Here is a 56,257-nt window from a genome sequence, read left to right as displayed (position 1 = left end):
CTGCAAAACCAAACCTTGCGGTTTGCGGACCAACGGAACCAAAGATCACACACACTCAGCACTTCTGCGGGATGGCGGGGATCAACCCTGCCACTTGCCTCCTTCCACTATCACGTCGTTGGGATTTGTGTCGGCGCTCAACTTCTCACGCACATATTCGTCATACAGCTTGAGCAGGTATTTCTCTTCCCCCAGCTTGGCGAGGCGGTCGTTGACCCAGTCACGCAGCTCGATATTGCCCTTCTTCACCGCCGGCGCGATCGGGTCTTCCGAACCCAGCTTCTGGGGCAGCACGCGGTAGCCCGGATTCTCCTTGGCCCAGCTGAACAGCACCAGGTTGTCCTGGGCGTAGGCATCGCCACGGCCCTGGGCCAGTGCCTGCAGGGATTCTGAGTTCTTCTCGAACTTGAGCACCTTCCAGTCCGGGTGGTTGCGGGTCAGCCAGATGTCGGCCGTGGTGCCCGTGGTGACGATCAGGGTCTTGTCCGCCAGATCGTCCAGCCCCTTGGCGGCGCTCTTCTCCGGCACCAGCACCTGCACTGCCACCTTGAGGTTCGGGTTGGTGAAGTCCACCACCTCGCGCCGCTCCGGGGTCACCGTCATGTTGGCGAGGATGAGATCCACCTTGTCGCTCTGCAGGAAGGGGATACGACTGGCGGGCTCGACCGCCACGAATTCGATCTTGTTCTCGTCCCCCAGCAGATCCTTGGCGAAGCGGCGGCCGAGATCGGTGTCGAAGCCCACGTAGCGCCCCTTCTCATCCACAAATCCGAAGGGGGGCTTGTCGGTGAAGACCCCGACGATGAGCTTGTCGCGGGCCTTGATCTTGTCGAGGGAACCGTCCGCCGCCTGGGCGGCGCCGCTGGCGATGCCCAGGCCGATGAGGGCACTAAACAATACCGAGGTAATTTTCTTCATGCTGACTCCTTTCGTTTGATGACATTTGTATAAGAAAACTTGGCGAGGAACTGGCGCGCACGCTGGCTGCGTGGGTTATCGAAAAACTGGCGGGGGCTGGCCTGCTCCAGGATGTGGCCCTCCTCCATGAAGACGATGCGATCCGCCACCGCCTGGGCGAACGCCAGCTCGTGGGTGACGATGAGCAGCGTCATGCCGCTGCCCGCGAGATCCCGGATCACCTCCAGCACCTCCTGCACCATCTCGGGATCCAGGGCGGCGGTGACCTCGTCAAACAGCATCACCTGGGGGTTCATGCACAGGGCCCGCACTATGGCGATGCGCTGCTGCTGGCCGCCGGAGAGCTCGCGCGGATAGGCGTGGCGCTTCTCCCACAGGCCCACCCGGGTCAACAACTGCTCCGCCTGCAGCAGGGCCTCGGCCCGCTCCCGTTTTTGCACCTGAAGGGGCCCGAGCTGCACGTTCTCCAGCACGTTCAGGTTCGGGAACAGGTGATAACTCTGGAACACCATGCCGATACGCTGGCGCAGCCGCTGCCAGTCGGTGGCGGCATCCAGGAGTTGGCCATCGAAGCGGATCTCGCCGCCCTGAATGGGTTCAAGCCCGTTGAGGGTGCGCAGCAAGGTGCTCTTGCCGCAGCCGCTTGGCCCCAGGATGACGATCACCTCCCCGGGGGTTATGGCGAGGCTGACCCCGTCCAGTACCCGGTTTTGGCCGAATTGTTTGCTGACAGCATTGAGTTCAAGCAGAGGCGTCATACCGCATTACCCCATTTTTGCTCGAGCCGGCGCGAGGCGAGCGAGAGCGGATAGCAGACCAAAAAGAAGAACAGGAACAGCAGGCCGTAGATAAGCAGGGAGGCATAGGTGCGCTCTATGATCTGCTGGCCCACCTTGATCACCTCCACCACCCCGATCAGCACCGCTAGGGAGCTGGTCTTGATGATGCGGGTGTGAATGTTGATGGTCGGTGGCGTCAGCCGTTGCAGTGCCTGGGGCAGCAGCACGTGGCGATAAAGCTGCCAGCGGGAGAGGCCGAGGGCCAGCCCGGCCTCCTGCTGACCACGGGCGAGGGACCCCAGGCCACCGCGCACCACTTCCCCCACCTCGCTCGCCCCCCACAGGGAGAGCACCAGCACGGCGCACCAGAAGGCCGGAATATCGAGGCTGAAGACGATGGGCAGCCCGAAGAAGAACAGATAGAGCCACACCAGCACGGGCACCACCCGAAACAGCTCCAGATACAGCCGCAGCACGCCCTGGGTCAGGCGGCCGCCCTGCTGGGCCAGCACGCCGTAACCCAGGCCCCCTAAGGTGGCGAACAGGATGGCGAGCAACGAGATGGCGAGGGTCTGGCCCGCGCCGACCACCAGCAGGGGCAGGGCCTGGCCCAGTAACTCAGAAACCGGAGTGGTCATAATCATCCCTCCCTTCCAATGTGTGCAGGGCAGGTGACGGCAGCGGCAGAAAGATCCGTGCCCACATGGGAGTCCGCGACTGCATCAGCGACTCAATGACCGAACTGACCATATTGCAGCCTCCTTTCAACGACGCGCAGGGCGAGGGACAGCGGCAGGAAGATGAGTACGCACATCAATGTCAGCACCGCCAGCATCTCGTAGGTCTTGTAGTAGAGGGCGATGTAGTTCTTGGTGGTGTAGAGCAGTTCGGGTACCGCCACCGCCGAGGCGACCGTGGTCTCTTTGAGCAGGAAGATGAAGTTGGCAAAGAGCGCCGGCAGGCTGGCAAGCCAGGCCTGGGGCAGCTGTACGTGGCGCAGCAGTTGCCAGCGGGAGAGGCCGATGGCCTGGCCCGCCTCCAGCTGGCTGTGAGGTACCGCCGCCACCCCGGCCCGCAACGCCTCGGTGAGATAACCGCCGCCCAAGAAGGTCATGGCGATGACCGCAGTGGCAAAGCCCGACAGCGACAGCCCGAGCGCCGGCAGCCCGAAGTAGAGGAAGAACAGCTGGATCAAGAGCGGCGTGTTGCGGGCCAGCTCCACATAGCCGCGGATCACCGCGCTCAGCAGTGGCCTGTGCAGGCCGAGCAGCGCAACATTGAGCAGGGCCACCGCGAGGGAGGTCGTGATGACGATGGCGCCGAGCTGCAAGGTGACCCAGACCGATTTGCCGAAGGCGGGCAGGGTGGCGACGATAAAGGCCCAGTCGAAGGTCATGCGGGGATCCTCCCGTCACGGCGCAGGCGCTGGGGCACGACTGTGATGGCGTCCGGGTACTTGATGCCGGCGCCCGTGTTGAGCACCACCACCCGCTCCCCTCCTTTTATCCAGCCCGATTCCCGCAGCTGGCGGGCGGCGGCGAAGGCGGCGGCCCCCTCCGGGCAGACGAAGCTGCCTTCCTGGGAGGCGAGCTGGCGAATTTCGCTCTGGATGGCCCTGTCGTCCGCCGCGATGGCGCAGCCCTCGGTGCGATAGAGGGCGTCGAGCACCAGAAAGTCCCCCAGCGCCTTGGGTACATTGATGCCAAAGGCCAGGGTCTGGGAGTCGGGCCAGAAGGTCGATTCTGACGCTCCTTGCTGCCAGGCCTGCACTATGGGGGCGCAGCCGCTCGACTGCACCGCCACCAGCCGGGGCAGGTCACCCTTGACCCAGCCCAGCTCCTGCAACTCCCGCAGCGCCTTGTAGATGCCGATGAGGCCGACGCCGCCACCTGTGGGGTAGAGGATCACGTCCGGCAGGGTCCAGCCGAACTGCTCGGCGATCTCCAGCCCCATGGTCTTCTTGCCCTCGATGCGGTAGGGCTCCTTCAGGGTGGAGGCGTCGAACAGGGACTGCTCCGCCACCGCCTGTGCCACCTGGCGACCGGCGTCGCTGATGAGACCATCCACCAGATAGAGGCGGGCACCGGCGAGGGAAGTCTCCAGCCTGGTGATGGCGGGGGCCGCCTGTGGCATGACGATGGTGCTGCGCAGGCCGGCGCGGGCACCGTACAGGGCCCAGGCTGCGCCTGCATTGCCGTTGGTGGGCATGGCGAAATGGGCGATGCCGAGCTCGCGGGCACGGGAGAGGCCGACCGCGGCGCCACGGGCCTTGAAGGAGCCGGTGGGGATGATGCTTTCATCCTTCATCCAGAGATCCGGAATGCCTATCTGCTTGCCGAGCTTGGGCAGCGGCAACAGCGGGGTGAAGCCTTCCCCCAGGGTCACCACCTGGGCGGGATCGCGCACCGGCAGCAGCTCGTGGTAGCGCCACAGGCTGGCGGGACGACCCAGCAGGGCCGCAGGGTGCCAGTCCTTCTTCAGGGCCTCGAGATCATAGCTGGCCAGCAGTGGCGCCCCGACCCGGCTCAGTTGCTGGGGCTGGTCGGCATCATGGATTTCGCCTGTCTTGCTGCAGCGCAAATGGGAGAGATAGCTATAGGGCATGGATTATCCTGAGCGGGTCGTCTGGGCTGGTCGGTTATGCCATCCTGTGACCCAAGTGCCGGATAACAAACAAAATAAAGCGGCAAACTTAAGCGAAAAGATGGCTATGGCAAGGGGCCGCTCTGGCACAGGGACGTGCTCGCCTGAGTCAGGTCTCCCCTGGGGGGTTGGGGGCCATGCCACTCTTTGCTAACCTGCCTGCTTCATTCGAACCGCAGGGAGTTGCCTCGATGCGATCCATTGTCTGTCTGCTGGCCCTGACATTGCTCGGTGCCTGCAGTGGTCACTCAACTCAAGAGGATGCCATGTCAGGGAAAACGCGCCTTCATTACCCCATCACCCGCCAGGGCGAGCAGGTGGATCACTACTTCGGTCAGGCCGTGGCCGACCCCTATCGCTGGCTGGAAGACGACCGCAGCCCCGAGACCGAGGCCTGGGTCAAGGCACAGAACGCCGTGACCCAGGATTACCTGGCCAGGATCCCGTTTCGGGAGACGATAAAGAGCAAGCTCGCCGCCTCCTGGAACTATGCCAAGGAGGGGGCGCCGTTTCGCGAGGGGCGCTACCACTACTTCTTCAAGAACGACGGCCTGCAAAACCAGAACGTGCTGTGGCGCCAGGCCCCGGGCAAGCCCGCCGAGGTGTTCCTCGATCCCAATACCCTCAGCCCCGATGGCACCACGGCGCTGGATCAGCTGAGCTTCTCCCGGGACGGCAAGCGGCTGGCCTACTCCTTGTCGCTGGCCGGCAGCGACTGGCGCGAGATCCACCTGATGGATGTGGAGAGCAAACAGCCACTGGAGGCGCCCCTCAAGGACGTGAAGTTCAGCGGCATCAGCTGGCTCGGCAACGAGGGCTTCTTCTACTCGAGCTATGACAAGCCGGACGGCAGCGAGCTGTCGGCCAAGACGGATCAGCACAAGGTCTACTTCCATCGCCTCGGCACGGCGCAGGAAGATGATCGGTTGGTGTTTGGCGCCATCCCGGCCCAGAAACACCGCTACGTGGGGGCCAGCGTCACCGAGGATGATCGCTACCTGCTCATCTCGGCGGCGAACTCCACCTCGGGCAATCGCCTCTATGTGAAGGATCTGACCGAGGACAACGCGCCGCTGTTGACGGTGCAGGGGGATCTGGATGCGGATGTGAGCCTGGTGGACAACCGGGGCAGCACGCTTTACCTGCAGACCAATCGCGGTGCCCCCAATGGCCGGCTGGTGACGGTGGATGCGAGCAATCCGGGCCCTAAACACTGGCGTGACCTCATCCCGGAGCGGCCCCAGGTGCTGTCGGTGCACAGCGGCGCCGGCTATCTGTTCGCGGAATATATGGTGGACGCCACCGCCCGGGTCGAGCAGTTTGATTATGAGGGCAACAAGGTGCGGGACATTGCACTGCCTGGTCCCGGCAGCGTCAGCGGCTTCAATGGCAAGCACGACGACCCCGAGATCTACTTCGGCTTCGAGAACTATGCCCAGCCGCCGACCCTCTATAGGCTGGCCCCCAAGAGCGGCGAGATCAGCCTCTACCGCGCCTCGGCGGTGCCGTTCAATCCCGCAGATTATGTCTCGGAGCAGCGCTTCTACCAGAGCAAGGACGGCACCCGGGTGCCGCTCATCATCAGCTATCGCAAGGGGCTGAAACGCGATGGCAGCAATCCCACCATCCTCTATGGCTACGGCGGCTTCGACGTCAGTCTGACCCCGAGCTTCAGCGTGTCGGTGGCGAACTGGTTGGATCTGGGGGGTGTCTACGCGGTGGCGAACCTGCGTGGGGGCGGCGAGTATGGCCAGGCCTGGCACCTGGCGGGCACCCAGATGAACAAGCAGAACGTGTTCGACGACTTCATCGCAGCGGCCGAGTACCTGAAGGCCGAAGGCTACACCAGTACCGACAAGCTGGCGGTGCGCGGCGGTTCCAACGGTGGCCTGCTGGTGGGGGCCGTCATGACCCAGCGCCCGGATCTGATGCGGGTCGCCCTGCCGGCGGTGGGGGTGCTCGACATGCTGCGTTACCACACCTTTACCGCCGGGGCGGGCTGGGCCTATGACTACGGCACCAGCGCCGACAGCGAGGCCATGTTCGTGTATCTGAAGGGCTACTCGCCCCTGCACAACCTGCGTGAGGGGGTGAGCTATCCCTCGACCCTGATAACCACGGCGGATCACGACGATCGTGTGGTGCCGGCCCACTCCTTCAAGTTTGCAGCCACCCTGCAGGCGGACAACGAGGGCCCTCATCCCCAGCTGATCCGCATCGAGACCAATGCGGGGCACGGAGCAGGCACGCCGGTCACCAAGCTTATCGAGCAGAGCGCGGATCTCTATGCCTTCACCCTCTACGAGATGGGCTACCGGCAACTGCCGTTGCAGCCCTGACCAGGGTGAAAGGGCTAGTATCAGCCGCGCCGATCATGATCAAGGGCCCCACGGGGCCCTTTTCGTTGTCTGGGCCCCGTTCAGGGGCTGGGCACGACCATCCCTGTCTCGCCATTTGCCGGTTTTGGCTCCGCCTTGCCCTCTGCTATCCCCCCGGTGGTATAGTCAGCCGCAGGATCTGCATTGAGGAAGTCATCGTGAAGAAGATCGTCTACATACTGCTGGGGCTGGCGCTGGCCGCCCTGGTGGCCATCGTTGCCCTGGTCAGCCTGATCGACCCGAATCAGTTCAAGCCCCAGCTGGTGGAGCAGGTGAAGAAGAACACGGGCCGCGAGCTGGTGATGGAGGGGGATATCGGCTGGCGCTTCTGGCCGAGCCTGGGGCTCTCCCTCGAGAAGGTGGCCTTGCGCAACCCAGCCGGCTTTGCCGAGCCGGATCTTATCCGGGTCGAGAAGGGGGAGGCCTCGGTGGCACTCTTGCCCCTGCTCTCCCATCGGCTGGAGATAGGCGAGGTGACCCTGAGCGGTGCCCACCTCTTCATCCAGACCAAGTCTGACGGCAGCAGCAACCTGACGGATCTGGTCAAGGATGAGGGCAAGGAGGTCGGTGCGAGCGAAGCGGCCCCCGCCAGCCCTGCCGACGAGTCTCAGCCCTGGCAAGTCACCCTCAAGGGGGTCTCCCTCGAGCAGGCCAGCGCACTGGTGCAGGACGATCGCAGCGGCGTCAGCTCTCGTCTCGAGCGCCTGGATCTCAACCTGGGTCAGCTGACCCTGGGGGAGTGGGTGCCGGTGACCCTGGCCGCCAAAGGGGCACGGGGTGAGCTGGCCTTCGACATCAAGGGCCAGGCCGAGATCAAGCTGGCCCGGGATGAGAAGGAGAGCGAGCTCAAGGATCTGTCGCTCAGCGGCAGCCTGAGCGACCCCAAGCAGCGGCTGGATGACTTCTCCCTCAAGGCGGATCGCCTGGCGCTGGGGGAGTGGAGCAGCCTGACTCTGAGTCTGAACGGTGCCCAGGGGGAGGTGGCCAAGCCGACTCTGGCCGGTACGCTGGATGGCACCCTCAAGGCGAAGGTCGACGAGAGCCTGCAACTGGTAGAGGTCTCGGATGCTGTGCTGGCCGCCAAGCTGAGCGGGGAGGGTCTGCCACGCTCGCCCCTCTCCCTCAAGCTGGCGGGCTTCGCCCGCGCCGAGCTGGACAAGCAGACCGTCACCCTGACCAACCTGGTGATGGGGGCCGATGATGCCTTGTTGAGTGGCAATGGCGTGGTGACACTCGGTGCCGTGCCCAGGGTCGAGTTCGATCTCAAGGGAGACAAGCTGGATCTCGACGCCTGGCTCGGCAAGCAGGACGGGGCCAAGACTGCCGCATCTTCTGCCGCACCGGCCACAGTGTCGGCGGGTGAGCAGGGCGCAGCGGCCAAGTCAGCCCCCTCGGCTCAGTCCCTGTCCACGGCAGAGCCGGACTTGAGTGCCCTCAAGCTGGTCGATCTGGCGGGTCGACTGCAACTGGGCAGCCTGAAGGTGAAGGGGCTGGATTTGAGCGCCGTCGACCTGCAACTGGCCCTGGGCGGCGGTGAGCTCAATCTCAAGCAGTTCAGTGCCGGCGTGGCCGGTGGTCAGGTGAGTGCAAGCGGAGTGCTCGATGCCCGCCAGCAACCCGCCAGCTACCGGGTGCACAAGCAGATCCAGGGGGTGGAGATACGCCCGCTGCTGCAGACCCTGGGCCAGAACGACCGACTGGAGGGCAAGGGGGATCTGGACATCCAGGTGCAGGGGCGCGGTCTCTCCGAGCAGGCCCTGCGCAGTCAGATGCAGGGCACAATGAGCCTGAAGCTGAGCGACGGTGCCCTGCATGGCATCAACCTGGCCCAGATGATCCGCGAGGCGCGGGCCACCCTCACTGGCAAGGGCGCCGAGCAGGTGAACGAGGCGCGCAAGACCGACTTCAGCGATCTCAGCGCCCGCTTCCAGATAGCGAATGGCATCGCCCGCAGCGACGACATCCGGCTGGCGGCTCCGGCCCTGCGGGTACAGGGTCAGGGTCAGACCGCCCTGGTGCCCGAGACCCTCGACTTCCTGTTCCTCACCTCTGTGGTGGAGAGCAGCAAGGGCCAGGGGGGCAAGACGGTGGATGAGCTCAACGACATCACCATCCCGGTGCACATCGGCGGCCACTGGCAGGCGCCCAGCTACAAGCTGGATGTGAAGGCGCTGCTCAACAACAACAAGGTGCTGGAGGAGAAGGCCAAGAAGGAGGCCGAGCGCGGTCTCAAAAAGTTGTTGGGGGACAAGGCCAACGACGAGGGGATCAAGGGGGCGGCGGATCAGCTGCTCAAGGGGCTGTTCAAGTAGCCTGGCTTCGCATCACGCATTCATGACAACGGGCCCTTGGGCCCGTTTTTTGTGCCAAGGGTCAATCCTGCCGAAATCCGCCGATCAGCCCCTCGGCCAGCCAGAGCTGCAGGAAGCAGCCGGCCCGAAAGGCGGCCACCTCTTCCCCGAGTCGCTCTCCCAGGTGCAGGCAGAGGCTGGCGAAGGTCTCCCGCCGAAACAGATCCTGCACCGCCGTGGCCTCGTCGAGCTCCAGGCTGCGATAACGGCTCAGGCGCTCGCCGTCTCGCCAGATGAGGCAGAGGCTCGGATGCGCCTGATACTGGGGGGGAGGCGGCGCCTGCTCGTCCTTGAGCGCCTTCCAGACCGCCAGGGTATTGAAATGCTGGGGATGCAGGTCGGCCGACGGCACAGGGACGAAGCGCATGCCGGGCCAGGACTCGGCGGGTTGGCGCTGGATCTCGCTCAGGGTCAGAGGCTTTGCATCGGCGGCGTCGAAGGCGGCGCGAAGGCGCCACTCGAAGTCGGCGAGTTCCGCCACCTGGGGATGTTCGGCGAGGGCCTGTTCGAGGTAGTGGGGGAAGCTCGCCCCCAGTGCCCGCAGGGTCCAGCTACGGGGCGGGTGCTGCGCCAGATAGCCGAGGCAGCACTGCTCGAACAGCTCATCTCCCACATAGGCCCAGGTCTGCTCGAAATCCTCCTGCAGACACTCCAGCAGCCGGCTCTGGTAGGCGTTGGCATAGATCTGCCAGCGCAGTTCGGCGGACAGGTGGCCTGCGACAAGGGGAACGGGTGGAGAGTCGGGTTGTTGCAACAGGCCCTGCATGAAGGCCTGCTGCAGGGCTTGCAGTTCAGCGGGCACTGGCATGGGGCACTTCGCGATGGACCTTGCCGGTGGGCCAGTGGGGGGAGGCGATGCGCCTGGCCTGGTTCAGCTCCGCCACCAGCTCAGCGAAGGGGGGGATGTGATCGTCGCGCTCTATCATGGTGCTGACGGGGCCGAAGCGGCGCACCGCCCGCTCGAACAGGGACCAGACCGGATCGACTATGGGGTGGTCATGGGTATCGATGACGTAGTCGCCATAGTCGCTGTGGCCGGCGAGGTGGAACTGTACCACGGCCTGGGTATCTATCTCGTCCAGATAAGCGTTGGCATCGAAGCCGTGGTTGCGGCTGCTCACATAGATGTTGTTGATGTCGAGCAGCAGCTTGCATCCGCTCTGCCGACTGAGCTGGTTGAGAAAGCCCTGCTCCAGATACTCGTCCCCCGGGAAGGCGAGGTAGGTGGAGGCGTTCTCCAGCACCAGGGGACGACCGAGGTAGTTCTGCACCCCATCGATGCGATCGATCAGGTGGGTCAGCACTGCATCCGTCAGGGGGAGGGGGAGCAGATCATGGCTGCTCTGGCCGCCCGCACCGGTCCAGCAGAGGTGATCCGACAGCCAGACGGGCTCTATGCTGCGCATCAGCTCCCGCAGGCGGGCGAGGTAGTCCATGTCGAGGGGGTCGGTGGAGCCTATGTTCATGGAGACCCCGTGCATGACGATGGGGTAATCGGCGCGCACGCGATCGAGATAATGGCGCGGCTTGCCCCCCGCTACCATGAAGTTCTCCGACAGGATCTCGAACCAGTCGACGCCTTTTGCGCCATCCAGTACATCCTGAAAGTGGGGGGGCCTGAGCCCGAGACCGAAGCCAAGCCAGGGGAAGTGGTGCATCCAGACTCCTTGGTTGAGAGGCCTTAAAAAACAGGCCGGTAACCCCTCGCAGGGACCGGCCATGGCAAGAGCTAGTGGTCAGCTTAGCGAGTTTTCCCGCCCTTGGCGTTGCACTCTTCCCGGGTCATGCTGAGGAAGCCCTGGCCCTTGCAGGCGCCCTGTCCCTTGCAGCTGTTCTTGGCGGTCTTGCAGTCGTTGTGGCCCTTGCAGCTGTTCACTCCCCAGCACTGCACCTGATCTTCACCGTGTTGTCCGGTATTGGCGGCCATGGCGGCACCGGAGAGGGAGACGGCGGCCATGGCCAGAGCGGCACCGGCCAGACAGTTGAGGGTTTTGCGGGTTGCGTGCATCTTGTTCTCCTTGGTCATGTCGTCACTCTGCCCGTATTGGCCGAGTGTCCGTGTGACGTCATCGGGTGAGGCGCGGCCTCCGGTACTGCACTCAGGGAGGTGTGGCTCACTGACCCTATTACGATCCGGTTCGAACCCTTGGATCACTCTGGGCCCCGATGACGACGCTCATTGAACAAGACCGTGGCGAGCGCGATTTACATTCAAATTGCATGCATCTTTTTTGCGCGTCAGAGTGAGACGTCCGTTAGCCATGGGCTGGCACGGCGGTGCTCATGGTCTGATCGATCCCCATTTCACCCGTTGCGCACCAGATCTGCCGGGGTAGTATCTGGGCAGGCCATGAGAGCCATAAACAGGGAGGTGAGATGAGCAAGCGAGTATTGATCACCGGCGGCAGCCGGGGGATAGGGGCGGCGACAGCCCGTCATCTGGCGAGGCAGGGCTATGATCTCTGCCTCAACTATCGCCAGGGCCGTGAAACTGCCGAGGCGCTGATGGCGGAGATCCGCGAGCATCATGGGGTGGCCTGCATAGCATTGCAGGCGGACGTCAGCATCGAGGCCGAGGTGATGCGGCTGTTCGAGGAGATGGATGAGCGGCTCGGCCCCATCACCCATCTGGTGAACAACGCCGGCATCTTGCAGCCACAGATGCGGGTGCTGGAGATGAGCGCCGAGCGCATCAACAAGACCCTGACCACCAATGTCACCAGTTATTTCCTCTGCTGCCGGGAGGCGGTGCGCCGGATGACGGCCGGGGGCGCCATCGTCAACGTCTCCTCCGCTGCCGCGCGCCTCGGCTCCGCCGGTGAGTATGTGGATTATGCCGCCTCCAAGGGGGCCATCGACGTGCTGACCAAGGGCTTGTCTCTGGAGGTGGCAGCCCAGGGGATCCGGGTCAACGGGGTGAGGCCCGGGTTTATCTACACCGACATGCACGGCGATGGCGGTGAACCCGGCCGGGTGGATCGCATCAAGGGAAATATTCCACTGCTACGAGGTGGTCAGCCCGCGGAGGTCGCTGCCGCCATCGCCTGGCTGTTGTCGGATGAGGCCTCCTACGCCACCGGCACCTTTATCGATGTGGCGGGCGGGCGCTGAGAGGTGTGGGGAAGGCTGATCTTCCCCAAACACTGAGGGCTCATAGATGAGGGCCATCAGTCGTTGATCCGCAAAGATCACTATTTCACGACTGACGCTATGGGGTGTCTGGTCTCTTGTTTGTTCTCAACGGTTTGTTCGCCACAAGCAGCCCCATGTCTGCTCGGCATTGAGGTGTCGTCTGCACAGTGATTGAGTCAGACCCTCGTTCAGTTGAAATGAGTGCGAGTCAGGTTACTGCCTGACTCGCACCCTGGGACTGGCGGGCAATCAAACAAACTTGGCCAGGGGATCGGCGGCGGCAAAGGCCTCGTCGCGATTAGGCTTGGGCGGATAAATCAGCTCGTTGGTGATGGCGATCTTGAGTTTCTTCGCCTCTTCGCGAACCAGTTTCACCTGCTGATCCCAGCCTTCGGTATAGACGGCGCCCCAGGCCCCCAGATCAAGGCAGGTCACATAGTTGACCTGGCGATAAGGCAGCGCAGTGACGCCTAGCAGACTGGCAGCGACGTTGTGTCCGGCGAATTTCCCCAACTGGATGGCGTGCTGGCAGGTCACCAGCGCCGTGTTGCCGAGGTCATCCGTCTTGGCATGGGCCATGTCGCCCGTGGCGTAAATATTCGGATGACCCGGGATCTGCAGCTCCGGCGTGACGATGAAACGCCCCTGCGCATCGCGCTCGGCGGCGATGGATTCCCCCAGTGAACTGGCCTTGACCCCGGCGGTCCAGATCACGGTAGCCGCGTCAATCCGGCTGCCATCTTGCAGCGTCACCCCGGTTGCATCCACCACTTCCACGCCCGTATTCAGTCGCCACTCCACACCCAGCTCATCGCAGGCGTTGCGGATCACCTCGCGCAGCGCTTCACTGTACTGGCCACCGACGACAGTACCACGCTCTACTACGATCACTTTGGTATTCGTATTGACGCCTAATAGGGCCTTAAGTCGTGAAGGCAGTTCGGTGGCCAGCTCGATCCCGGTAAAGCCACCGCCACAGACCACGACAGTGTTGCGTGCCGGACTGTCTGGCTGGGTTGGCAGGGCGTTCAGATGCACTTCGAGGCGCTGCGCCGTCTCCAGCTGATCGATGTCGAATCCATATTCGGCGATGCCCTTGACGCCGAATCTGTGCAACTGGCTGCCGCCGGCGAGCACCAGACGATCGTAGGCAATGCAGGTCATCTCGGCTTGAGCATTGCGATACCAGACCCGGTTTTCCTGGCACTCCACCCGGTCAGCACTGCCGACAATGAAACGGATATCGAGGGCCTCGAACAGGGGCCTCAGATCGGCGGTCAGCGAGGCTACATTCGCCTCATAGAAACGTGGCCTGACCCGTAGTTCGGGCTGGGGGGAGAGCACGGCTATCTCCAGCTCATGGCTACCCTGAAGATGTGCCAGGCGGGCGGCACCGACGGCGGCCCACATGCCGGCAAAACCACTGCCGATGATAAGAATACGTTGCTTCATGTTTTTCCCTTCCAAAGGTACAGGCTGATTTGTCTCGATATCTACGACTATACTTATCCGAGTTAACTGCGACAAGATCTTTCTGAGTATCTGCTGTACCATCAGCAGGACGAACGAGATGGAGCAAGCAATGGCGTTTTACAGTTCTGGTGTGGAATACGGCATTCACAGCCTGATGAGCATGGTCGATGCGAAAGGCAACGAGCGTGAGCTGAGCGTGCGCGAAATGGCAGAATTGCAGAATGTGCCGTACGACTATCTGGCCAAGATCTTTACCCGCCTCTCCCGGGCGGGGTTGGTGGTGAGCTCGGAAGGCAAGGGGGGGGGATTTCGACTCGCCCGGGCCAGCGAGCTGATCACAGTGTTGGATGTGGTGCAGGCCATCGACGGGGACAAGTCGCTATTTGAATGTCGCGAGATCCGCCAGCGACTGGCCCTGTTTGACGAGACTCCCCCCGCCTGGGCCTGCGACGGCCCCTGCGGTGTTCGCGCCGTCATGGATGGCGCCCAACAGCGCATGGAGGAAGAGCTGGCGCGGTGCAGTATCCTCGACCTGGTGTGCAAGATGTACCGCAAAGCCCCCGATACCTTCACCATCGAGGTGAAACAGTGGATCAGCGATCGTCGCAGCAAGGCCGCCACCCCTGAACGGGAGTGACCTGTTTGAGGGCATCTCTCGCCAAGGCAGCCTTGAGGGGAACCGAGAGATCGCCTTGAGGTAAAGTTCTGTCAGTCTTGGGCTTTGGGGTCCAACGTTATAGCTCTGCCGCCACCAGGGATTGGAAGGCCACTTGAAACAGGACCCCACCATGAGGGCTCCATGGATCCCTAGGCCTTTCAACACCAGCTGCCTCTCTTCCCATGACTGACCTTGTACCAGCGCCCTGTTGCTCAACATGAGCTGGTCGTCCCCCATCCGATGGCTTCATTGATCACCCGGTTGCCGGCATGTCGTTGCTGCCAGCACCCGGCTATCCGCGTCGATGTGGCACAGTTTGACTCCCTTTGTCAGCCCCCCAGCCTGGGCTGTCATCGTCCTGTCCGTCGGGCGCGCTGTGTGGAGCACCCTCGCCAGCACAAAGCTCCGTCAGCCTCCCTCGAACCGGCGCAGTAGACAGCAGATCCTGCAGTTGCCCCCACCGGACGGGGGGGTGGCCACATCAGATGGGCAAATCCACGCGCATCCCCCCTTGGCTAGACTGGGCCAGTCGTCTTATGACACCCATTTGGCACATTTGCCCGCAACTCTATCTGGAAGGATCCGATATGAAACCCTTGTTGACCGCCCTATTGCTCCCCCTGCTCCCCTTCGCCGCGCAAGCCGCCGAACCCGTCTGGATCACGGTCGGTGCCGACAGCGGCGTCGAACTCAAGCAGGTCAAGGCCAAGCTGACCCCATTGTTCAGCGCCAGCGGCGCCCCGATCCAGCTGGCCCAGGTCGAGGCTAGCGAACTCGGCACCCTCTCCCACCTGATGCACGAAGGTCACCAGCGCTGCGGCGGCTACGTGGTGCACAGCACCCTGGCCGACGCCCTGCAGAGCATGGCCCAGCCCATCAGCCAGAACCTGTTCAACGCCCCGCCGCTGACCCAGGGAGCCAGCGTCAACCGGCTGTTGCCCTATCTGGATCAGGGCAACATAGTCGGCACCATCAGCCAGCTGGCCAGCTGGCGCAACCGCTACTACACCACCACCACAGGGGTACAGTCGGCCGACTGGGTGGCCGGCCAGTGGCAGAGTCTGAGCGCCGCCCTGCCCTGGGCCAGCGTCAGCAGGGTCAAGCACAGCGGCTATCCGCAGCAATCCGTGGTGCTGACCCTCAAGGGCAGCCGCTACCCGGACGAAGTGGTGGTGCTCGGCGGTCACCTCGACTCCACCGCGGGCTCCGCCCCCAACAGCCGCACCCTGGCGCCGGGCGCCGACGACGATGCCTCCGGCATCGCCACCCTGACCGAGGTGTTGCGGGTCATCGCCGAGCAGGGCCGCCAGCCGGAGCGCACCCTGCAGTTCATCGGCTATGCGGCGGAAGAAGTGGGGCTGCGCGGCTCCAAGGACATCGCCACCCGCTACAAGGCAGCCAACACCAAGGTGCTGGCGGCGCTGCAGCTGGATATGACCAACTACCAGGGATCGGCGGAAGACATCGTCTTCATGACCGACTACACCGACAAGGGGCTGACCGGCTATCTGGCCCAGCTGCTCGACGCCTATCTGCCCCAGATCCGCTATGGATACGACAGCTGTGGTTACGGCTGCTCGGATCACGCCTCCTGGCACAATCAGGGCTACCCGGCCGCCATGCCGTTCGAGTCGCGCTTCAACGACTACAACCCCAACATCCACACCGCCCAGGACACCTTGCAGAACTCGGATCCCTCGGCCGCCCATGCCCTCAAGTTCGCCCAGCTGGCCACCAGCTTTGCCATCGAGATGGGCAAGATAAACTGAGACGCCAGGGGGAGATGAGCCACGCAATGAAAGGCTCTGTCCCCATCAGGTGTGAGGGGACAGTTCAGCAAAAGAGGGCGCCAAGGCGCCCTCTTTTTATTGTTCAAACCGGGGTGATTTCACACCCCCAGCAGTTGCTGCCAGACCCCCTCGACCAGGCCGCGCTCGGGCAGCAGCTGGTCATCGCTGACCTTGCGGGAGATCTCCGACAGGTTGAGGCGATGGCCGAGGTTGCGGATCTCCAGATAGGCGTGTTTGAGCCCCTCTGCCTGCTCCAGGGTCAAGACCCCCGTCAGCACGCACTCATCGAAGATGCGCACGTTATCGGACCAGCGGGTCAGGGTATCCGGCTCGCCGCTGGCGTGGGCCAGCACCAGGTACTGGGCGATGAATTCGATGTCCACCATGCCGCCGGGGGACTGCTTGAGGTCGAACTCCCCCTCGCCGGCTTTCAGCAGGTGATCCCGCATCTTCTGGCGCATCTCGCGCACTTCCCTGGCCAGGGTCGGCAGGTCCCGATCCTTTGCGAGCACGGCCCGGCGGATGCGGGCAAATTCGGCCACCACGGTTTCGTCCCCATAGATGGGGCGGGCCCGCACCAGCGCCTGATGCTCCCAGGTCCAGGCCTCCTGCTGCTGGTACTGCTCGTAGGCGGCTAGGGATGAGACCAGGAGCCCCGAGTCGCCGGAGGGGCGCAGCCGCATGTCGATCTCATAGAGGATGCCGGATGGGGTGCGGGTGCTGAACAGGTGCAGGATGCGCTGGGCCAGGCGCAGGTAGAACTGGCGGCTGTCGATGGGCTTGCGACCATCGGTATAGCCGTTGGGATCGCCGCCGTGCAGGAAGACGAGATCCAGATCAGAGCCGTAGCCGAGCTCGATACCGCCGAGCTTGCCGTAGGCCACCACGGCGAAGCCGCGCCGGTCGCTGGTAACCTCGGGGGGAACGCCGTAACGCTCGCTCATCTGGGTCCAGGCCTGATTGACCACCTCTTCCGTGATGGCCTCCGCCAGCCAGGTGAGGTGATCGCTCACCTTCATCAGCGGCAGGGCGCCGGCGATGTCGGCCGCCACTATGCGCAAGAGTTGCACCTGCTTGAACTGGCGCAGGGCCTCCATCTGCTGCTCCACGTCCTCCTCCGGGATGCGCAGCAGGAACTGGCGCAGCTGGGGCTTGTACTGATCCAGGGGGGTGGGGTGGTAGAGGTGCTGGGGATCCAGCAGCTCGTCCAGCAGTATGGGGTAGCGGGCGAGCTGCTCGCTCACCAGGTGGCTGGCGTCGCAGAGCCGCACCAGTTGGCGCAGGGCGGCGGGGTTTTCCGCCAGCAGTTGCAGGTAGGCGCTGCGGGTGAAGATGCGGGTCAGCAGGGTGCAGACCCGCTCGAACAGGCGGGCGGGCTCCTGGCTCGCCACCACCAGCCGCAGCAGCTCGGGCATCAGCCAGTCCAGGGCGATCCGCCCCTGGGGGCCGACCTGGCGGCGCTTGTACTCTTCTTTGAAGCGCAGCAGGGCGGCGCAGAGCGGAGCCGGATCGCTTACCCCCTGGCTGGACAGCAAGGCCTCCAGTTCGCTGGCGTCCAGCTCGGTGCGCCAGAGATCGAGCCAGAGTTGCTCCAGGTGGGCGGGGGCCTCCTTCTCTTCCCCCACCACGGCGACGAACTCCAGGTGGACGGCGGCCATCTCCTCATCGAGGTGGGCCATGAAGGTGGGCCAGTCGGTGAAGCCGAGGGAGGCTATCAGCCGTTGGCGATCCCGCTCCTCGGTGGGCAGGGTCTGGGTCTGCTGATCCCCTATCTCCTGCAGTATGTTCTCGACCCGGCGCAGGAAGCGGTAGGCGCCGAGCAGCCTCTCGGTGCGCTCGGGTTCCAGGGCACCGCTCTGGGCGATGGCGGCCAGGGCCTCGGGCAGGTGGCGCACCCGCAGGGCAGGCTCACGGCCGCCGCGAATGAGCTGCAGCGCCTGGGCGATGAATTCCACCTCGCGGATGCCGCCGGCGCCGAGCTTGATGTTGCCCTCCAGCCCCTTGCGGCGCACCTCGGCGGCGATCATCGCCTTCATCTGGCGCAAGCCGTCGATGACCCCGAAGTCGATGTAGCGGCGAAACACGAAGGGGCGCAGCAGCTCGGTGAGGGCCTGGGCGTGCTCGCATTGGGGCCCCAGCACCCGCGCCTTGACCATGGCGTAGCGCTCCCAGTTGCGGCCGTGGTGCTGGTAGTAATCCTCCATGGCGGCAAACGAGATGGCGAGCGGCCCCGCCTCGCCGAACGGGCGCAGCCGCATGTCGACTCTAAACACCTGGCCGTCGACCGTGCTCTGATGCAGCGCGTTGATCAGGCGCTGGCCGAGCTTGATGAAGAACTGCTGGTTCGCGAGTTCCCGCCGCCCGCCGACGGTATAGCCGTTCTCCGGGAAGGTGAAGATGAGGTCGATGTCGGAGCTGAAGTTCAGCTCGCCGCCGCCGAGCTTGCCCATGCCAAGGATCAGCAGGGGCTGGGGATCCCCGTTGCCATCCACCGGGGTGCCGAGCTCGGCGCACTGTTTGGCGTAGAGCCAGTCACGGGCGCCGCAGATCAGCGTATCCGCCAACTTGGTCAGGTGGACGAAACTCTCCTCCACCTCGGCATGCCCCAGCAGCTCGCGCCAGGCGATCACCAGCATGCGGCTGCGCCTGAACTGGCGCAGGATGCGCTTGAGCGCCTCCTCGTCTTCCACCCCGGCGAGTAGGGCCGCCAGATCCGGCTCATAGGCGGGCCAGCGCTCGGGTTGTTCCAGCGCCCCCGAGGCCAGCGTTTCGGCCAGCAGCGCCGGCTGCTTGATCAGGCAGTCGGCGACAAAGTCGGAGAGACCGAGCAAGACGAGCAGGGTCTGCTGCTCATTGGGCAGATCCCCATAGGCTGGGCTCAGGTCGAGCAGCCGTTGCCACTGGCGCTGGGCCTGCTCTTGCAACAAGGGCGGGAGAAGGGGGAGAGACGCTGGGGTGAGAGATGCATGCTGGGCCACGGTAGCCGTCCTTGTGATTCACGGGTCTGCAGAAAAAAGAGAAAACGCCGGCAGCCAATCTATCATCGCCGCGCAGCCCCGTCACAGGTCCGGGGCGAGAAGCTTGATCCGGCGAGGGAAAAGGATGGTCGGCGTGGCTCAGGGGCGCTGGTAGATCTCGGGATCGTATTTCTCCATCAGGCTCTCCGGGCGGGCAGGGGACGCGAAGCCAAAGCCGGCGTAGAGCCCATGGGCATCGGCGGTGGCCAACATGAGACGGCGCAGCCCCTGCAACTCGGGGTGGGCGAGGATGGCGCCGATCAACGCCTTGCTGTGACCCCGGCCACGATGGGCAGGCAGCACGAATACGTCGGAAAGATAGCCGAAGGTGGCCCTGTCCGTGATGACCCGGGCGAAGGCGATCTGCTGGCCCGCCAGATAGCCGCCGAAGCAGAGGGAATGGTTGATGGCCCGTTGCACGGTGGCAAATGGAATGCCGGGGCTCCAGTAGGCCTCCTCGGACAGGAAGCGGTGGATGAGCGGCACGTCGAGCCGCCCCTTGTCGTCGCTGATCTCAAGCGCAAGTTCTGTGGTCTGCATCCTGGCTCCTTGCCGTGGCATCAATAAGAAAGGCCCCTTGTGGGGCCTTCAGCGTACCAGATTGATGCCGTCAGGCCAGCTTGAAGGCCTGGATATGCGTGTCCAGGGTCTGGCTGTGGTGCTCCACCAGTTGGGAGGCCTCCTGCAGCTCCCGCAACACCACCACGGATCCTTCCACCACCTGCTTGACCTGCTCCAGGTTGGCGCTCATCTCCTCGGCCACCGAGCTCTGCTGCTCGGAGGCGGCGGCGATCTGGCGGTTCATGTCCGCCACACCCTGTACCCGCTGCACTATGGTGGCGAGCTGATCGCCGGCCTGGGTGACCTGTTCCACCCCCTTGTCCGCCTGTTGCACGCTCTCGGCCATCAGGCCGACGGCCTGGCGGGCGTTGCCCTGCAACTGCTCGATCATCTTCTGGATCTCGACGGTGGCGGCCTGGGCCCGGTTTGCGAGCTCCCGCACCTCGGAGGCGACCACGGCGAAACCGCGTCCCGCCTCACCGGCACGGGCGGCCTCGATGGCAGCGTTCAGGGCCAGCAGGTTGGTCTGCTCGGAGATGCCGCGGATGGTGTCCACCACCGAGCCGATGCGATCCACCCCGTGTTCCACCTCGTTGACCACGGTGGAGGAGCGCTGGATGTTGCCGGACAGGGTATCGATGGTGTTGACGGTGGCGGCCACGCAGCGGCTGCCCTCCTCGGCCAGCGCGCTGGCGTCGGCGGTGGCGTGGGAGGCCTGCTCCGCATGGGCCGCCACCTCGCGAATGGCGCCGACCATCTGGCTCATGGCGCTCGCCAGCTGTTCTATCTGGGTGAACTCCTCGTTGATCGCCTCGTTCGCCTCCTCCATGCAGAGGGTCACCTGGGAGGCGATGTCGTTGAGCTCCTTGCAGGCGACGCGCTGGGTGCCGAACACCTCCTTGAGGTTATCCTGGGAGTGGGCGACCGCCTTGGCGATGTCACCGAACTCGTCGCGGGACTTGAGCAGCACGCTGTGGCTGAGATCCTTGCGGGCGAAACGCTCGAGCAGCCCCACCAGGTAGTGCACCTGTTTGACCATGAGGCGGGAGCCGGTCAGCAGCAGGATGACGAAGAGCACCCCCATCAGGGCCGTCTCCATCAGCCCGGTCCAGAGCAGGCGATCGGAGATGGCATTGGCCTTGGTGGCCTCTATGCCCTCGGCCAGCAGGGTGGCCTCCAGATTGCTGGCATCGAACCAGAGTTTGACCAGCAACAGGAGGGTGCTGAACACCATGAGCAACACCACCTTGGGCACCAGACGGATATTGCTCATGCGCCGTTCCAGCAAGTTCAACTGCATAATCTTTCTCCTTTCAACGTCCATTTTTCCTTTGTCGTCATGGCTATCGGCATTATCTTCCTTTTTGTTACTTGGCACTGCGTTTAAAGTTGGAAATTGTATGCGACATCACTTAAGTCACCTGCGCGCCATGGATCTGCTGATGGCGTTTCTGTCGGTGATCTCCGTCACCCTGGTCTGCGCCCGTTGGTGGGGGCATGGGGATCTGAGCCCCCAGACCCGGCAGCTGTTCTATGACCTCGACAGCCTCATCTGCTATTTCTTCCTCGCCCACTTCGCCTATGGCTGGGTGCGGGCCCCGGATCGGATGGCCTTCTTCAAGGCGAACTGGTTCTATCTGCCGGGCAGCCTGCCCATGGTGGAGCAGCTGCGCTGGGCGCGGTTGATCCAGCTGTGGCGGGTCTATCAACTCATCCGCAACGGGCCGGATCTGCTCGGCATGTTCCGCCGCGAGCGCAACGAGACCACCCTGTCCGGCATACTGTTCCTGTTCTTCCTGCTGCTGGGGGTGGGATCCGGCGTCATCTACTGGCTGGAGGCGGGCCATCCGGGCAGCGAGATCCAGACGCCCTACGACGCCTTCTGGTGGACGCTCGTCACCCTATCTACCGTGGGGTACGGGGATCTGGTGCCCAAGACGGAGGAGGGGCGTTTCGCCGCCAGCCTGCTCATCCTGTTCGGGGTCGGCCTGTTCGGTGCCATCAGCGGTTTCATGGCCAGCCTGTTCGTGCGCCCGGGCAAGACGAGCGATGAGGAGGGTCAGTGGCAGCGCAGGCAGATCGAGCAGCAGGATCAGTTGCTGCAAGAGCTCAAGGCGCTGCGGGAAGAGGTCAGGGCGCTGAGGCAGCGCTAGGGGTTGCCATCGGCGTCAGTGGAGGCCTGCTCTTCGGCTGGCGCCCGCGGCGGCGTCTGGAATGGTCGCGTGGCGGTGAGGGCAAGATGCGAGCCAGCTCGCAGGGCGGGGGAGGGCAGCTTTCTTTGCTTGTCCTTTGACCCGCCAGCAGCTTAACATTCCGCCTGTCACCTAACTCAACGAAGAGAATCGATCGACCATGCGCGCCCTTCTCGGGATTTTGATCTGCTTGTGTGCCCAACAGGCACTGGCCGATACCCGTTATGTTTCAGACAACATCTTTACCTATATCCACAACGGCCCGGGCACCCAGTACCGGATCCTCGGCAGCGTCAAGGCCGGTGAGCCCCTGGAGGTCAAGACGGTCAACAACGAGGCTGGCTTCACCCAGGTGGTGGACGGTCGTGGCCGCGAAGGCTGGATCAAGAACAGCGAGCTGCAGGGCCAGATCAGCCTGCGCGAGCGCCTGCCCCAGGTGGAAAAAGAGCTGGAAGAGGCCAAGGCCCGTCTGCTGAACCTCAACGGCGACAACGAGCGTCGTTTCGCCGAGAAGGATGGCAAGATCGCTGAGCAGACCCAGGAGATCGCCAGCCTGAAGGCGAAGCTCAACAGCCAGGGCAGCGAGATCGGGGACCTCAAGGAGCAGAACGAGGCCCTGACTCAGAGCTACGACAACCAGGAGCACGACATGCAGATGGACTGGTTCATCCGCGGTGGTGCCATGGTGGGGGGTGGCATCCTGCTGGGCATCTTGCTGCCAATGTTGCCGCGTCGTCGCAAGAGCAGCGAACGCTGGATGAACTGATCCGGCTGGATATTTGAAGAGAAAGGGTCGCCATGGCGGCCCTTTTTGTATGGCGCATCCTCCGGGGCGCTGCCTTCCCGTACCATGTCGGGGGTCGCCATGAGGGGCGCCCGGTCGTAAGATAAAGCCCACTTGTCCGTGCCTCGCACGCCCTTCTCAACGAGAGTCTTCACCTTATGTCATCGACCGAACAGGCCCGCTGGTTCGTGCTGGGGGGCGATCACCTCGTCCTGTTGGATCCACAGGGGCAGATCCCGCAAGGCCTTCGCAGCCAGCTTCCCACCCCGTTGCAGGACGCGCCGTTCGAGCGCTTCGACGACTGGGATGGCGAACCCTGCTACCTGCTGGATCTGGGGGAAGAGGCCGACACCTCGGCCATGACGGGTCTGCGCCAGCTGATGGTGGCCGGGGACGAGGAGGGCTTTCGCCTCGCGGGCCGCGCCTGGCAACTCGCCACCTTCCGCCGCAGCCACCGCTTCTGCGGCGAGTGCGGTGCCCCCATGACCCCGAAGGCGGGGGAGTGGGCCCAAGGGTGCGGGCAGGGGCACCTGGTTTACCCGCGCATCTCCCCCTGCATCATAGTCGCGGTGCGCAAGGGGCCGGCCATCCTGCTGGCGGCTCACCGTCGCCACTATCAGGCGGACGATCCCATGTATACGGTGCTGGCCGGATTCGTGGAGGCCGGGGAGAACCTGGAGCAGTGCGTGGCGCGGGAGGTGTTCGAGGAGAGCGGCATACGGGTGCACAACGTGCGCTACGTGGCGAGCCAGCCCTGGCCCTTCCCCCACAGCCTGATGATGGGCTTCACCGCCGACTACCAGAGCGGCGAGATCAAGGTACAGGACGAGGAGCTGGTGGCAGCCGATTTCTTCGAGGCCAACCGGCTACCCCGCCTGCCGCCCCACGGCACAATCGCGCGCCGGTTGATCGAGCTGTGCCTCGCAGACGAGGTGTAAGAGGCAAGAGGATCAAGGGGTTGTTCGTGCGGTGCCGCGCCGAATGAGACGGTGTGACAGGCGAGGGGATCAAGGGGATGGGGGGCGCTTGTTTGCGCCCCTTCACATCTTTGTGCTCCGATGGCGTCGCCGCGCGTTTGGGCCGCCCTAAGCCCCACACAAAGTGGTATCATATCCGCCATTTTATGCGTGAGATGAGCCAGGAACTGGGATGAAAGAGCTGAAAAACGATCGATACCTGCGCGCCCTGCTGCGCCAGGAAGTGGACATGACCCCGGTATGGATGATGCGTCAGGCCGGCCGCTACCTGCCGGAATACAAGGCGACCCGCGCCGTCGCGGGGGACTTCATGTCCCTGTGCCGCAACGCCGAGCTGGCCTGCGAGGTCACCCTGCAGCCCCTGCGCCGCTATCCGCTCGATGCCGCCATCCTCTTCTCCGACATCCTGACCGTACCCGACGCCATGGGGCTCGGCCTCTACTTCGAGCACGGCGAAGGCCCGCGCTTCGAGCGCCCCATCAAATCCATGGCTGACGTGCAGGCCCTGCCCATTCCGGATCCGGAAGACGAGCTCGGCTACGTGATGAATGCTGTGCGCACCATACGCCGCGAGCTCAAGGGCGAGGTGCCGCTGATCGGTTTCTCCGGCAGCCCCTGGACCCTGGCCACCTACATGGTGGAGGGGGGCAGCTCCAAGGCGTTCACCAAGATCAAGCAGATGATGTACGCCGAGCCCCTGACCCTGCACCTCTTGCTGGACAAGCTGGCTGACAGCGTGATCGCGTATCTGAACGCCCAGATCAAAGCCGGCGCCCAGTCGGTCATGGTGTTCGACACCTGGGGCGGCGTGCTGACCCCGCGGGATTACCGCGACTTCTCCCTGCAGTACATGCACAAGATCGTCGATGGTCTTATTCGCGAGCACGACGGTCGCCGGGTGCCGGTGACTCTGTTCACCAAGAACGGCGGCCAGTGGCTGGAGCAGATCGCCGCCACAGGTTGCGATGCCCTTGGCCTGGACTGGACCACGGACATCGCCGATGCCAAGCGCCGGGTCGGCGACAAGGTGGCGCTGCAGGGCAACATGGACCCCTCCATGCTCTACGCCGCCCCTGAGCGCATTCGCGAAGAGGTCGCCACCATCCTCGCCGGTTTCGGTCAGGGCAATGGCCACGTCTTCAACCTGGGCCACGGCATCCATCAGGATGTGGATCCTGAGCACGCCGGCGTGTTTGTGAACGCTGTGCACGAGCTGTCCGCCCAGTACCACGGCCGCTAAGGCGATAAATCTGTATGACGACGGGGCCTGCTGGCCCCGTTTTGCTGTCCGCAGGGAAGAGCCGATGGGGGGCGTCGTTCGTGGGGATTACGCCCGGGCCCTGGCTCGGGTTACACTGCTGCACCGGTGACCCGGGGTCACACACAAGACAAGCCGGCTAGCCCTGATTGGGGGGAGCCCGGACATGGCAGGAGGCAGAATGAGCAAGGGTTCTTGGGATTGGGGCATCGACCTTGGCGGGACCAAGTGCGAGTGCGTGGTGCTGGACGGTGACGAGGTGCTGTTGCGACATCGCATCCCCACCGAACGCCGCGGCGGCTATCAGCACATGATCGGCCAGATTGCCAAGCTGGTGGACGAGTGTGCCGAGAAACTCGGCCAGCGCCCCACCGTCATCGGCATGGGCACCCCGGGGGCGCGGGATCCCCAGACCGGGTTGATGAAGAACTGCAACACCACCGAGCTCAACGACAAGCCGTTCAAGGAAGATCTGGAACGCAAGCTGGGCATTCCCGTGCTGATCGCCAACGACGCTAACTGCTTCGCCCTGGCGGAGACCCACCTCGGGGCTGTGCGCCAGCACCATCCCGATGCCAAGGTGGTGTTCGGCATCATCATGGGCACGGGTGTCGGCTCCGGCATCGTCATCAATGGCCAGATCCTCAACGGCCACCACGGCATCGCCGGGGAGTGGGGTCACAACGTGCTCTCCCCCGACGGCCCCGAGTGCTACTGCGGCAAGCGCGGCTGCGTCGAGACCTTCATCAGCGGCCCGGCGCTGGAGGCCTGGTACGAGGCCAAGGCCAAGCGCCATCTGTCGCTGGCCCAGATAGCGGCGGCGAGCGCCCACGATCACGTGGCCAAACTCACCATAGACAGACTGCACCTGCTGTTTGGCCAGGCCCTGGCCAACGTGGTCAACATCCTGGATCCGGATGTGATCGTCATCGGCGGCGGGGTCGGCAATGTGCAGAGCCTCTACAGCGTGGGCCGTCAGACCGTGCAGCCCTTCCTGTTCAACCCCCGCTTCGCCACCCCCATCATAGCGCCGGCCCTGGGGGACAGCGCCGGGGTGTTCGGGGCGGCGCTGCTGGCCCGAGGCGTCTTCAAGGATGCCCTGCTGTCGTGAGCCAGCCATCGACCTCATCCCCTGTCGCCGTCAAAGACACGGAGTTTTCATGATCAAGATTGCCATCAACGGGTACGGCCGCATCGGCCGCAACGTACTGCGGGCCCTCTACGAGAGCGGCCGCGACAACAACATCAAGATAGTGGCCATCAACGAGCTGGCGGCCCCCGAGGCCATGGTGCACCTCACCCGCTTCGACACCAGCCACGGCCGCTTCCACCATCCGGTGCAGCTCGCGGGCCACAGCATGCTGGTGGGGGAGGATCTCATTCCGCTGTTCGCCGAGCGGGATCCGGCCAAGCTGCCCTGGCGGGCGCTGGGGGTGGACGTGGTGCTCGATTGCACCGGGGTCTTCGGCTCAAGGGCGGATGCGGAACTGCATCTGGCGGCGGGGGCCCGCAAGGTGCTCTTCTCCCATCCGGCGGATGCGGACGTGGATGCCACCATAGTCTACGGGGTGAATCACCAGACCCTGACGGGGCGGGAGCGGATCGTTTCCAACGCCTCCTGCACCACCAACTGCGTGGTGCCGGTGATAGAAACATTGCATCGAGAATTCGAGATCAATTGTGGTACTATTACGACAATTCATTCGGCCATGCACGATCAGCAAGTCATCGACGCCTACCACAGTGACTTGCGCAGAACGCGAGCCGCCAGCCAGTCCATCATCCCGGTGGACACCAAGCTGGCAAAGGGGTTGGAGCGTATCCTTCCCCACTTCGCCGGCAAGTTCGAGGCGATCGCGGTGCGGGTGCCGACCATTAACGTCACGGCGATGGATCTCAGCATCACTGTTCGTAAAAAAGTGACAGTTAGTGACGTAAATCAAGCCCTGCAACGGGCATCCAGAGGTACATTAAGCGGTATTCTGGATTACACGGAAGAGCCTTTGGTCTCCGTAGACTTTAATCATGATGCACACTCCTGCATCATCGATGGTACCCAGACCCGGGTGAGCGATGCCAACCTCGTCAAGATGTTGATGTGGTGTGATAACGAATGGGGCTTCGCGAATCGGATGCTGGATACCACCCGGGCCATGATGGCCGCAGGCTGAGAGCCTGCACGGGTGCAAGGTTACTGTTTTTTTAACATTACCTGAAAATATAGAGGACTGAATATGTCTGTTATCAAGATGACCGACCTGGATCTGGCGGGTAAACGCGTCCTGATCCGTGCTGACCTGAACGTGCCGGTAAAAGACGGCAAGGTCACTTCCGATGCACGTATCGTCGCTACCCTGCCGACCATCAAGCTGGCTCTGGAAAAGGGCGCCAAGCTGATGATCACCTCCCACCTGGGTCGTCCGACCGAGGGTGAATACAACGAAGAATTCTCCCTGGCTCCGGTTGTCAACTATCTGAAAGACGCACTGTCCTGCCCGGTCCGTCTGGCCAAAGATTACCTGGATGGCGTAGAAGTCGCCGCCGGTGAGCTGGTTGTGCTGGAAAACTGCCGCTTCAACAAGGGCGAGAAGAAGAACACCGAAGAGCTGGCCAAAAAATACGCCGCCCTGTGTGACGTCTTCGTAATGGATGCATTCGGTACCGCTCACCGAGCCGAAGGTTCCACCTACGGTGTGGCCCAGTTCGCCCCCGTTGCCTGTGCTGGCCCCCTGCTGGCCGGTGAACTGGAAGCGCTCGGCAAGGCCATGCTGAAGCCCGAGCGCCCCATGGTCGCCATCGTCGGCGGCTCCAAGGTCTCCACCAAGCTGACCGTGCTGGAATCCCTCTCCAAGATCGCTGACCAGCTGGTGGTCGGTGGTGGCATCGCCAACACCTTCATCGCCGCTGCCGGTCACAACGTCGGCAAGTCCCTGTGCGAGCACGATCTGATCGACACCGCCAAGAAGCTGGCCGCCGAGACCAACATCCCGGTGACCACAGACGTGGTCGTGGGTGCCGAGTTCTCCGAATCCACTCCGGCCACCATCAAGTCCGTCGCTGACGTGACCGATGGCGACATGATCTTCGACATCGGCCCGGATTCCGCCAAGGCCCTGGCCGACATCATCATGAACGCCAAGACCATTCTGTGGAACGGCCCGGTCGGCGTGTTCGAGTTCGACCAGTTCGCCGCAGGCACCAAGGTGATCGCCGAAGCCATCGCCGCTTCCCCGGCCTTCTCCATCGCTGGCGGTGGTGACACCCTGGCCGCCATCGACAAGTTCGGCATCGCCGACAAGGTCTCCTACATCTCCACCGGTGGCGGCGCCTTCCTGGAGTTCGTAGAAGGCAAGGTACTGCCGGCCGTGGCGATTCTGGAACAGCGCGCCAAAGCCTAATTGACCCGGAACGGGGGGCAAAAGCCTCCCGTTTCGTTTATCATGTGACCGCTGTGCCGGTTCGTGATGAACCCCCATTTTTTATTAACGGCATACGAGACAGGACGATTTAACATGTCTAAGAAAATTTTCGACTTCGTGAAACCCGGTGTACTGACCGGTGATGACGTACAAAAAGTGTTCGCCATCGCCAAAGAGAACGGCTTCGCTCTGCCAGCCGTCAACTGCGTCGGTACTGACTCTGTCAACGCTGTACTGGAAGCGGCCGCCAAGGTCAAAGCGCCGGTCATCGTTCAGTTCTCCAACGGGGGTGCCGTATTCACCGCCGGTAAGGGCCTGAAGCTGGAAGGCCAGCAAGCTGCCATCCTGGGTGCCATCTCCGGCGCCAAGCACGTGCACGCCGTTGCCGAAGCCTACGGTGTCCCCGTGATCCTGCACACCGACCACGCCGCCAAGAAGCTGCTGCCGTGGATCGACGGTCTGCTGGATGCCGGCGAGAAGCACTTCGCCGAAACCGGCAAGCCGCTGTTCTCCTCCCACATGCTGGATCTGTCCGAAGAGTCCCTGGAAGAGAACATCGACATCTGCTGTGAGTACCTGGTACGCATGGCCAAGATGAACATGACTCTGGAGCTGGAACTGGGTTGCACCGGCGGCGAAGAAGACGGTGTGGACAACAGCCACATGGATCAGTCCGCTCTGTACACCCAGCCGGAAGACGTGGCCTACGCCTACGAGCGTCTGTCCAAGATCAGCCCGCGCTTCACCATCGCTGCCTCCTTCGGCAACGTGCACGGTGTCTACAAGCCGGGTAACGTCAAGCTGACCCCGTCCATCCTGGACGCTTCCCAGAAATACGTTTCCGAGAAGTTCGGTCTGCCGGCCAAGTCCCTGGACTTCGTATTCCACGGTGGTTCAGGTTCCACCCTGGAAGAGATCCGCGAATCCATCTCCTACGGCGTGGTGAAGATGAACATCGATACCGACACCCAGTGGGCGACCTGGGAAGGCATTCTGGGCTTCTACAAGACCAACGAAGCCTACCTGCAGGGTCAGCTGGGCAACCCGGAAGGCGCCGACAAGCCGAACAAGAAGTTCTACGATCCGCGCGTATGGCTGCGTGCCGGTCAGACTTCCATGATCGCGCGTCTGGAGAAAGCCTTCTCCGACCTGAACGCCATCAACGTACTGTAATCAGTACCGAGATCGCAGAAAAAGGCGCCTCATGGCGCCTTTTTTATTGCGCGGTGGGCAGGATGGATCGCGGATGGCCGGCCTCGCACAAAGGTGTCCTTCGGGACACCTTTTGCATTTCTGTGATCCGGGCGGGCTGGCATGGCACTCTGGGGCTGGGTATTATCGATGACGAAACGTTTAATTTAGTAAACGAATGCAACCAAGGCAGGATGCTGAGCATGCAGACAGGAAGACATGGACATCAGGAGCACGTGGCCTCCTATTACGCGGCGACCCGCAACGATCATCAGCAGTGGCCCGAACTCGGCGGCGAGCTGGATGCCGATGTCTGCATCATCGGTGGCGGCTTCACCGGCCTCAACACCGCCATCAACTTGGCCGAAGCGGGCTACAAGGTGGCCCTGCTGGAGGCCAACCGCATCGGCTGGGGGGCCTCCGGTCGCAACGGGGGTCAGCTCATCCGCGGCATCGGCCACGACACCAGCCAGTTTGCCCGCTGGATAGGGGAAGAGGGGGTGCGGGAGCTGGATCTGATGGGGCTGGAGGCGGTGCAACTGGTGCGCCAGCGCATCGAGCGCTTCAACATCGACTGCGACCTGCGCTGGGGCTATTGCGATCTCGCCACCAAGGCGCGCCACCTGGCAGGCTTCGAGGAGGAGCTGGCTCATCTGGCTAGCCTGGGTTACCAGCATGAGACCAGGCTGGTGCCCAAGGGCGATATGCACTCTGTGGTGGGGTCGGATCGCTACATCGGCGGCATGATCGACATGGGCTCTGGCCACCTGCATCCCCTCAACCTGGCCCTCGGCGAGGCGCGTGCCGCCGCCGGCCTGGGGGTCTCCCTGTTCGAGCACTCCAGGGTGATCAACATCGAGTACGGGGACAAGGCGCAGGTCACCACGGCCCACGGCCGGATCAGCGCCCGCTATCTGGTGATCGGTTGCAACGCCTATCTCAATGATCTCAACCCCGAGCTGGGGGGCAAGGTACTGCCGGCGGGTTCCTACATCCTCGCCACCGAGGTGCTGGAGAAGCGGCTTCGCCAGCGGCTGTTGCCACAGAACATGGCGGTGTGCGATCAGAATGTGGCGCTGGACTACTACCGGCTCTCCGCCGACGGTCGCCTGTTGTTTGGGGGCGCCTGCAACTATTCCGGCCGTGACCCCCGCGATATAAAGGCCTTTATGTTGCCCAAGCTGCTGCGGGTCTTCCCGGAGCTCACGGGTACCGCCATCGAGTTCCAGTGGGGGGGCATGATAGGCATAGGGGCCAACCGATTGCCCCAGATAGGGCGACTGCAGAGCCACCCCAATGTGTTCTACGCCCAGGCTTATTCGGGGCACGGTCTCAACGCCACCCATATGGCGGCCAAGCTGGTGGCGGAGGCGATCAAGGGGGAGAGCCGGGGGGTCGACCTGTTCAGCCGGGTTCCCCACATGACCTTCCCGGGGGGGCCTTCCCTGCGCTCGCCGCTGCTGGCGCTGGGGATGCTCTGGTACCGGCTGAAGGATCTGCTGTAAGGGGGCTCAGGAGGCGGGGCTGTCCTGGGTCTGGCCGGGCTCGGCCAGGCGCCAGCCCTGCTCCGTCTTCATCATCCAGATCTCGCGCTCCTGCGCCAGAGCCTGACCGGCCTCGAACTCGCCGTATTTGCGCTCAAGTTCCATCAGCCCCATCTCCTGCTGAAAGGGGCCGACTCTGTCGTAGATGAGATCTTCGTCGTGCAGGATCTGCAACTGCTCCAGCCCCTGCTTGAAGTGCAGCTGGTAGCCCACCCGGACCAGATAGACCCCCTCCATCCGTTCTTCCTTGCCGAGCACGGCGAAGTCACTGATATCAAACAAATTGGTGTCGGTATCGGCCTGGAGTTTGGCGGTCACCTGACTCTGGATAGCCTCTTCACCTGGACCCGCATCACAGCCATAGAGCCAGCAGGCGAGCAGGGGGATGAACCACTTTTTCATCGAAACTCCGGATGATGCGAGACAGGAGGGGCAAAGTTTGCCACGGCGCCGGACAGATACAAGGGATGCTCAGAAAAATCGGCGGCCAGGGTGAAGCGCCGCCCCGGCTCAGGGGCATGAAATGGCGCGGTTCATGACCAGGGTATCGCCGCTGAACCCGGCGATCCGCTTGCTGTCCACCTGCTGGAAGCCGTGCCTGGTCCAAAAATGCAGTGCGGGCAGGTTGGTCTCGATGACTCCGAGTCGCATGGCGGTGCAACCCCAGTTGGCCGCCATCTCAATGAGACGCTGGACCAGCTCGCTGCCGATCCCTCGTCCCTGCCAGGATTCTTTCAAGAGCAGCAGACCGAGATAGGCCGTCTGCTCATCGGGGTAACCGCGGACAAGATCGACGCAGCCCAGCAGTTCCTCCCCCTCCAGCACCGCCAGTACGAACTTGTCGTCTTCCCCTATGCCCGGCGGGCAGACCCTGAGTATCTCCGGGGCGTCGGCAGGGTCAGGGGCCCTGCCCTCGGTCAGCCAGCTGTAGGCGGGGGCCGCCAGCACGACCTCCTCCAGCCACAATATGTGACTCGGATTGACCGATGTCAGGCGCAGCAGCTCCATCTAGCGCAGCTTGTCGAGCTGGCCCAGGAACTCGCTCGGCCCCATGAAGCCGGTCACCCGTTGGCCGCTCACCTCATTGCCGTCCCGATCGAAGAAGATCAGGGTCGGCAGCCCCAGCACGTTCAGGCCGTTGAGCAGTTCGACGTCGGCGTCGTCGTTGGCGGTGACATCCGCCTGCAGCAGCACCATGTCGGCGAAGCGCGCTCGCACCTCGGGATCCCTGAAGGTCTTGTGTTCGAACTCCTTGCAGGCCACGCACCAGTCGGCATAGAGATCCAGCAGCACCGGCTTGCCGCGGGCGGCACCGAGCTGGCTCTTGAGGTCATCCAGGGTCTTGATGCGGATAAACTGCGCCGCCTCGGCTTTGGGGCTGGCCGAGGCGTGTTGGCCCGGCAGCAGCAGATCCCTGGCCACCACCACGGCCCCCATCATGGCCAACAGCAGGGCGAAGCCGCACAGGCTCTTGCCCACCGAGTGGGCGCGATGCTGGTTGTGGTGATAGAGGTAGGCGCACAGCGCCAGTCCCCACACCAGCCAGGCCAGGGTCGTTAGATCGTCGCTCCACAGCCGGGAGAGCAGCAGCACAGGCACCGCCAGCAGGGCAAAGCCGAACAGCTGCTTGATCACATCCATCCAGGCGCCGGCCCTGGGCAGCAGCTTGCCTCCCGAGGTGCCGAGCAGCAACAGGGGGAGCCCCATGCCCAAGGAGAGGGCGTAGAGGGCGGCGGCGCCGAGCCAGAGATCGCCGCTCTGGGCCACGTAGATGAGGGCGCCGGAGAGCGGCGCCGTGGTACAGGGGGAGCAGACCAGGCCTGAGATCATGCCCATGATGCCGACACCGACCACGGATCCCCCCTGCTGGCGGTTGGAGAGGCCGGAGAGCCGGGTCTGCAGGCTGCTCGGCAGCTGCAGGGTATAGAGCCCGAACATGGAGAGGGCCAGCAGCACGAACATGATGGATAGACCGATCAGCACATAAGGGTGCTGCAGGGCGGCCTGGAACTGCAAGCCCGCCGAGGCGACCACCAGGCCGAGCAATGTGTAGGTGATGGCCATGCCCTGCACATAGACGAAGGAGAGCAGGAAGGCGCGGCGGGTGGAGAGGCGCTCACCGGCGCCGGCTATGATGCCGGTCAGTATGGGGTACATGGGGAAGACGCAGGGGGTGAAGGCGAGCCCCAGCCCCAGGGCGAAGAAGGCGGCGATGCTGAGCCAGAAGCCCTGGTTGCCGAGGGCGGCCGCCAGCTGATCCTGCTGGCTGCTGGCGGGGGCGCTGGCGACGTCGGCACCTGTCCCGCCCATATCGGTGACGGTGCTGGCTGCCAAGGGTTGCACCTCGACCCGCTGGTCGGTCGGCGGATAACAGAGCCCCTCGGTGCAACCCTGATAGCTGACGGTGAGTCTGGCCCCCTGGCCCGCCTCGGTCAGGGTGAGGGGGATCTGCACCTCCTGGTAATAGACCCGGGTCTTGCCGAAGAAGTCGTCCTCGTGCTCGGTACCGGCGGGCAGTTCGGGCTCCTGGAAGTTGAGGTTCTCCCCCTTGAAGCTGAAGCGGTGGCGATAGAGGTAGTAGCCATCGGCGATGTGCAGGGTCAGCCGCAGCTGGTTGCCCTGCTGGGAGCTCTGGAGGCTGAAGGCCTCATCGACTTTCAGAAACTTGGGGGGGGAACCCGCCTCGATGCCGAGGCTGCTCAGCAGGTCCTGGCTGGCGGCCTCGGCCGGGCTGGCCAGCAGGCTGAGCAGGAGCAGCAGGGGGGTGAGCAGGGATGTCAGCTTCATGCCGTCTCTCCGGCCAGCCAGTCGAGATAGGGCTGATGGCCGAGACTGACGGGCAGCGCCAGGATCTCCGGCACCTCGTAGGGGTGCAGCTCGAGGATGCAGTGGCGCAGGGGCTCGAACAGGGCGGCGCTGGACTTGATGATGAGCTGGATCTCCCGGGCACGTTCGATCTGCCCCTGCCAGCGATAGACGGAGGTGAGCCCGGGCAGTTGATTGATGCAGGCGGCGAGGCGTCGGCTCAACAGCTGATCGCAGATACGGTCGGCGCTGGCCTCATCTGGACAGGTGCAGAGCACTAAAATAGCGTCGGTCATGGCGTGAAAATCTCGTTTTAAGGGGGTGAAACAGGCCCATAAACCAGCAGTTACTATACCTAGCACCGGCATAAATAGCACCCGCCGTGCATGTCCCGATGCGGGAGAAAATAAGTGTTCTGTCCGAGATAGACGCTGTGAAAAGGAGAGGGCAAAATGGGCTGGCTTATTCCCATTTTACGTAAGGAAATGTATGACCCAACAGAATGAGCAGCAGAGAAACCGCATGTTGAGCCTGTTGCGTGAGGGCGAGCGCCGCATGCTGGTGCAACTGTCCGGTCTGCTGCGTACCAGCGTCGATGAGATCAACGCCGAGCTGGAGAAAGAGGAGCTGCTGTCTGCTCTGGAACAGCCCATCACGGTGGAGTATCTGAACGGCGTGGTGCAGCATCATCTGTTCGAGCGCCTGCACAAGGGTGACATGGTGGCGGCTCAGCGCATGCTGAACCAGTACCAGAGCGATCTCGAGGCCATGCTGAAACAGGAAGCGGGGCAAGACGAGACCCCCGTCGAAGAGGCGAAGGCCGGGGCCTGATCCCCACCCGACCCCCATCAGCACCATCATGCCTGCCGCATGATGGTGCCTCGTTACCTCATTGGAAATGCCCCTCTCAGTTCATCACCCGCTGCGCCGGCTGGCCCGGGATGGGGAACACCTTGTCATAGCTCCAGTTGTAGACGAAGGCATAGACCAGGTAGAAGAGCACGAAGCCCATATCCAGCACCAGGGCCTCCAGCAGGCCGATGTTGAGCCACCAGCACATCACCGGCAGGGCCACGATCAGCAGACCCCCTTCGAAACCGAGCGTATGCACGACCCGCTGCCACAGCACCTTGTGGGTATGGCCCTGATAACGCAGCAGTAATTTGTCCACCCCTAGGTTGTAGACATAGTTCCAGACGGTGGCGACCACCGAGAAGAACAGGGCCAGGGGCCCCATGTGGTTGAGGCCGACGCCGGTGACCCAGCTTGCCAGGGGGGCGGCGATCAACAGACCGATCAATTCGAAGCCGATGGCGTGGCGCAGACGATCGCGAGTGTTACGCATGGATAGTCCCTCTGTGTTGGTACGTGATGGCGGCTACTATATTCGCGAAAAGCCATAGATGCTCGTTAGTATATATCGCTAAAATAGATACATCGACGAGGAGCATGGCAGATGAACCTGTCACTGGAACAACTCAAGGCGCTGCTGGCGGCGGCGGAAACGGGCTCGTTTTCCGGGGCCGCCCGCCGTCTGGGCAAGGCACAATCCGTGGTGAGCACCGCCATCGCGAACCTGGAGATCGATCTCGGCCTCGAGCTGTTCGATCGCAGCGGCCGTTACCCCGTGCTGACGGAGGCGGGCCGGCGGATCCGGCAGGAGGCGCTGATCCTGCTGGCCCAGAGCGAGCGGCTGCAGGCCATCGCCGGTGAGCTGGCGGTGGGGGTGGAGTCGCGCCTCACCCTGGCCATCGACGATGATTCTCACCTGCCCTGGCTCGGCGCCGTGCTGGAGGAGTTTGCCACCCGTTATCCCATGGTGGAGCTGGAGCTGCTGTTCCCCCTGATGGAGGATCTGACCGAGATGCTGACCAGCGGCCGCGCCCAGCTCGGCATCAGTTACCAGAAGGAGCACCCTGTGCGGGAGCTGGTTGCCCGGTCGTTGGGGGGGGTCTCCATGCCGTTGGTGGTCTCCCCGGATCACCCCCTCGCCCACAAGGTGCCGCTGCACGAGAGCGATCTGCAGGGGGCTCGCCAGCTGATGGTGACGGGGCGGCGGGAGGGGACGGAGCGCAACCGCTTCCGCCTCTCTTCCCAGGTGTGGTGGGTGGAGGGGGATCTGGGGATCCTGGAGCTGGTGAAGCTGGGGTTGGGGTGGGCATCCGTGCCGGATTTCCTGCTGCACCGGCCCCTGGCACGGGGGGAGGTGGTGGTGCTGGAGCCGGACTTCATCACCCAGCCGGAGCTGGCGCTGGAGCTGCAGTGGCACCGCGCCCGCCCGCTCGGGCAGGCGGGGGCCTGGCTGAAAGAGGCACTGCTGGCGCGGGTGCCTCGCTAATCAAGATGGCGGATCAGTCGGCGAGGGAGTAGGGCAGGGGTTGCAGGAGGAGATGGGCGCTCTCATCCTGCTTGAGGCGAAACTCGGCATCGGCCTCGGTGTCCTTGGGCAGCACGGCGGTGAGCCAGATCTGGCCATCCCGCTGCCAGGCGTTCAGCACCATGCCGCTGCGGCGCCAGTTGTCACCGAGGCGGATCTCCAGAGTGTCGCCGCTGGCCACCGGGGCACCGGCGGAGCCCGCCAGCACGAAGAGGGCGCGGTTGTTGGCGCCGCGATACTTGGCGCGGGCCACTATCTCCTGACCCATGTAGCAGCCCTTGGTGAAGCTGATGCCATCCAGGGCCTGCAGGTTCAGCATCTGGGGGATGTACTCCCCCTGATGCACTGCTTCCAGGTGCGGGATGCCGGCCTTGATGTCCAGACCCCACCAGAGGGATTCATCGGCTGCGGGCAGGGCGATGGAGAGGGGCTGCTCGCTCACCAGCAGCCAGCGATCGGCCTCAACGCGTACCGCCATGCCCCCCGGGATGAGGCCGGTCTCCTGCAGGCCGAATTGGGCCGAGATCCAGGCATCGCTGCCCTGACCTGCCACGCCCGCCACCTGACCCGGGTAGCCGTCTATCTCCACTTTGGCAAATACCGCAAACTTCTTGAGCTCCGGAAGCTGGCGTACCAGCACCGAGGGCTTGGTCAGCAGCAGCAGGGACTCTTCCAGGCAGAGCAGGCGAAAGTCGCTCCACAGCTTGCCCTTGGGATCGCAGTGACCGCCGAGGGTGCTCTGGCCCGGTTGCAGGGCGTTGACGTCGCAGGTGACCTGGCCTTGCAGATACTTGGCGCGATCGAGGCCGCGCAAACGGGTGATGGCGAGATCGTTTAGGGAGAAGAGGCTTGGCTCGGCAGGCAGAACAGGGGTCGACAGGCTCACTGTGGTCGTCCAAAGGCATAAAGTATGTGACCTGCATGGTAAAGACGTAAGGAATGTTTGTCAGCCGGAAAATCCAGCTGCTACCATTCCCGAGTCTTTGTAAGGAGAGTTCCATGTTGAGCCCAATTGAAAAGTCCCGCCTGAAGTGGGCCTGCCGCCGCGGCATGCTCGAGCTGGATGTCATCTTTATGCCCTTTTTCGAACACGAGTTCGACAGCCTGAGCGACGAGCAGCAGCAGACCTTCATTCGCCTGCTGGAGCGCGAGGATCCCGAGCTGTTTCGCTGGAGCATGGGCCACGGCGTGCCGGAAGATCCGGCCTTCGCCGCCATGATCCCGCTGATCCTGGAGCGCAACCAGGCCCGTCACGACCGCCAGGGCTGATCTCCTCATGCGGGTGTGCATGCCCGTACTCGTCTCCCGCCGGCAGCCGTGTCTGCTGGCCATTCTCTTCTCGTTGCTGCTCTGGCCCGCCGCCAGCCTGATCCAGGGCTGGCAGTGGGGGCTGTTCCTGCCTTGCTGGCTACTCGGACTCTGGCTCGCCTGGCGGCGGGCCCAGGGGGTCTGCGGTGAACTGATCCTGGATGGGGAGTGGCTGGATTGGCAGGGGCGGCGCTACCGGCTGGACCCACGCAGCCGCATCCTGCCCGGGGTTCTCTGGCTGTGCCTCACCGCAGAGGGGATGCCCGAGACCCGGCTCTGGCTCTTCGCCGATGCCCTGGCCCCCGAGCACTACCGTACCCTGGCCCGCGCCATCCACCTCGCGCCGCCCCGCTGATCGCGTTTTCCCGCAGCCCATAAACAGTTAACCCCGCCGGGGCGGGGTTAACTTGGTCATTTGCAGTAGGGAGGATTAATCCCTGTCCGGGGTCAGCACGGTCGGTTTGGAGTCCGGCTGCATGTCTGGGTAGTCCAGGTTGTAGTGCAGGCCACGGGACTCCTTGCGCTGCAGGGCGCAGTTGACGATGAGCTCGGCCACCTGCAACAGGTTGCGCAGCTCCAGCAGGTTGTTGGAGACCCGGAAGTTCGCGTAGTACTCCTGTACCTCCTGCTTGAGCAGATCGATGCGGCGCTTGGCGCGGGCGAGGCGCTTGTTGGTGCGCACTATGCCCACATAGTCCCACATCATCAGCCGCAACTCGTGCCAGTTGTGCTGGATCACCACCTGCTCGTCCGAGTCGTCCACCTGGCTCTCGTCCCAGGCCGGCAGCCTCGGCGGCTCCACGCTCATGGGTAGCTTGGCCAGGATGTCGGCCCCGGCCTGATGGGCGAAAACCACGCATTCCAGCAGGGAGTTGGAGGCCATGCGGTTGGCGCCGTGCAGGCCCGTGTAGGTCACCTCGCCGATGGCATAGAGGCCCGGGATATCGGTCTGGCCGTTGCCATCTATCATGACGCCACCGCAGGTGTAGTGGGCGGCAGGGACGATGGGCATGGCTTCCTTGGTGATGTCGATGCCCACCGCGAGGCAGCGTTCATGGATGGTGGGGAAGTGCTTGACGATGAAGTCCGCCGGCTTGTGGCTGATGTCCAGATACATGCAGTCGGCGCCGAGCCGCTTCATCTCGTGGTCGATGGCACGGGCGACTATGTCGCGGGGGGCCAGTTCGGCGCGCTCGTCGAAGTCCGGCATAAAGCGGCTGCCGTCCGGGCGGCGCAGATAAGCCCCTTCACCGCGCAGGGCTTCGGTCAGCAGGAAGTTGGGATCGTCCGGGTGGAACAGGCTGGTGGGGTGGAACTGGTTGAACTCCAGGTTCGCCACCCGGCAGCCGGCGCGCCAGGCCATGGCGATACCATCGCCTGAACTCACGTCCGGATTGGAGGTGTATTGATACACCTTGGAGGCGCCACCTGTGGCCAGCGCCACGAAGCGGGCGCGGATCACCTCGACCTGCTCGACGTTGCGATTCCAGACATAGGCCCCCAGCACCTTGTTGCCCGGTAGATTCAGCTTGCGGGTGGTGATGAGATCCACCGCGTTGAAGCGCTCCATCAGCCGAATGTTGGGATGGGCGCGCACCTGATCGATCAGGGTTAGTTGCACCGCTTTGCCGGTGGCATCGGCCGCGTGGAAGATGCGGCGATGGCTGTGGCCACCCTCACGGGTCAGGTGATAGTGAGATTCCCCCTCGGCGTCCTCTTCCTGATCGAAGGGGACCCCTTGCTGGATCAGCCACTGAATGGACTCGCGGGCGTTGCGGGCGGTGAACTCCACCACGGCGGGGTCACACAACCCGGCCCCGGCGTTGAGCGTGTCGCTCACGTGGGATTCGATGCTGTCGGTCTCGTCGAACACGGCAGCGATGCCTCCTTGCGCATAGAGAGTGGCCCCCTCACTGATGGGCCCCTTGCTCAGAACCAGGACTTTGGCCTGGTCTGCCAATCGCAACGCGAGGGACAAACCGGCGGCACCGCTGCCAATGATGAGTACGTCGCAAAGGTATTCAACACTTGCTTTCATAAGTATCATTGGCCTGGATTAAGAACTGGCCCCATGGTAGCCCAAGGGGGGGTTGTGATGCAGCTCGCATCACATTTTTTTCGATACAAGCGAACTTTCTCTGATTCCTCCTGTCTGAACTTGTGCGCTTAGGAAGGGCCGGAAAAGAAAAACGATAACCTGATGGGGGTTTTACGGCTCTGATGAGCGACCAGAATCTACTGGACGAACAGCTGGTTGAACGGGTCCAGCGTGGCGATAAAAATGCATTCAACCTGCTGGTAAAGAAATACCAGCATAAGGTGGTCAATCTGGTGGCCAGGTATGTCAACAATCCGGGCGATGTGCCGGATGTGGCGCAGGAGGCTTTCATCAAGGCTTACCGTGCGTTGCCGACATTCCGTGGCGAGAGCGCGTTTTACACCTGGTTGTACCGGATCGCCGTCAATACGGCCAAAAATTACCTGACCTCACAGGGGCGCAGACCGCCCAGTAGTGATGTCGAAGCCGATGAGGCTGAATACTATGGTGGGGGCGAAGCCTTGCAAGAGGTGGCTACCCCGGAGAACCTGACGCTGACCGATGAGATCAAGCGCACCGTGTTCACCGCCATAGAAGCCTTGCCGGAAGACTTGAGAACAGCGATCACCCTTCGTGAACTGGAAGGGCTGAGCTACGAAGAGATTGCAGAGATCATGGATTGTCCGGTGGGAACGGTGAGATCCCGTATCTTCCGGGCGAGGGAAGCAATCGACAAAAAGCTGCAACCTCTGATCGAGAATTAAACTGGGGAAAGACAGGCAAACTTATGGCAAATAAAGAGCAAATCTCAGCCCTGATGGATGGCGACCTGAGCGAGATAAAGGTACTGAATGAGCTGGGAACGGATCCCGCCATGCAAGATACCTGGTCTCGTTACCATCTGATCGGTGATGCCATGCGGGGTGACCTGCCGGTCAATCTGCAACTGGATCTCAGCGACAGCATCATGCTGGCACTGGAAGACGAACCCACCATACTGGCTCCCGCGTCGGCACCTTCAACCGCTCCCGGGGTGAAAACCGGTGCCAAGGTGATACCGCTGCTTCGCCGCTTCGGCCAGCAGGTGGGGCAATATGCCATCGCCGCTTCCGTGGCTGCCGCCGTCATCTTCGGGGTGCAGCAGTACCAGGGGCAGGACGGTGTGCCGAACAACCCCGTGCTCAACACTATCCCCGTTGGTGGCAGCGCCACGCCCGTCAGCGTCCACTATCCGCAAGAGGGAAATCGCGCCACGACTCGCCAGCAAGGGCTGAACGAGCAGCAGATGCAAGAGCAGCGCGAGCGAGTCAATGCCTTCCTGCGGGATCACCAGTTGCAACAACGTCTGCTGCAAGACAAGCAGATCCAAGAATAACGCATTTTTAGGGATCAGACCGTGCGACAGTCCAGCCGTATCCTGCTGGCCTCTCTTCTGTTGATTTGTGCCAAGGCCTCGGCCGACGATCAGTCGGCCGAGGCCTTGTTGCAGCAGATGCAGAGTGCCGTTTCACAACAGAACTTCGAGTTATCCATGGTCAAGGCCCGCCAGGGTCGCCTCGAACCCATCCGCATCAGCCATGGGGTCATCGATGGCAAGGAGGTGGCTCATCTGAGCTATCTCGACGGCAAGACGGTGGAATACCTGCAGCGCCAGAACGAGTACACCTTCTTCGAGAACACCCACGAGCCCTACACCCTGAAAGGCGCCCGTTTCCCCGGCGTCTGGTCGACCCTGGTGAAGATGCCGCTGTCCAGGGTGCTGGAGAGCTATGATCCCGTGCTGGCGGGTCGCAGCCGGGTCGCCGGCCTGGTGGCCCAGGTGGTGAGGCTGGTCCCGAAAGAGGCGGACAAGTACGGTTTCGTGCTCTGGATTGACGAGCAGAGCCATCTGCTGCTGCGCATCGACATGGTCGATCGGGAAGGCAATCTGGTGGAGCAGGTGCTGGGGGTGGATCTGGACAGGCAGTCGGCACCGGCCCCCTGGCTGGTGACCCTGGCCAAGAGCAAATTGCCGGAGGCGCTGACCCTGGAGGATGCCTATCCGACGCCCCAGCAGACCCTGGCCTGGCACCTCACCTGGCTGCCGAGTGGCTTCAAGGTGCTCTCTCAGGATAGGCACCAGCTGGTTAGTACCAGTTTGCCTGTGGACTACATGATGCTCTCGGATGGCGTGGTGGACCTCTCCGTCTACGTCGCCCGGGTCGACCCCAAGCAGGCGGTGCGCCAGCAGCTTATTCGGCAGGGGGCCACCTCATTGGTGAGCTATGTCAACGAGGTGGGGGTGGAGATCACCGTGGTGGGTGAGGTGCCGGCCGAGACCGCCAAACGCATCGCCGAGTCGGTGCAACCCCTGGCCCGCAACGAGGCCGTGCAGTAATCCCCATGGCGAGTCGTTCTCATTCCACTTGCCGAGGCGAGGCGGGCGTGTTCAGATTGGATAAATCCATGGCTGTTAATCTGGAGTCGTCAGGTGAGTAACATGAGCGAAGAGCTGGCGACAGTCGTGGCCATCGAAGGGGCCTATGCCTGGGTGGAGTGCGAACGGCGCTCCGCCTGCAGCGGTTGCCACCAGCAGTCCAACTGCGGCACAGGTACCGTGGCCAAGGCTTTTCCGATGAAGTCACAGCGACTCAAGGTGGCTCTCAATGGGGAGGTGATGGTCGGCCAGCAGATCCGCCTCGGCATCCCCCAGGCGAGCATCTTGCGCGGGGCCGCCCTGGTCTATGTGCTGCCGCTGTTCTGCCTGCTGCTGGGGGCCCTGCTGGGTCAAATCTGGTTGGCACCCTTGCTCTCGGCGGGGGAAGGAGTCACCATCCTCAGCTGCCTGCTGGGTGGAACCCTGGGTTTTTTACTGGTTCGTTACTTTTCCGCAAGGCTGGAGCAGGGGGAATATGGCCCCCGCATGCTCGGTGTGGTGCTCAGCACCCGCCACCTCTCCTGACTGGCAAGTTTTACTGCGGCTCCTGGCCCTGGCGCGATAAATGGTCGCCAGGGCGCTATTTCCGGGCCTTCGTCGACTAAAGATTGGCCGTCGACCGGGTTATCCAGTAAAATCCTGCCCTCATATCCGACCCTAACTTAATTTTGAGTGATTCTTGCTCGATGAAACACATTCGTAACTTCTCGATTATTGCGCACATCGACCACGGTAAATCGACCCTGTCGGACCGTCTGATCCAGACTTGTGGCGGCCTGTCCGACCGCGAGATGCAGGCTCAGGTGCTGGACTCCATGGACCTGGAGCGCGAGCGCGGCATTACCATCAAGGCACAGAGTGTGACCCTGAACTACCAGGCACAAGACGGTAACACCTATCAGCTGAACTTTATCGACACCCCGGGCCACGTGGATTTCTCCTACGAGGTTTCTCGCTCCCTGGCTGCCTGTGAAGGGGCGCTGCTGGTGGTGGATGCCGGTCAGGGGGTTGAGGCACAGACTCTGGCCAACTGCTACACCGCCATGGAAATGGATCTGGAAGTGGTGCCGGTGCTGAACAAGATCGACCTGCCGGCCGCCGAGCCCGAGCGGGTCGCCGAAGAGATCGAAGACATCGTCGGCATCGATGCGGTGGACGCGGTGCGCTGCTCCGCCAAGACCGGCCTCGGCGTGGATCTGGTGCTCGAAGAGATCGTGGCCCGCATCCCGGCGCCGGAAGGGGATCCCGATGCCCCGCTGCAGGCGTTGATCATCGACTCCTGGTTCGACTCCTACCTGGGCGTCGTCTCCCTGGTGCGGATCAAGAACGGTTCCCTCAAGAAGAACGACAAGATCAAGGTCATGAGCACCGGTCAGGTGTGGGGCGTGGATCGCATCGGTATCTTCACCCCCAAGCAGGTGGATACCCAGGGCCTGGGCTGTGGCGAGGTAGGTTGGGTCGTCTGCGGCATCAAGGACATCCACGGCGCCCCTGTGGGGGATACCCTGACCCTGGCCAAGCACGGTGCCGACAAGGCGCTGGCGGGCTTCAAGAAGGTGAAGCCTCAGGTCTATGCGGGTCTGTTCCCCATCTCCAGCGACGACTACGAGTCCTTCCGTGACGCCCTGGAGAAACTCTCCCTGAACGATGCCTCCCTGTTCTATGAACCGGAGAGCTCCACCGCGCTCGGCTTCGGCTTCCGTTGTGGCTTCCTCGGCATGCTGCACATGGAGATCATCCAGGAGCGGCTGGAGCGGGAGTACGATCTGGACCTCATCACCACGGCCCCGACCGTGGTCTACCAGATCGAGCTGAACAACGGCGAGACCATCCATATCGACAGCCCGGCCCAGATGCCGGCGGTCAACAACATCAAAGAGATGCGCGAGCCCATCGCCGAGTGCAACATCTTGCTGCCCCAGGAGTACATGGGCAACGTCATCACCCTCTGTATCGAGAAGCGTGGCGTGCAGACCAACATGGTCTATCACGGCAAGCAGGTGGCGCTGACCTACGAAATCCCCATGGCGGAAGTGGTGCTCGACTTCTTCGACCGCCTGAAGTCCACCAGCCGCGGCTACGCCTCCCTGGACTACGGCTTCAAGCGCTTCGAAACCTCCGACATGGTGCGCCTCGACATCATGATCAACGGTGAGCGGGTCGACGCCCTGGCCATCATCACCCACAAGGAGAACGCCCAGTTCCGCGGTCGTCAGGTGGTGGAGAAGATGCGTGAGCTGATCCCGCGCCAGATGTTCGATATCGCGATTCAGGCCTCTATCGGCAACCAGATCATCGCCCGCAGCACGGTCAAGGCCCTGCGCAAGGACGTGACTGCCAAGTGCTACGGCGGTGACGTGAGCCGTAAGAAGAAGCTGCTGAACAAGCAGAAAGAAGGCAAGAAGCGGATGAAGTCCCTCGGCCGTGTCGACGTGCCGCAAGAGGCCTTCCTCGCTATCCTCCACGTAGGCAAGGACTAATCGATGGCAAGCACCTTTTCCCTGATCCTCGTCGTCGTCACTATCCTGACCGGTATCATCTGGACCGTCGACAAGCTGGTCTGGTCCAAGCAACGGGCGGCCAAGATAGCGGCGGCCCGTGCCAATGCCGGCCCGAACGTGGACGAGAAGACCCTGGCCAAGGTGGCCCCCATGCCGGTCTGGATCGAACAGACCGGCGGTGTCTTCCCGGTCATCGCCCTAGTGCTGATCCTGCGCTCCTTCATCTTCGAGCCGTTCCAGATCCCTTCTGGCTCCATGATGCCCACCCTGCTGGTGGGGGACTTCATCCTGGTTGAGAAGTTTGCCTATGGCTTGCGGGATCCGGTGAGCAACACCAAGTTCCTCGAGACCGGTGAGCCCAAGCGCGGGGATGTGGTGGTGTTCAAGTATCCGCTGGATACCCGCGTCGACTACATCAAGCGCGTGGTCGGCATGCCGGGGGACAGGGTCATCTATCGCAACAAGGAGCTGATGATCCGGCCCAAGTGCGATGAGCAGGCAGGGAAAACGTGCCCGGGCTTCAAGAAGCTCGACGTCAAGTTTGAACAGCGTGGTGAGTTCAGCCAGATGGGGATCCCGCTGGATCGTTACACGGAGCAGCTGGGGGACGTCTCTCACGAAACCCTGCGCAATCCGCTCATGCCGGATCTGGTGGATCGCTACTATCGCCAGCCGGGTACCTACCCCGATGAGTGGGTGGTACCGGAAGGCCACTACTTCGTGATGGGCGACAACCGCGACAACAGCACCGACAGTCGCTTCTGGGGTTTCGTGCCCGAGGAGAACCTGGTGGGCAAGGCGGTCGCCATCTGGATCAGTTTCGAATTCGAGCGCGAGGAAGGTTCCAGCTTGCCAAGCTGGGTGCCGACCGGTGTGCGCTTCAACCGCATTGGCGGAATCAAGTAAATGAATATCAAGATGAACAGACTGCAGTCCCGTCTCGGGCATGTCTTTCAGGATCAAGAACGACTGACCCGGGCGCTGACTCACCGCAGCGCCGGTTCCCGTCACAACGAGCGACTGGAATTCCTGGGTGACTCCATCCTGAGTCTGGTGATTGCCGATGACCTCTTCCACCGCTTCCCGCAAGCGGCGGAAGGGGATCTCAGCCGGATGCGCGCCACCCTGGTGCGGGAGAAGACCCTGGCCGAACTCGGCCGGGAGTTCGATCTCGGGGATCACCTGATCCTGGGGCCGGGTGAGCTCAAGAGTGGCGGTTTTCGCCGCGAGTCGATCCTGGCCGACACGGTCGAGGCGGTGATCGGCGCCATCTATCTGGACACGGATCTGGAGCGGGTGCGCAGCCTCCTGCTCGGCTGGTACGCCACCCGCCTGGAGGAGATCAAACCGGGCATAGAGCAGAAGGATCCCAAGACCCGTCTGCAGGAGATCTTGCAGGGAAGCCGCAAATCCCTGCCGACCTACACAGTGACCAACGTCAAGGGCGAGGCCCACAACCAGGAGTTCACCGTCCAGTGCGAGGTGGATGGTCTGGATGGTCCGCTGGTCGGAGTCGGCACCAGTCGCCGCAAGGCCGAGCAGGCCGCGGCGCAGCAAGCATTGGAAAGATTGTCATGACAGATACTACCTACTGCGGCTTTGTCGCCATCGTGGGCCGCCCCAACGTGGGCAAGTCCACCCTGCTGAACAAGCTGCTTGGCCAGAAGGTCAGCATCACCTCGAAGAAACCCCAGACCACCCGTCACCGGATTTTGGGGATCGACACCGAGGAGAACTACCAGACCATCTACGTCGATACCCCTGGTCTGCACATCGAAGAGAAGCGGGCCATCAACCGCCTGATGAACCGCGCCGCCACCAGCTCCCTCGGGGACGTGGCCATGGTGGTGTTCATGGTGGACGGGACCCACTGGACCAAGGACGACGAGATGGTGCTCGGCAAGTTGCGCCACCTCAAGTGCCCCGTGGTGCTGGCGGTCAACAAGATCGACAACGTCAAGGAGAAGGAGGAGCTGCTCCCCCACCTGGAGTGGCTGGGCCAGCAGATGAACTTCGCCCACATCCTGCCCATCAGCGCCGAGAAGGGCACCAACGTGGAGAAGATCCGCGAGTGGGCCAAGGATCTGCTGCCGGAAAACGTGCACTTCTTCCCGGAAGACTACGTGACCGACCGTTCCTCCCGCTTCATGGCCTCCGAGATCATCCGTGAGAAGCTGATGCGTTTCACTGGTGAGGAGCTGCCCTACTCGGTGACCGTGGAGATCGAACGCTTCAAGGTGGAGGAGAACGGTCTCTACCATATCCACGGCCTGATCCTGGTGGAGCGAGATGGTCAGAAGAAGATGGTCATCGGCAACAAGGGTGAGAAGATCAAGACCATAGGCACAGAGGCTCGCCTCGACATGGAGCGTCTGTTCCAGAACAAGGTACACCTGGAGCTCTGGGTCAAGGTCAAATCCGGCTGGGCCGACGACGAGCGCGCCCTGCGCAGTCTCGGTTACGGCGACGATTAAGTGGCTCTGAGCGATTGCTGAGTCCGGCTTTCGTCATCCACAGCCGGCCCTATCGGGAGACCAGCCAGCTGGTCGAGGTCTTTACCCAGGATTGTGGCCGTTTTACTCTGGTGGCCCGCGGTTCCCGCGGGCCACGCTCGCCTCTGAAGGGGCTGTTGCAGCCCTTTACCCTGCTCACCATCGCCTGGCGTGGCAAGGGGGATCTCAAGAATCTCACCCAAGTGGAATGCCCGGATCACTCATTGCGTCTCGGCGGCGATCGCCTGTTCTACGGCCTCTACCTCAACGAGCTGGTCTACTACCTGCTCGAAGCCCATACCCCGTTTCCCGAGGTGTTCGACGCCTATGCCCGCGCCATCATGGCCCTGGCGGACGGTGAGACCCCGGAGCTGCCCCTGCGCCGCTTCGAGTTCCTGCTGCTGCAGGCGCTCGGCTATGCGGTGGACTTCGAATACGCCGCCGACGACGAGTCCCCCATCCAGCCCGAGCTGCTCTACGGCTTCGAGCGGGAGCTCGGCTTTGTCGCTTGCGAGCGGGCGCCGGATCCCCGTACCCTGTTCCTCGGCGCCCACCTGCTGGCCTTCGCCGAGGGGCGCTTCGACAGCCCTCCCTTGCTGCAGGCGGCCAAGCGTTTCAGCCGGCTGGCGCTGCAACCCTATCTGGGGAAGCGCCAGTTGAAGAGTCGGGAACTGTTTTTAAAGCGAAAGGCGAGTGCATGAGGCTAATATCGGCTGGCGTTGCAGCCGCCCATGTTTCTGGGAACAGGCCAGCTGAAGGGTCGGGGGCTGTTTTTAAAACGCAGAGCCAGCACGCGAGGCTGACATACGGATATCGGAGCTGGCGCCGAGGCGACAGCCGCACAGTTAACAGACGTATTTTCAAGGAGTAAGCAATGAGCGAGATCTACCTGGGCGTGAACATCGACCATATCGCCACCCTGCGCAATGCCCGCGGCACCCAGTACCCGGATCCGGTACAGGCCGCCTTCGTGGCCGAGCAGGCCGGTGCCGATGGCATCACGGTTCACCTGCGGGAAGATCGCCGCCACATCACCGACCGGGACGTGGAGATCCTGCGCCAGACCATCCAGACCAGGATGAATCTGGAGATGGCGGTGACCGAGGAGATGATCGGCATCGCCTGCCGCATCCAGCCCCAGTTCGTCTGCCTGGTGCCGGAGAAGCGCACCGAGGTGACCACCGAAGGCGGTCTGGACGTGGCCGGTCAGTTGGACAAGGTGACGGATGCGGTGACTCGTCTGGCCGCCGTCGGTGCCCAGGTGTCCCTGTTTATCGATGCGGATCCGCTGCAGATCGATGCGGCCGCCGCGAGTGGCGCCCCCTTCATCGAGATCCACACCGGTCGCTACGCCGATGCCACCACGGATGCAGAGCGCAACGCCGAATTCAAGCGCATCGCCGCCGGCGCCTCCTATGCCGCCGGCAAGGGTCTGAAGGTGAATGCCGGCCACGGTCTGCACTACCACAACGTCAAGGCCATCGCCGCCATCCCCGAGCTCTATGAGCTCAACATTGGTCACGCCATCATAGGCCGTGCCGCCTTCGACGGTCTGGCCAAGGCGGTGAGCGACATGCGTCTGCTGATGCAGGAAGCCCGCCAGGGGATCTGATGTCTGCTCGTCAGACCGAGACAAACAAGGGACGCCGCGGCGTCCCTTGTTGTTTCTGGGGCTTGGGGTCTATTCGGGATAATACCGCTCCAGCAGGGCCATCAGGATGGCCTGAGATTCCTCATCCGGCTCGCCGCTGACTAGGCTGGGGCGGAAGTGGAGCTGGAAGGCGCACAGTACGGCACGGCTCTGCTCATCCCAGCGTCCGCTTGGAGTGATGCCATAGCCGTAGCGGGCGAGCCGTTGCTGCCACAGGAGAGCATCCCAGGCGGGTAGCGACTGGCGCAGGGCCGCGACCCTGGCCTCGTCGGGCCAGGCGCCGACCCCGTAGTCCAGGGCGAGCTCGCGCCAGGGGAAGAGGGGGCCGGGATCCTGCTTGCGCTCGGGGGCGATATCGCTGTGGGCCAGCACCTGGGTCGGGGGGATGTCGTAACGCCGGACCAGATCCCGAGCCAGGGCACCGACGGCGGCGATCTGGGCCCGGGTGAAGGACTGCCAGTGACGCAGGTGGGCGGGGAGGGCCGCCTCCTTCTCGTCATAGCCGAGATTCACTATCTCTATGCCCAGCGAGCTGGCGTTGAGTCCGGCGTACTGATGCCAGCGGCTGCGGCCGGCATGCCAGGCGCGCTGGCTGTCCGGCACCAGCTGGTAGACCGGCAGCGGGTGCTGGTCGGTATCGCGCGGCACCAGGTAGTGGGCACTCACTTTGTATCGGGGCTCGGTCAGCAGGCGCAGGGAGTGGGCATCGTCCTCGTCCGTGTAGTGCAGGATCAGGAAGGCGATGCGCCCGTTCTGACTGGCGCTGGCATGACGGGTATCGAGGCGATAGGGGGAGGGCTGACAGGCGGTCAGCAGCAGAAGCAACAGGCAGAGCGACCAGCGCAGCTCACCGGCCATCCTGATGAGGGCAGAGGGTGAGCGGGGGCGCTGGTCCATGGCTCAGGCGCGGCTTATGTCAAGCGCGATGCTTGGCGGTGAGGCCGATCAGGAAGTTGCGCAGGATCTGATCCCCGCAGTCCTGGTAGTGCTTGTGATCCCTGGCGCGGAACAGGGCGCTCAGCTCGGACTTGGAGAGGTTGAAGTTCGCGAGCTTGAGGGTGCCCAGCATGTCCTCTTCCTTGTAGTTCAGGCCGATGCGCAGCTTGCGCAGGATCAGGTTGTTGTTGATCCGGTTCGGGATCACCTGGGGCGGTGCATCCTCACGCACGCCACGCCGGATGGCGATGAAGCCGTCGAGGAACTGGCTCAGCGCCGCATCCGGACAGGCCACGAAGCCCGGATCTTGCGCTTCCCCCTCCGCCGCCTCTTTCAGCAACCAGCCGTGCAGCTGGGCATGGGTGACGGTCAGGTTGCCCTTGGCAAACATCTCGACCATCTGATCGTTGCTGATGGTGAGGGCGTAGCGCAGACGGCGCAGAATATCGTTGTTGGTCATGCTGACTCCTGTAAAAAACGGCGCAACTCTACCATTTACCGGACTGTGCGTCAGAAAAAGCGCGTCAGCCACTCGTCTCGAGATAGCGGGGCGCCTCCTGGCGCACCTGCTCCAGCGCATCCTGCAGCTCCAGCAACTCGGGCTCCAGCTCGCTCACCGGCACGCCATCCCGCAGCTGTTGCTCCAGCTGGGAGAGCAGGCGTTGCAGTCCTGGGACCCCCGAGTAGGCACAGCCACCGTTGAGACGGTGGAGCTGGGCCAGCACTTCGGCATCGTCGGCCTCTCCCGCCAGCGCGGACTCCAGCAGGGGCTCCACCTCCTCGAAGCTGGCCAGCAGCATGGTCAGCATCTCCTGGGCCAGCTCCGTCTTGCCGGCGGCCTGGCGCACGGCGAGGGACCAGTCTATCTGCCCATCCCCGTGATTCTGGTGGCGGCGATGAGCGAAGTCGGTGATGAGCTGCAGCAGCATGCTCTCGTCGATGGGTTTGGCCAGATAGTCGTCCATGCCCTGGCGGATCAGCCGCTCCCGTTCCCCCGGTATGGCGTGGGCGGTGACCGCGACGATCGGGGTTTCCATGTTGAGGGAGTGGCGACGAATGGCCTGGGTCGCGCTGATGCCATCCATGATGGGCATCTGTATGTCCATGAAGATGATGTCGAACGGCTGGCTCTGGGCCAGGCTGACCGCCTCCTTGCCGTTCTTGCACACCACCACCTGGCTCACCATCTCCTTGAGCATGGCGGCGATGAGCTTGAGGTTAGCGGCGTTGTCGTCCACCGCCAGCACCTTGATCGCCTGCACCTTGATCTCCGGCTCGGGGGCAACCGAGGGGGCGGGCAGCTGGGCGCTTCTGGCCGTCTCGGGGGTGAGCAGGGCGTGCAGCAGCTTGCGGTGGTTGATGGGTTTGGAGAGGCAGTGCTGGGCGCCGTGGGCCTGCATGGCGTCATACAGGGCGGGCTCGTGGCTGCTCAGCACCACTATGGTGTTCTGGGCTCCGTCGAGGCCATCGAGGCGGGCGATCACCTGCTGGGGGGGGTGCTGGGTGCTGCTGCCGATGATCACCAGATCCTGGCTGCTCATCTCGGGCCAGTCGTCGTCCATGCCGAGGGAGTGCACGTCCAGCTGCCACTCGGCCAGCAGGGCGTGCAACGAGGCGTGGGCGAAGGGATCCGGCTCCAGCAGCCAGACCCGCTTGCCCTGGATGCGATCCAGCGGCAGTCGCTCGGTCTGGGGCAGGGGAGAGATGTCGAGCTCCAGGTTGAAGGAGAAGATGGAGCCCTTGCCGAGCTCGGACTCGAAACGGATCTGCCCCCCCATCTGCTGCACCAGCTTCTGGGTGATGACGAGGCCGAGGCCGGTGCCGCCATAGCGGCGGGAGATGGACGAATCGGCCTGGTTGAAGGCCTGGAACAGCTGGCGCTGCTGCTCCTCCGAGATGCCGATGCCGGTGTCGTGGATCAGCACCCTGAGCCGCACCTTCTTGCCGCCATGGTGGCCAGCACCGGTGTCGAGCTGCTCGATGCGCACGTCCACGTTGCCGCGTTCGGTGAACTTGATGGCATTGCCGGTGAGGTTGGTCAGCACCTGCTGCAGGCGCATGGGGTCGCCGGTGAGGTAGTCCGGCACCTCGGCATCCACCTGCAAGGAGAGCTCCAGCTGCTTGTCGTGGGCGCTCGGGCCCAGCAGGTGCATGGTCTCGTTCAGGGTGTCCCGCAGGCTGAAGGGGATGTGCTCGAGCTGCAGTTTGCCCGCCTCCAGCTTGGAGAAGTCGAGGATGTCGTTGATGATGCCGAGCAGGTTGCGCGCCGACTTCTCGATGGTCTGCATGTAGTCGGTCTGGCTCGGGGTCAGGCTGGTCTTGAGCAGCTGACGGGTGAAGCCGATGACGCCGTTGAGCGGGGTGCGCAGCTCGTGGGACATGTTGGCCAGGAACTCGGACTTGACCCGTGCCGCCTCCTGGGCCCGTTTCTTCGCCATGTCGAGCTCGACGTTCTGGATCTCTATCTGTTCGAGGGTCTCCCGCAGATCCGAGGTGGCCTGATCGATGTTCTGCTGCATCTCCTCGTGATATTCGGAGAGCGCCTTGGCCATGGCGTTGATGCCGTTTTTCAGCATGTCCAGCTCGCCGGTGAGCTGGCCGCTGACCCGGGTGTCGAGCCGCCCCTCCCTGATCCGGTGCACCGCCTGCACCATATCGGTGATGGGCTGGGTCACGCTCTTGACCAACCGGAAGCCGAACAGGGTGCTGATGGCCAGGCCGATGAGCACCATGACCACGGCGAAGAAGGCGTCTCTGTATTGCAGGACTATGGCCCTGTCGGTGGCGAGCTGCATGGAGATGTAGCCGATCACCGGCGGCTCCAGATCGCTCGGCAGCGGGAAGCCGTCCAGGCTGGTCTCCGCCTGGATGGGGGTGCGCAATATGATGTCATCGCCGTTGAAGGAGACGCTGGTGAGCTCGGGGACGGCGCTGCCATCGGGCAGGCGCAGCTGACCGAAGTCCCTGTGATAGTTGGAGGTGACGAACAGCTGGTTGTCCTGGGTGAAGACGGCGATGGACTTGATGAAGGGGGAATTCTTGCGATGGGTGAGCCCGATCAGCCGCTTGAGGGACTCGCGGCTGTGCTGGGTCATGCCGTATTCACTGGCGATGGCCAGGGGTTCTATGATGTTGATGCCCTGATCGATCAGGCTGCTTTCCAGTTGCTGATAGCGGTGGAAGGTGAAGTAACCGGCTATCAGGCCGCCGATGATGAGGGTGGGCAATATGGTGAAGGCCAGTACCCTGGCTCTGAGGCCATATCTGGTCATGCTGATACCCCGTTGGGGATGAGGGCGGATACGAGGGTCATTGCCGCATGGGCGTGAGGGCCATATCTGGTCATGCTGATCAACCGCCGACGAAGAAGACTGACATTAGGGTAAGGTCATGGCAGCACGGGCCCCGAGGCCGCATTTGGTCATACTATTATTCTTGTGGGACAATGGCCTGCTGCAGACCCCACAATCATGACATAGCCACCTATAGGCACCAAGTTTTATGGCCCAGTTTTTCAAGCCCCAAAAGAAATCCACCCAGCCCCAACGTATTGAATTTACGGTAGACAGTCTGGACCACCACTGTGTTGGCGTAGGCCGTCATCAGGGCAAGGCGATCTTCGTCGAAGGGGCGCTGCCCGGTGAGCGGGTCAAGGTTCGCATCCTGGATGACAAGAAGCAGTACGCCCACGGTGTCCTGCAGCAGATAGTGACCCCGGCGGCCAATCGCATCGCCCCCTTCTGCCCCCATTATCGCGAATGCGGCGGCTGCAGCGCCCAGCACCTGTCCGAGGCGGATCAGCAAGGGGCCAAGGAAGCCGGACTGGTCAGCCTGTTCGAGCGTCTCGGCAACATCCAGGCGCCCCCCCTCGAGCCCGTCCTCAAGGGGGAGTCCCGCAGCTACCGCCGGGTCTGCCGCCTGGCCATCAAGTTTGACAAGAATGGCCGTTGCACCCGAGTCGGTTTCCGTCGCCGCCAGTCCAATGACCTGGTGGAGATCCAGGGCTGCCCTGTGCTGGCCGAGCCGCTCTCCGACCTCATCAATCCGCTGCGGGACTGCCTCAATCGCCTCAAGAGCCAGCGTGAGCTGGGCCATGCGGAGCTCATCCAGGCCGAGCAGGGGATCATGATGCTGCTGCGCCACACCGGCCGGCCGAACGAAACCGACAGGGCCATGCTGATCGAGTTCGCGCAAGCGCAGGGGATCGATCTCTACCTGCAGGCGGCGGACGAGCAGATAGAACCCCTGCGTCAGCAATTCCAGCCGAGTTATGCCCTCGATGGCCTGTCTCTTGCATTTGCCCCCGGGGATTTCATCCAGGTCAACGGCCCCATCAACCAGAGCATGGTGAACCAGGCCCTGGCCTGGCTCGACGCCACCCGGGATGACAAGGTGCTGGATCTGTTCTGCGGCATCGGCAACTTCACCCTGCCCCTGGCCCGTCAGGCCCGGGAAGTGGTGGGGGTCGAGGGGGATCTGGCCATGGTGGAGCGGGCCCAGGAGAACGCCCGTCGCAACGGCATCGACAACGCCCGCTTCTACAAGGCGGACCTCAGCGGTGACATCGTCGGGATGTCCTGGGCGCGGGAGGGTTTCGACCTGGTGCTGCTGGATCCGGCTCGCCCCGGCGCCCTGGAGGTGATGGGCCACGTGGCGGCACTTTCCCCGAAACGGGTGGTCTATGTCTCCTGTAACCCGGTCACCCTGGCCCGCGACAGCCAGGTGCTGGTGAAACAGGGTTATCGACTAACTCGCCTGGGGATGTTGGACATGTTCCCCCACACAGGCCATCTGGAGTCCATGGCGTTGTTCGAGCGGAAGTAACCGAAAGGCTCCCATATAGCGGCCGTCTGGAGTCCATGGCGCTGTTCGAGCGGAAGTAACCGAAAGGTTCCCATATAGCGGCCATCTGGAGTTAATGGCGCTGTTTGAACGGGGCTGAGTGGCCGCGACCGGGAAGGGGAGATGGGGATTTATCTCCCTTTTCCTGAATGCCTGGTGCTGTGTGAGCGGGGGGATTAGGGTAATCTAGAGCGTCGAAAATTGGCCGGATAGGTGGGAGGCTCCTGTTGCCCTGATGGGTGATATGCCTTGAAAAGTCGACCATTTATCCCCATTTGAGGCAATCGTCAGCTGATGAGGGGCGCACGGCTTTTGGCCCCACACTTTTAAGGATTGATACCATGGTTGCGGTACGCGATATTCATTTGAAGGACAACTTCACCCTCGAAGAGTGGGTCAATTCACTCGGGTTGAGTGAAAGCGACAAGAATCAGCTGCGAACCGTCTACCAGTTTTGCCTGACCCTAGGCGACGAGGGGCTCACCAACCGATTGCTGGTGCGTGGCGTCGAGATGGTGGGCATTCTGCTGATGCTCAGCATGGATCTCGCCACCCTCAAGGCCGCCATCCTCTATCCCTTCGTCGAAGCCGGTCTCATCAAGCAGGAGAAGGTGGAGGAGGACTTCGGCCCCAAGATCGCCAAGCTGGTGGAAGGGGTGCTGGAGATGGAAGCCATCCGCTCCCTGCAGACCCTGCACCGCAGCGAGACCTCGCCGGAACAGGTAGACAACGTGCGCCGCATGCTGCTCGCCATGGTCGAGGACGTGCGCGCCGTGGTGATCAAGCTGGCGGAGCGGATCGCCTGCCTGCGGGAGGCCAAGAAGGCGGATGAGGAGACCCGGGTGCTGATGGCCCAGGAGATCACCAACATCTACGCCCCGCTGGCGAACCGTCTCGGCATCGGTCAGCTCAAGTGGGAGCTCGAAGATCTCGCCTTCCGTTACCTGCACCCGGACACCTACAAGCAGATCGCCAAGCAGCTTGACGAGAAACGCCTCGATCGGGAGCGCTACATCCGCGAGTTCGTGCAGTCCCTGCGGGATGCGCTGGCGGAGGCCGGGGTCGAGGCCGAGGTCTATGGCCGACCGAAACACATCTACAGCATCTGGCGCAAGATGCAGAAGAAGCACCTCGAATTCAACGAGCTGTTCGACGTGCGCGCGGTGCGGGTGGTGACCAAGCGACTGCAGGATTGCTACGCGGCGCTCGGCATAGTGCACACCCACTTCCACCACATCCCCCGTGAATTCGACGACTATGTCGCCAACCCCAAGCCCAACGGCTACCAGTCCATCCATACCGTGGTGGTGGGGGAAGAGGGCAAGACGGTGGAGATCCAGATCCGCACCGAGCAGATGCATCAGGATGCGGAGCTCGGCGTCGCCGCCCACTGGCGCTACAAGGAGGGGGCCCAGGCCGCCGCCAAGACCAGCAACTTCGAGGACAAGATCGAGTGGCTGCGCAAGCTCCTCGCCTGGCAGGAGGATCTCTCCGAGAGCGGCTCCCTGCTGGACGATCTGCGCAGTCAGGTGTTCGAGGACAGGGTCTATGTCTTCACCCCCAAGGGGGATGTGATCGATCTGCCTGCCGGTGCCACCCCGCTCGACTTCGCCTATCACGTCCACAGCATGATCGGCCACCGCTGCATCGGCACCAAGATAGACGGCCGCATCGTCCCCTTCACCTATACCCTGCAGACCGGTGACCAGGTGGAGGTCATCACCCAGAAGGAGCCGAACCCGAGTCGTGACTGGATGAACCCGAACGCCGGCTTCCTGCGCTCCAGCCGGGCGCGAGCCAAGGTGGCGACCTGGTTCAGGAAGCTG

The 56,257-nt window shown here is 63.1% G+C and carries 52 protein-coding genes (1 of these 52 only partly in view); 30 read left to right on the top strand and 22 right to left on the bottom strand.

The genetic code is table 11. The annotated features are described in order from the left end of the window. Positions 1–81: 81 nt before the first annotated feature. The 5 genes from ACRCYW_RS06130 to ACRCYW_RS06110 form a co-directional block, all read right to left on the bottom strand. Complete coding sequence (locus ACRCYW_RS06130) at positions 82–918, bottom strand: transporter substrate-binding domain-containing protein (protein WP_438549255.1); 837 nt, start codon at positions 916–918, stop codon at positions 82–84. After that, complete coding sequence (locus ACRCYW_RS06125) at positions 915–1,676, bottom strand: amino acid ABC transporter ATP-binding protein (RefSeq protein WP_438549254.1); 762 nt, start codon at positions 1,674–1,676, stop codon at positions 915–917. Before ACRCYW_RS06125 ends, ACRCYW_RS06130 begins: the two co-directional genes overlap by 4 nt. Beyond that, entirely contained in the window at positions 1,673–2,335 is a 663-nt protein-coding gene (locus ACRCYW_RS06120) for an amino acid ABC transporter permease (protein ID WP_438549253.1), read from the bottom strand. Before ACRCYW_RS06120 ends, ACRCYW_RS06125 begins: the two co-directional genes overlap by 4 nt. A gap of 92 nt (positions 2,336–2,427) precedes the next feature. Further along, entirely contained in the window at positions 2,428–3,093 is a 666-nt protein-coding gene (locus tag ACRCYW_RS06115) for an amino acid ABC transporter permease (protein ID WP_438549252.1), read from the bottom strand. After that, entirely contained in the window at positions 3,090–4,301 is a 1,212-nt protein-coding gene (locus tag ACRCYW_RS06110; RefSeq protein WP_438549251.1) for a threonine synthase, read from the bottom strand. The genes ACRCYW_RS06115 and ACRCYW_RS06110 overlap by 4 nt, the downstream gene beginning before the upstream one ends. 230 nt (positions 4,302–4,531) lie before the next feature. Between ACRCYW_RS06110 and ACRCYW_RS06105 the strand changes: the two genes are divergently transcribed. Both ACRCYW_RS06105 and ACRCYW_RS06100 read left to right on the top strand, forming a co-directional pair. Next, positions 4,532–6,679, top strand: coding sequence for a prolyl oligopeptidase family serine peptidase (locus tag ACRCYW_RS06105; protein ID WP_438549250.1), 2,148 nt, complete (start codon positions 4,532–4,534; stop codon positions 6,677–6,679). Between the two features lie 197 nt (positions 6,680–6,876). Then, positions 6,877–9,030: an AsmA family protein gene (locus tag ACRCYW_RS06100; RefSeq protein ID WP_438549249.1), complete on the top strand. Its 2,154-nt coding sequence runs from the start codon at positions 6,877–6,879 to the stop codon at positions 9,028–9,030. 61 nt (positions 9,031–9,091) lie between these two features. On the opposite strand, the gene ACRCYW_RS06095 is transcribed toward ACRCYW_RS06100, so the two are convergent. From ACRCYW_RS06095 to bufA2, 3 genes are all read right to left on the bottom strand, one after another. Next, positions 9,092–9,877 carry an HvfC/BufC family peptide modification chaperone gene (locus ACRCYW_RS06095; RefSeq protein ID WP_438549248.1) on the bottom strand — a complete coding sequence of 262 codons (786 nt, stop codon included), beginning with the start codon at positions 9,875–9,877 and terminating at the stop codon, positions 9,092–9,094. After that, positions 9,861–10,727 carry an MNIO family bufferin maturase gene (gene bufB / locus ACRCYW_RS06090; protein ID WP_438549247.1) on the bottom strand — a complete coding sequence of 289 codons (867 nt, stop codon included), beginning with the start codon at positions 10,725–10,727 and terminating at the stop codon, positions 9,861–9,863. Before bufB ends, ACRCYW_RS06095 begins: the two co-directional genes overlap by 17 nt. Positions 10,728–10,810: 83 nt before the next feature. Beyond that, the gene (gene bufA2 / locus ACRCYW_RS06085; RefSeq protein WP_438549246.1) at positions 10,811–11,077 is read right to left on the bottom strand and encodes a BufA2 family periplasmic bufferin-type metallophore; all 267 of its coding nucleotides are present in this window, start codon (positions 11,075–11,077) and stop codon (positions 10,811–10,813) included. A gap of 368 nt (positions 11,078–11,445) precedes the next feature. Here bufA2 and ACRCYW_RS06080 point away from each other — a divergent pair, with 368 nt between their 5' ends. Then, positions 11,446–12,180, top strand: coding sequence for an SDR family oxidoreductase (locus ACRCYW_RS06080; RefSeq protein WP_438549245.1), 735 nt, complete (start codon positions 11,446–11,448; stop codon positions 12,178–12,180). Positions 12,181–12,450: 270 nt separating this feature from the next. On the opposite strand, the gene ACRCYW_RS06075 is transcribed toward ACRCYW_RS06080, so the two are convergent. After that, on the bottom strand, positions 12,451–13,653 hold the full coding sequence (locus tag ACRCYW_RS06075; RefSeq protein ID WP_438549244.1) for an NAD(P)/FAD-dependent oxidoreductase: 1,203 nt from the start codon (positions 13,651–13,653) through the stop codon (positions 12,451–12,453). A 130-nt stretch (positions 13,654–13,783) separates the two neighbouring features. Between ACRCYW_RS06075 and ACRCYW_RS06070 the strand changes: the two genes are divergently transcribed. Beyond that, on the top strand, positions 13,784–14,311 hold the full coding sequence (locus tag ACRCYW_RS06070; protein ID WP_438549243.1) for an RrF2 family transcriptional regulator: 528 nt from the start codon (positions 13,784–13,786) through the stop codon (positions 14,309–14,311). A gap of 608 nt (positions 14,312–14,919) precedes the next feature. Continuing rightward, positions 14,920–16,101 (top strand): M28 family metallopeptidase, encoded by a 1,182-nt coding sequence (locus ACRCYW_RS06065; protein WP_438549242.1) that lies wholly within the window; start codon positions 14,920–14,922, stop codon positions 16,099–16,101. Positions 16,102–16,220: 119 nt separating this feature from the next. On the opposite strand, the gene glnE is transcribed toward ACRCYW_RS06065, so the two are convergent. The 3 genes from glnE to ACRCYW_RS06050 all read right to left on the bottom strand — a co-directional run bounded on the left by glnE (position 16,221) and on the right by ACRCYW_RS06050 (position 21,000). Further along, positions 16,221–19,100, bottom strand: coding sequence for a bifunctional [glutamate--ammonia ligase]-adenylyl-L-tyrosine phosphorylase/[glutamate--ammonia-ligase] adenylyltransferase (glnE, locus tag ACRCYW_RS06060; protein WP_438549241.1), 2,880 nt, complete (start codon positions 19,098–19,100; stop codon positions 16,221–16,223). A 138-nt stretch (positions 19,101–19,238) separates the two neighbouring features. Continuing rightward, positions 19,239–19,679, bottom strand: coding sequence for a GNAT family N-acetyltransferase (locus ACRCYW_RS06055; RefSeq protein WP_438549240.1), 441 nt, complete (start codon positions 19,677–19,679; stop codon positions 19,239–19,241). Between the two features lie 70 nt (positions 19,680–19,749). Then, a complete protein-coding gene (locus ACRCYW_RS06050; protein ID WP_438549239.1) occupies positions 19,750–21,000 on the bottom strand; it encodes a methyl-accepting chemotaxis protein in 1,251 nt (416 codons plus the stop codon). A gap of 31 nt (positions 21,001–21,031) precedes the next feature. On the opposite strand from ACRCYW_RS06050, the gene ACRCYW_RS06045 reads away from it, so the two are divergent. The 9 genes from ACRCYW_RS06045 to ACRCYW_RS06005 all read left to right on the top strand — a co-directional run bounded on the left by ACRCYW_RS06045 (position 21,032) and on the right by ACRCYW_RS06005 (position 31,026). Continuing rightward, positions 21,032–21,853, top strand: a complete 822-nt coding sequence (locus ACRCYW_RS06045) for a potassium channel family protein (protein WP_438549238.1) — start codon at positions 21,032–21,034, stop codon at positions 21,851–21,853. Between the two features lie 199 nt (positions 21,854–22,052). Further along, positions 22,053–22,658 carry a TIGR04211 family SH3 domain-containing protein gene (locus ACRCYW_RS06040; protein ID WP_438549237.1) on the top strand — a complete coding sequence of 202 codons (606 nt, stop codon included), beginning with the start codon at positions 22,053–22,055 and terminating at the stop codon, positions 22,656–22,658. A gap of 176 nt (positions 22,659–22,834) precedes the next feature. Then, on the top strand, positions 22,835–23,614 hold the full coding sequence (gene nudC, locus ACRCYW_RS06035; RefSeq protein ID WP_438549236.1) for an NAD(+) diphosphatase: 780 nt from the start codon (positions 22,835–22,837) through the stop codon (positions 23,612–23,614). A 211-nt stretch (positions 23,615–23,825) separates the two neighbouring features. After that, positions 23,826–24,893, top strand: coding sequence for a uroporphyrinogen decarboxylase (hemE, locus tag ACRCYW_RS06030; protein WP_438549235.1), 1,068 nt, complete (start codon positions 23,826–23,828; stop codon positions 24,891–24,893). Between the two features lie 199 nt (positions 24,894–25,092). After that, a complete protein-coding gene (locus ACRCYW_RS06025) occupies positions 25,093–26,022 on the top strand; it encodes an ROK family protein (protein WP_438549234.1) in 930 nt (309 codons plus the stop codon). Between the two features lie 49 nt (positions 26,023–26,071). Next, positions 26,072–27,082, top strand: coding sequence for an erythrose-4-phosphate dehydrogenase (epd, locus tag ACRCYW_RS06020; RefSeq protein ID WP_438549233.1), 1,011 nt, complete (start codon positions 26,072–26,074; stop codon positions 27,080–27,082). Between the two features lie 63 nt (positions 27,083–27,145). Continuing rightward, on the top strand, positions 27,146–28,309 hold the full coding sequence (locus ACRCYW_RS06015; RefSeq protein ID WP_438549232.1) for a phosphoglycerate kinase: 1,164 nt from the start codon (positions 27,146–27,148) through the stop codon (positions 28,307–28,309). Positions 28,310–28,423: 114 nt separating this feature from the next. Further along, positions 28,424–29,503 (top strand): class II fructose-bisphosphate aldolase, encoded by a 1,080-nt coding sequence (fbaA, locus tag ACRCYW_RS06010; protein ID WP_349920989.1) that lies wholly within the window; start codon positions 28,424–28,426, stop codon positions 29,501–29,503. Positions 29,504–29,724: 221 nt separating this feature from the next. Next, complete coding sequence (locus tag ACRCYW_RS06005) at positions 29,725–31,026, top strand: NAD(P)/FAD-dependent oxidoreductase (protein ID WP_438549231.1); 1,302 nt, start codon at positions 29,725–29,727, stop codon at positions 31,024–31,026. 6 nt (positions 31,027–31,032) lie between these two features. Here ACRCYW_RS06005 and ACRCYW_RS06000 read toward each other — a convergent pair whose 3' ends face one another. The 4 genes from ACRCYW_RS06000 to cutA form a co-directional block, all read right to left on the bottom strand. Beyond that, positions 31,033–31,467: a hypothetical protein gene (locus ACRCYW_RS06000; protein WP_438549230.1), complete on the bottom strand. Its 435-nt coding sequence runs from the start codon at positions 31,465–31,467 to the stop codon at positions 31,033–31,035. A 108-nt stretch (positions 31,468–31,575) separates the two neighbouring features. Then, entirely contained in the window at positions 31,576–32,073 is a 498-nt protein-coding gene (locus ACRCYW_RS05995) for a GNAT family N-acetyltransferase (protein ID WP_438549229.1), read from the bottom strand. Then, complete coding sequence (locus ACRCYW_RS05990) at positions 32,074–33,852, bottom strand: protein-disulfide reductase DsbD (RefSeq protein WP_438549228.1); 1,779 nt, start codon at positions 33,850–33,852, stop codon at positions 32,074–32,076. After that, positions 33,849–34,166: a divalent-cation tolerance protein CutA gene (gene cutA, locus ACRCYW_RS05985; RefSeq protein ID WP_438549227.1), complete on the bottom strand. Its 318-nt coding sequence runs from the start codon at positions 34,164–34,166 to the stop codon at positions 33,849–33,851. Before cutA ends, ACRCYW_RS05990 begins: the two co-directional genes overlap by 4 nt. A gap of 193 nt (positions 34,167–34,359) precedes the next feature. Here cutA and ACRCYW_RS05980 point away from each other — a divergent pair, with 193 nt between their 5' ends. Beyond that, positions 34,360–34,701, top strand: coding sequence for a hypothetical protein (locus ACRCYW_RS05980; protein ID WP_438549226.1), 342 nt, complete (start codon positions 34,360–34,362; stop codon positions 34,699–34,701). A 76-nt stretch (positions 34,702–34,777) separates the two neighbouring features. Here ACRCYW_RS05980 and ACRCYW_RS05975 read toward each other — a convergent pair whose 3' ends face one another. Beyond that, on the bottom strand, positions 34,778–35,215 hold the full coding sequence (locus tag ACRCYW_RS05975; protein ID WP_438549225.1) for a PACE efflux transporter: 438 nt from the start codon (positions 35,213–35,215) through the stop codon (positions 34,778–34,780). A 111-nt stretch (positions 35,216–35,326) separates the two neighbouring features. On the opposite strand from ACRCYW_RS05975, the gene ACRCYW_RS05970 reads away from it, so the two are divergent. Next, positions 35,327–36,208 (top strand): LysR family transcriptional regulator, encoded by an 882-nt coding sequence (locus ACRCYW_RS05970; RefSeq protein ID WP_438549224.1) that lies wholly within the window; start codon positions 35,327–35,329, stop codon positions 36,206–36,208. 13 nt (positions 36,209–36,221) lie between these two features. On the opposite strand, the gene ygfZ is transcribed toward ACRCYW_RS05970, so the two are convergent. Further along, on the bottom strand, positions 36,222–37,127 hold the full coding sequence (ygfZ, locus tag ACRCYW_RS05965; RefSeq protein ID WP_438549449.1) for a tRNA-modifying protein YgfZ: 906 nt from the start codon (positions 37,125–37,127) through the stop codon (positions 36,222–36,224). A gap of 119 nt (positions 37,128–37,246) precedes the next feature. Between ygfZ and ACRCYW_RS05960 the strand changes: the two genes are divergently transcribed. Together ACRCYW_RS05960 and ACRCYW_RS05955 are read left to right on the top strand one after the other, a co-directional pair. Continuing rightward, positions 37,247–37,516, top strand: coding sequence for a succinate dehydrogenase assembly factor 2 (locus tag ACRCYW_RS05960; RefSeq protein ID WP_349920998.1), 270 nt, complete (start codon positions 37,247–37,249; stop codon positions 37,514–37,516). Positions 37,517–37,535: 19 nt separating this feature from the next. After that, entirely contained in the window at positions 37,536–37,910 is a 375-nt protein-coding gene (locus ACRCYW_RS05955; protein ID WP_438549223.1) for a protein YgfX, read from the top strand. A gap of 75 nt (positions 37,911–37,985) precedes the next feature. Here the strand turns inward: ACRCYW_RS05955 and nadB are convergent, their stop codons facing one another. Then, positions 37,986–39,593, bottom strand: coding sequence for an L-aspartate oxidase (gene nadB / locus ACRCYW_RS05950; protein ID WP_438549222.1), 1,608 nt, complete (start codon positions 39,591–39,593; stop codon positions 37,986–37,988). Between the two features lie 182 nt (positions 39,594–39,775). Between nadB and rpoE the strand changes: the two genes are divergently transcribed. The 10 genes from rpoE (at position 39,776) to pdxJ (ending at position 48,614) form a co-directional block, all read left to right on the top strand. Continuing rightward, positions 39,776–40,357, top strand: coding sequence for an RNA polymerase sigma factor RpoE (gene rpoE, locus ACRCYW_RS05945; RefSeq protein WP_349921000.1), 582 nt, complete (start codon positions 39,776–39,778; stop codon positions 40,355–40,357). 23 nt (positions 40,358–40,380) lie between these two features. After that, positions 40,381–40,968, top strand: a complete 588-nt coding sequence (locus ACRCYW_RS05940; RefSeq protein WP_438549221.1) for a sigma-E factor negative regulatory protein — start codon at positions 40,381–40,383, stop codon at positions 40,966–40,968. A 21-nt stretch (positions 40,969–40,989) separates the two neighbouring features. Next, complete coding sequence (locus tag ACRCYW_RS05935) at positions 40,990–41,970, top strand: MucB/RseB C-terminal domain-containing protein (RefSeq protein ID WP_438549220.1); 981 nt, start codon at positions 40,990–40,992, stop codon at positions 41,968–41,970. A gap of 102 nt (positions 41,971–42,072) precedes the next feature. Further along, positions 42,073–42,534 carry a SoxR reducing system RseC family protein gene (locus ACRCYW_RS05930; protein WP_438549219.1) on the top strand — a complete coding sequence of 154 codons (462 nt, stop codon included), beginning with the start codon at positions 42,073–42,075 and terminating at the stop codon, positions 42,532–42,534. 161 nt (positions 42,535–42,695) lie between these two features. Further along, the gene (lepA, locus tag ACRCYW_RS05925; protein WP_438549218.1) at positions 42,696–44,489 is read left to right on the top strand and encodes a translation elongation factor 4; all 1,794 of its coding nucleotides are present in this window, start codon (positions 42,696–42,698) and stop codon (positions 44,487–44,489) included. 3 nt (positions 44,490–44,492) lie between these two features. Continuing rightward, a complete protein-coding gene (lepB, locus tag ACRCYW_RS05920; protein ID WP_438549217.1) occupies positions 44,493–45,416 on the top strand; it encodes a signal peptidase I in 924 nt (307 codons plus the stop codon). Beyond that, positions 45,417–46,088: a ribonuclease III gene (gene rnc, locus ACRCYW_RS05915; RefSeq protein WP_438549216.1), complete on the top strand. Its 672-nt coding sequence runs from the start codon at positions 45,417–45,419 to the stop codon at positions 46,086–46,088. Then, positions 46,085–46,984: a GTPase Era gene (gene era / locus ACRCYW_RS05910; RefSeq protein ID WP_438549215.1), complete on the top strand. Its 900-nt coding sequence runs from the start codon at positions 46,085–46,087 to the stop codon at positions 46,982–46,984. Before rnc ends, era begins: the two co-directional genes overlap by 4 nt. A 14-nt stretch (positions 46,985–46,998) precedes the next feature. Further along, on the top strand, positions 46,999–47,703 hold the full coding sequence (recO, locus tag ACRCYW_RS05905) for a DNA repair protein RecO (RefSeq protein WP_438549214.1): 705 nt from the start codon (positions 46,999–47,001) through the stop codon (positions 47,701–47,703). Positions 47,704–47,876: 173 nt separating this feature from the next. Beyond that, positions 47,877–48,614 carry a pyridoxine 5'-phosphate synthase gene (gene pdxJ / locus ACRCYW_RS05900; RefSeq protein ID WP_438549213.1) on the top strand — a complete coding sequence of 246 codons (738 nt, stop codon included), beginning with the start codon at positions 47,877–47,879 and terminating at the stop codon, positions 48,612–48,614. Positions 48,615–48,683: 69 nt separating this feature from the next. Here the strand turns inward: pdxJ and ACRCYW_RS05895 are convergent, their stop codons facing one another. The 3 genes from ACRCYW_RS05895 to barA all read right to left on the bottom strand — a co-directional run bounded on the left by ACRCYW_RS05895 (position 48,684) and on the right by barA (position 52,861). Continuing rightward, entirely contained in the window at positions 48,684–49,550 is an 867-nt protein-coding gene (locus tag ACRCYW_RS05895; RefSeq protein ID WP_438549212.1) for an N-acetylmuramoyl-L-alanine amidase, read from the bottom strand. Between the two features lie 19 nt (positions 49,551–49,569). Continuing rightward, the gene (locus ACRCYW_RS05890) at positions 49,570–50,049 is read right to left on the bottom strand and encodes a DUF1456 family protein (RefSeq protein ID WP_438549211.1); all 480 of its coding nucleotides are present in this window, start codon (positions 50,047–50,049) and stop codon (positions 49,570–49,572) included. A 64-nt stretch (positions 50,050–50,113) separates the two neighbouring features. Then, a complete protein-coding gene (barA, locus tag ACRCYW_RS05885) occupies positions 50,114–52,861 on the bottom strand; it encodes a two-component sensor histidine kinase BarA (protein ID WP_438549210.1) in 2,748 nt (915 codons plus the stop codon). Between the two features lie 229 nt (positions 52,862–53,090). Between barA and rlmD the strand changes: the two genes are divergently transcribed. Both rlmD and relA read left to right on the top strand, forming a co-directional pair. Next, the gene (rlmD, locus tag ACRCYW_RS05880) at positions 53,091–54,413 is read left to right on the top strand and encodes a 23S rRNA (uracil(1939)-C(5))-methyltransferase RlmD (RefSeq protein ID WP_438549209.1); all 1,323 of its coding nucleotides are present in this window, start codon (positions 53,091–53,093) and stop codon (positions 54,411–54,413) included. 359 nt (positions 54,414–54,772) lie between these two features. Further along, positions 54,773–56,257, top strand: the 5' portion of a protein-coding gene (gene relA / locus ACRCYW_RS05875) for a GTP diphosphokinase (RefSeq protein WP_438549208.1). 726 nt of this gene lie beyond the right edge of the window; only the first 1,485 of its 2,211 coding nucleotides appear in the window; the start codon lies at positions 54,773–54,775; the stop codon falls past the right edge of the window.

The organism is Aeromonas sp., from assembly GCF_051657805.1.
Taxonomy (GTDB): Bacteria; Pseudomonadota; Gammaproteobacteria; order Enterobacterales; family Aeromonadaceae; genus Aeromonas.
This window is presented reverse-complemented; position numbering and strand designations above follow the sequence as displayed.

Bases quoted from the DNA above. Each gene is read 5' to 3' on its own strand.
- ACRCYW_RS06130 (WP_438549255.1), bottom strand. From the start codon at position 918: ATGAAGAAAATTACCTCGGTATTGTTTAGTGCCCTCATCGGCCTGGGC.
- ACRCYW_RS06125 (WP_438549254.1), bottom strand. From the start codon at position 1,676: ATGACGCCTCTGCTTGAACTCAATGCTGTCAGCAAACAATTCGGCCAA.
- ACRCYW_RS06120 (WP_438549253.1), bottom strand. From the start codon at position 2,335: ATGACCACTCCGGTTTCTGAGTTACTGGGCCAGGCCCTGCCCCTGCTG.
- ACRCYW_RS06115 (WP_438549252.1), bottom strand. From the start codon at position 3,093: ATGACCTTCGACTGGGCCTTTATCGTCGCCACCCTGCCCGCCTTCGGC.
- ACRCYW_RS06110 (WP_438549251.1), bottom strand. From the start codon at position 4,301: ATGCCCTATAGCTATCTCTCCCATTTGCGCTGCAGCAAGACAGGCGAA.
- ACRCYW_RS06105 (WP_438549250.1), top strand. From the start codon at position 4,532: ATGCGATCCATTGTCTGTCTGCTGGCCCTGACATTGCTCGGTGCCTGC.
- ACRCYW_RS06095 (WP_438549248.1), bottom strand. From the start codon at position 9,877: ATGCCAGTGCCCGCTGAACTGCAAGCCCTGCAGCAGGCCTTCATGCAG.
- bufB (WP_438549247.1), bottom strand. From the start codon at position 10,727: ATGCACCACTTCCCCTGGCTTGGCTTCGGTCTCGGGCTCAGGCCCCCC.
- bufA2 (WP_438549246.1), bottom strand. From the start codon at position 11,077: ATGCACGCAACCCGCAAAACCCTCAACTGTCTGGCCGGTGCCGCTCTG.
- ACRCYW_RS06080 (WP_438549245.1), top strand. From the start codon at position 11,446: ATGAGCAAGCGAGTATTGATCACCGGCGGCAGCCGGGGGATAGGGGCG.
- ACRCYW_RS06075 (WP_438549244.1), bottom strand. From the start codon at position 13,653: ATGAAGCAACGTATTCTTATCATCGGCAGTGGTTTTGCCGGCATGTGG.
- ACRCYW_RS06070 (WP_438549243.1), top strand. From the start codon at position 13,784: ATGGCGTTTTACAGTTCTGGTGTGGAATACGGCATTCACAGCCTGATG.
- ACRCYW_RS06065 (WP_438549242.1), top strand. From the start codon at position 14,920: ATGAAACCCTTGTTGACCGCCCTATTGCTCCCCCTGCTCCCCTTCGCC.
- ACRCYW_RS06055 (WP_438549240.1), bottom strand. From the start codon at position 19,679: ATGCAGACCACAGAACTTGCGCTTGAGATCAGCGACGACAAGGGGCGG.
- ACRCYW_RS06050 (WP_438549239.1), bottom strand. From the start codon at position 21,000: ATGCAGTTGAACTTGCTGGAACGGCGCATGAGCAATATCCGTCTGGTG.
- ACRCYW_RS06040 (WP_438549237.1), top strand. From the start codon at position 22,053: ATGCGCGCCCTTCTCGGGATTTTGATCTGCTTGTGTGCCCAACAGGCA.
- nudC (WP_438549236.1), top strand. From the start codon at position 22,835: ATGTCATCGACCGAACAGGCCCGCTGGTTCGTGCTGGGGGGCGATCAC.
- hemE (WP_438549235.1), top strand. From the start codon at position 23,826: ATGAAAGAGCTGAAAAACGATCGATACCTGCGCGCCCTGCTGCGCCAG.
- ACRCYW_RS06025 (WP_438549234.1), top strand. From the start codon at position 25,093: ATGAGCAAGGGTTCTTGGGATTGGGGCATCGACCTTGGCGGGACCAAG.
- epd (WP_438549233.1), top strand. From the start codon at position 26,072: ATGATCAAGATTGCCATCAACGGGTACGGCCGCATCGGCCGCAACGTA.
- ACRCYW_RS06015 (WP_438549232.1), top strand. From the start codon at position 27,146: ATGTCTGTTATCAAGATGACCGACCTGGATCTGGCGGGTAAACGCGTC.
- fbaA (WP_349920989.1), top strand. From the start codon at position 28,424: ATGTCTAAGAAAATTTTCGACTTCGTGAAACCCGGTGTACTGACCGGT.
- ACRCYW_RS06005 (WP_438549231.1), top strand. From the start codon at position 29,725: ATGCAGACAGGAAGACATGGACATCAGGAGCACGTGGCCTCCTATTAC.
- ACRCYW_RS06000 (WP_438549230.1), bottom strand. From the start codon at position 31,467: ATGAAAAAGTGGTTCATCCCCCTGCTCGCCTGCTGGCTCTATGGCTGT.
- ACRCYW_RS05995 (WP_438549229.1), bottom strand. From the start codon at position 32,073: ATGGAGCTGCTGCGCCTGACATCGGTCAATCCGAGTCACATATTGTGG.
- ACRCYW_RS05990 (WP_438549228.1), bottom strand. From the start codon at position 33,852: ATGAAGCTGACATCCCTGCTCACCCCCCTGCTGCTCCTGCTCAGCCTG.
- cutA (WP_438549227.1), bottom strand. From the start codon at position 34,166: ATGACCGACGCTATTTTAGTGCTCTGCACCTGTCCAGATGAGGCCAGC.
- ACRCYW_RS05980 (WP_438549226.1), top strand. From the start codon at position 34,360: ATGACCCAACAGAATGAGCAGCAGAGAAACCGCATGTTGAGCCTGTTG.
- ACRCYW_RS05975 (WP_438549225.1), bottom strand. From the start codon at position 35,215: ATGCGTAACACTCGCGATCGTCTGCGCCACGCCATCGGCTTCGAATTG.
- ACRCYW_RS05970 (WP_438549224.1), top strand. From the start codon at position 35,327: ATGAACCTGTCACTGGAACAACTCAAGGCGCTGCTGGCGGCGGCGGAA.
- ACRCYW_RS05960 (WP_349920998.1), top strand. From the start codon at position 37,247: ATGTTGAGCCCAATTGAAAAGTCCCGCCTGAAGTGGGCCTGCCGCCGC.
- ACRCYW_RS05955 (WP_438549223.1), top strand. From the start codon at position 37,536: ATGCCCGTACTCGTCTCCCGCCGGCAGCCGTGTCTGCTGGCCATTCTC.
- nadB (WP_438549222.1), bottom strand. From the start codon at position 39,593: ATGAAAGCAAGTGTTGAATACCTTTGCGACGTACTCATCATTGGCAGC.
- rpoE (WP_349921000.1), top strand. From the start codon at position 39,776: ATGAGCGACCAGAATCTACTGGACGAACAGCTGGTTGAACGGGTCCAG.
- ACRCYW_RS05940 (WP_438549221.1), top strand. From the start codon at position 40,381: ATGGCAAATAAAGAGCAAATCTCAGCCCTGATGGATGGCGACCTGAGC.
- ACRCYW_RS05930 (WP_438549219.1), top strand. From the start codon at position 42,073: ATGAGCGAAGAGCTGGCGACAGTCGTGGCCATCGAAGGGGCCTATGCC.
- lepA (WP_438549218.1), top strand. From the start codon at position 42,696: ATGAAACACATTCGTAACTTCTCGATTATTGCGCACATCGACCACGGT.
- lepB (WP_438549217.1), top strand. From the start codon at position 44,493: ATGGCAAGCACCTTTTCCCTGATCCTCGTCGTCGTCACTATCCTGACC.
- rnc (WP_438549216.1), top strand. From the start codon at position 45,417: ATGAATATCAAGATGAACAGACTGCAGTCCCGTCTCGGGCATGTCTTT.
- era (WP_438549215.1), top strand. From the start codon at position 46,085: ATGACAGATACTACCTACTGCGGCTTTGTCGCCATCGTGGGCCGCCCC.
- pdxJ (WP_438549213.1), top strand. From the start codon at position 47,877: ATGAGCGAGATCTACCTGGGCGTGAACATCGACCATATCGCCACCCTG.
- ACRCYW_RS05895 (WP_438549212.1), bottom strand. From the start codon at position 49,550: ATGGACCAGCGCCCCCGCTCACCCTCTGCCCTCATCAGGATGGCCGGT.
- ACRCYW_RS05890 (WP_438549211.1), bottom strand. From the start codon at position 50,049: ATGACCAACAACGATATTCTGCGCCGTCTGCGCTACGCCCTCACCATC.
- barA (WP_438549210.1), bottom strand. From the start codon at position 52,861: ATGACCAGATATGGCCTCAGAGCCAGGGTACTGGCCTTCACCATATTG.
- rlmD (WP_438549209.1), top strand. From the start codon at position 53,091: ATGGCCCAGTTTTTCAAGCCCCAAAAGAAATCCACCCAGCCCCAACGT.